The sequence below is a fragment of the Streptomyces olindensis genome, assembly GCF_040645895.1.
In the GTDB taxonomy this organism is placed as follows: Bacteria; Actinomycetota; Actinomycetes; order Streptomycetales; family Streptomycetaceae; genus Streptomyces; species Streptomyces olindensis.
In genome coordinates this window covers 1-56,840 of the sequence record NZ_JBEYZD010000055.1, presented here as the reverse complement: position 1 = coordinate 56,840, position 56,840 = coordinate 1, and the positions used below count along the sequence as shown (strand labels likewise).

Sequence of the window (56,840 nt, the reverse complement as noted above, 5' to 3'; positions counted from 1 at the left end):
TCGTCCGGGCGGACGATGCCGGCCAGGCAGTGCAGCAGCGTCGACTTCCCGCTGCCGCTCGGGCCGGTCACGGCGAGGATCTCGCCCGCGCCCAGCTCGATCGACGCGCCGCGCAGGGCACTCGTCCTGCCGTGCGCCTTGACGAGGTCACTGGCCGTGAGAACAGGCACGGGTTTGGTCATGCTGCGTCGACCTCCGCGGTCAGGGTGGTGAGCCGGGCCGCCGTGGTGTTCATCCAGCGAAGGTCGGCGTCGAGGTGGTTGAGGGCGTAGTCCGCCGAGAGCACGGTCGCCAGGTCGGCGCCCCTGGCGGCCTTGACCGCCGTGAGCTCCCGCATCCGCTCCATGTGCGCGGTGCGCTGGGCGCCCAGGTACGCGGCCGGGTCGCCGCCCGTCAGGATCGCGACGACGACCTTGGCGAAGATCTCGTTCGCCACGAAGGGCGCGGGCGGGGCGATCTCGGCGGCCCAGCGGGCCAGCTCGCTCGTCCCCTTCTCCGACGCGCGGTACATCGTCCGCTCCGGGCCGCCGTCCGAGTCGGTGCCCTCGACCTCGGCGAGGCCGTCCCGGACGAGGCGTTGGAGGGTCGTGTAGACCTGCCCGTAGGCCAGCGGGCGGGCCTGCGGGAAGCGTTCGTCGTGGCGTCGCTTGAGGTCGTAGCCGTGACTGGGACCCGTGGCGAGCAGGCCCAGCAGGATGTGGCGGGTGCTCATGCCGACCATTATGTACTCAGTACATGTACTGAGTGAATAGTGGGCGGAGGGGAAAAACGCCGACGGGGTCTCGCCGGTCACTCGCCGACGGGTCTCGCCGGGTTCACTCCGTCACGGCGTACGCCTGCGCCGACCACAGCGAATAGCCGTACGGCGTGGCCCGCTTCTCGCCCTGCACCCGTACGAAGCGCACGTCCCGCTCGTCCATGCGGACGCTCTCCCGGCCGCCCCGGCCGTCCCGTACGGCGGCCGCCGTGCGCCAGCGGCGGCCGTCCGGCGAGACCTGGACGCGGTACGCCGAGGGGTGGGCGTCCTGCCAGCGCAGCACGACCCGTCCGAGGCGGGCCGGGCGGGGCAGCTCGACCTGCCACCAGGCGCCGTCGTCGACCGGGGAGGACCAGCGCGTGTCCGGGTCGCCGTCGTTCGCCGCCGACGCCGGGAAGTCGGGCGTCTCGTCGCCCGAGGAGCGGGCGGTGCCGGTGCGGGCCAGGTCGGGGCCGCCGGTGGGCGGGAAGGCGCGCACGGTGAGCGTGCGGGTCGCGTCCGCGAAGCGCAGCCGGACGTCGTACGACCGCATCGGCGTGCCGTGCTCCACGGTCACCTCGACCGGGACCTCCACGGTGGTGCCGCGGGGCACGGTCAGCTCGGAGCTCGGCACCCGGACGCGGACGCCCTCGGGCGCCTCGACGGTGAGCCTGCCGCGGGCGTCGGCGGGACGCAGCGAGCCGAGCCCGGCCGTCAGCCGCCGGGTCCGCCCGGTCTCGGCGTCCACGCGGTCCCGCGCCAGTTCCAGGGAGGCGGCCGGGGAGTCCGCGAACCAGGGAACGAGATGACGCACGCGCGACGGGGCGGCCCCGACGACCCGCACGGCGTCCACGGCCACCGCGCCCGCCGCCCGCCCGGCCTCCCGCCCGGCGTCGCCCTCCGGGGCGGGGCCCCGTCGGGTCTCGTCGCGGAGGGGAAGCTCGCTCGCGCCGGAGGCGGACAGGTGGCCGAGGGCCCGCCAGCCCCGGCCGGGCACGTGCACCTCGGCGGTGCCCTCCGTGCCGGGGTCGGTCAGGATCGTCACGGCCGTCAGCGGGCGGGGGTGCGGGAAGCGCAGGGTGCGGCCGTCGCCGGGGGCGCGGGGCGGCTCGTGGTCGATGCCCGCCCAGGCCGCGTACGACTTCTGCGCCCGCCGCAGGAACGGGTCGAGCACGGCCCCGCCGACCTCGACCCGGGCCGACTCCAGCCGGGCCCGCAGGCCGCCGAGCCCGCGGTACGCCGTCCAGGCCGCCGCCGCGTCCCCGGCGCGCTGCGCGTCCAGCATGTCGAGCGCGGTCGTGCCCGCCTCGCCGTACCGCGCCAGTTGCTCCGCCCACGGCCCGACCTCCCTGGCCAGGCCCGTGCCCGACAGCCGCCGGGGCAGCTCGCGCAGCACCGTGAAGGCCTCGCGCAGCCGGCGCGCGGCGGTGCCGTCCCCGCCGGTGCCGCCCGCCGTACGCGCCTGCCAGTACGCCTCGGTCAGCGGGCGCAGATACGCCGACTCCTCCTCGTCCAGCACCGACGACGCGTCGTTGCCGGCGAGCGCGGCCAGGGCCTGCTCGCGGCGCCGGTCCCCGCCCGCGAGGTCGGCGATCGCGGCCCGCCAGGACTCGCCCGGCCGGTAGCCGCGCGGGTTCCAGGCGAAGTCCGCGGCGGTGAACAGCGGGATGCGGGACGCCTCCGGCTGCTGCATCGCGTTGGCGAGCAGGGCGGCCGAACCGGTCGCGACGGCCGGCTCCCGGCCCCGGTACGGGCCGAGGAAGAGGCGGTCCGGCTCGTAGTCGTTGACCGGGTAGTTGTCCATCGTGACCAGCGGGTGCCGGAACGCCTCACGCGCGGCGGCCAGTTCCCGGCCCGTGATGGTGCGGGGCACCACCCCGACGCCCGTCCACGCCACCTCGACCCCCTCGGCCAGCGCGCCCGACAGCGCCCGCCGGTAGTCGGTCGTGCCGTCCTCGTAGTACTCGGTCGGCATCAGGGACAGCCCGGCCGCCCCGGGATGCCGTTCCGCCAGGTGCCGGGCCACCGCGTTCGCCACCCGGGCCTGCGCCCGCGCCGCCGCCTCGGGGCCGGAGCCGAACCGCTCGGCGTCCGCCTCGCAGTGCCACTCGCTGTAGCTGACGTCCTGGAACTGGAGCTGGAAGGCCCGGAACCCGAGCGCCCACATCGCGTCCAGCTTCCGCGTCAGCGCCCGCACGTCGGCGTCCGACGCGAAGCACATCGCCTGCCCCGGGGCCACCGCCCAGCCGAGCGTGACGTGGTTGCGGCGCGCCCGCTCGGCCAGCTCCCGGAACCCGGCCCGCTGCCCCGCCGGATACGGCTCGCGCCAGCGCGCCTGCCGGTAGAGGTCGTCACCGGGGGCGTACAGGTAGCGGTTCTGCTTGGTGCGCCCCATGAAGTCCAGCTGCGCCAGCCGCTGCCGGTGCGTCCACGCGGTGCCGTAGAAACCCTCGGTGATGCCGCGTACGGCGGTGCCGGGCCAATCGCGTACGACGGCCGCCGTGAATCCGCCGCCGGGGCGCAGCAGCTGGCGCAGTGTCTGCACGGCGTGGAACAGGCCGTCCTCTCCGGTGCCGGTGAGGCTGACGCCGCCCGGGCCCACGGACAGCTCGTACCCCCCGGCGGGCAGGGCGTGACGGTCGCCCCGCCGGACGGGCTCGGTCCGCGCGCGCACGACCAGGGCCCCGGGCGCGGCGGAGTCCGTGATCCGGCGGGCCCCGGCCTGCCGCAGCAGCTCGCGCAGGGCCTCGACGGCAGGGCGGTCGGCTCGCGCGTCGGTGATCAGCGCCACCTCGTCCGGCACCGCGACCGGGGCGCCGTTCGCGCGCAGGGACTGCGGGCGCGGCCATACGGAGAGGTCCGCCCCGGCCGTGTCGGACGTCGGTGCGGTGCTCGTACCGGGAGCCGGCGGGGCGGCCACCGCGGCGGGCGGGGCGCCGAGGCTCCCGGCGACGACGGCGACCGCCAAGGCTGCCGCCCGCTTCCCACGCCGCAGTCCCACAGGCCCCCTCCACAGGTGTCCGACCGGGAGAACGAGCCCACCACCCGGCCGGTGAGAGTGTCAACGAGAGTGGCCGATCTGACCGCATTTGACGGAATATGGTCAGAGTGGAGGGGAGCGGGATGTGAGCAGAAGCACGATGTTCGGCCTGGGGCGTCTGCCTTCGCGTCGACTGGGTAGGGCTGCGATAACCCGTCGAATGCCGTACCCGACAAGGAGGCCCCCGTGGCTGCGATGACTTTCCTTCCGCTCCCGGCCCCGTCCAAACCCGTGGCGGACCCGTCCGCCGACCTTGACGACCCCCACTACTGCGTCTTCAGCTCCGAGAGCACCTGCACCGAGCCCCCGCTCACCAGCGAACCCCCGCTGCCCGACGCCGAGCCCCTCACCAGCGAGCCGCCGCTCGCCGAAGCCGCCCCCCTGACCAGCGAGCCCCCGGCCTTCGTCCCGGACTTCACGAGGCCCTAGATGACCGCACCCCGGCCGGCCGACGCGCCCTCCGAGGACCTGTCCCGCCTCGCCGCCCTGCACGGCGTGGCCACTTCCTACAGCCCGTCCCCGGACCGCACGGTCGCGGCCTCGGCCACCGCGGTCACCCTGACCCTGGCCGCCCTCGGCGTGGACGCGAGCACGCCCGGCGCCGTCCGCGCCGCGCTCGCCGCCCGCGAGCGGGAACAGGCCGAGAGGCTGCTGCCACCGACCCTGGTCGGCTGGGGCGGCAGCCCCCCGGCCGCCCTCGCCGCACTCCCCGAGGGCAGCCGGCTGCGCATCGAGACCGAGCAGGGCGAGACGCGCGCCTCGGCGGAACAACTCCCGCCCGGCGTCCACCGGCTGACCGCCACCGCCCCCGACGGCCGCACCGCGGACGCCCACCTGATCATCGCCCCGCCCCGCCTGCCCACCCCCACCGGACGCTCGTACGGACTCCTCGTCCAGCTCTACTCCCTGCTGTCCCGCCGCTCCTGGGGCATGGGCGACCTCGGTGACCTCGCCGAGCTGGCCGGCTGGGCCGGGCGGTCCCTCGGCGCCGGGTTCGTCCAGGTCAACCCGCTGCACGCGGCCGTGCCCGGCGCCCCCACCGACCCCTCCCCGTACCGCCCCTCCTCACGCCGCTTCCCCGACCCCGTCCACCTGCGCGTCGAGGACGTCCCCGAGGCCGCGTACACCGAGGACCCCGAGCGGCTGCGCGCACTGCTGGAGAGATCCGGCCGGCTGCGTGCCGCCGTCCTGGAGAAGGGCGCCCTCATCGACCGGGACGCCGTGTGGGAGCTCAAGCGAGAGGCGCTGGAACTGCTCTGCGCGGTCCCCCTCGGCCCCGGCAGACGCGCCGCCTACTGCGACTTCCTCGCCGAGCAGGGGCAGGCCCTGGAGGACCACGCCACCTGGTGCGCCCTCGCCGAGGTGCACGGCTCCGACTGGCACCGCTGGCCGACCGGCCTGCGCGACCCCCGCTCGGCCGACACGACCCGCGCCCGCAACGGCCTCATGGACCGCGTCGACTTCTGGTCCCGGCTCGCCTGGCTCACCGACACCCAGCTGACCGCCGCGCAGCGCGCCGGCCGCGAGGCCGGGATGCCGGTCGGGATCGTGCACGACCTCGCGGTCGGCGTCCACCCCGGCGGCGCCGACGCCTGGGCGCAGCAGGAGTACTTCGCCGCCGGCATGTCGGTCGGCGCCCCACCGGACGCCTTCAACGCCCGCGGCCAGGACTGGGGCCTGCCCCCCTGGCGCCCCGACCGGCTCGCGGAATCCGGCTACGCCCCCTTCCGCGAGCTGCTGCGCGCCCTGTTCCGCTACGCCGGAGCCCTGCGCATCGACCACGTCATGGGCCTGTTCCGCCTGTGGTGGGTCCCCCAGGGCCACCCGCCCACGCAGGGCACCTACGTCCGCTACGACGCCGAGGCCATGCTCGCCGTCCTCGTCCTGGAGGCCTCCCGGGCCGGCGCCCTGGTCATCGGCGAGGACCTCGGCACGGTCGAACCCGGAGTCCGCGAGGCGCTGCGCGAGCGCGGCGTGCTCGGCACGTCCGTCCTGTGGTTCGAACGCGACTGGGACGGCGACGGCCGCCCCCTGCTCCCCGAGAGCTGGCGCGCCGACTGCCTCGCCACCGCCACCACCCACGACCTGCCCTCCACCGCCGCCCGCCTCACCGGCGAGCACGTCGAACTCCGCGACAGCCTGGGCCTGCTGACCCGCCCGCTGGCGGAGGAACGGGCCGAAGCCGCCGCCGACACGGCGGAGTGGCTCTCCCTGCTCTCCGAACTCGGCCTGCTGCACGGCACCGGCGGCGGCACCGACACCTCCTCGGAGGAGGCCGAGATCCAGGCCGTCCACCGCTTCCTGCTGCGCACTCCCGCCCGCATGGTCGGCGTCTGGCTCCCGGACGGCGTCGGCGACCGCCGCCCGCAGAACCTCCCGGGCACCTGGGACCAGTACCCGAACTGGCGCCTGCCGATCGCCGACGCGCAGGGGCGCCCGGTGACGCTGGAGGACCTCGCCGCCTCACCGCGGCTGCACGCGCTGACGGAGGTGCTGCGGGACGTCGGCACCTGAGGCCCGCGCTCCTTACGGCACCCCGGACGCGCGGCCCCGGTCGGCGTTGGATACTTTGACACCGTGGACAAGAAGAACGCCCTGCGCGCCGGCGCCCTGGCAGCCGGTACGACGCTGATGATGCTGCTCATGTCGTCCCCCGCGAGCGCGCTCACCCGCGACGACGGTGACGACCCCGGCCCGGGCCTGAGCGTCATCGAGACGCTGGGCCTCTTCGTCGTGGCCCCGATCGTGCTGTACCTGGTCATCGCCGGACTGGTGATGGTCGGCGACAGGACGCACAAGAAGAAGGACCCGACCAGCTCCAACATCACGACCAAGTCCGGCGACAAGGCCGAGGCCAAGGCCTGACGCGGAGCTTCACCCGGACCGCCGCGCGGCTCTCCGAGGGCGCCGTCCGCAGCGTACGTACACGCGATCCCGCGGTACGTGTGCCGCGGGCGGCGCCTTCGTCTTTGGCGCCATGAGTGTCTAGGGATGCGGGGCCGTCAGATAGCGCTGCACCGTGGGGCCCAGCCACGCCACGATCTCCTCGCGGGTCAGCGCCACGGCCGGCGGCAGCCGCAGGACGTACCGGGTGAGCGCCAGGCCCAGCAACTGCGCGGCGGTGAGCGCGGCGCGCGTCGCGGTCTGCTCCGGGTCGGGACACACCCGGCCGGCGACCGGCATCACCTGGTCGCGGAAGACGCCCTGCATGCGCTCGGCCCCGGCCTGGCTGCCGGCCCCGACCCGGAGCAGCGCGGTGAGCACCTCGTTCCCCTCCCACTGGTCGAGGAAGTGCGCCACGAGGACGCGGCCGACCTCCTGCCGGGGCAGCGCGCCCACGTCGGGCAGCCTGATGTCGACGGCCACGGCCGCCGCGAACAGGCCCTCCTTGCTGCCGAAGTAGCGCATCACCATCGACGGGTCGATCTTCGCGTCCCGGGCGATGGCGCGGATGGTGGCCCGCTCGTACCCGTCGGCCGCGAAACGCTCGCGGGCGGCGTCGAGGATGGCGGCGCGCGTGACGTCGGAGCGCCGGGCGGGGGCGGGGTCAGGGGCAGGGGCGGGAGCGGGAGGGCTGTCGGGTGACGTGCTGTCGGGCATGTCGGCGAGCCTAGGCCAACACGCGTAGGCCAACAACCGTTGACGCGGCTGAGAACGCGCCGTACGTTGGTCAACGAGCGTTGGCAAACAGTTGTTGACCAACGTACGTCGGCTCCAGGGAGGCCCTGATGAACGGCACCGCCCGCTCCGTGATCGTCGTCGGCTCCGGCCCCACCGGTCTGCTCCTCGCCGGCGACCTCGCCACCGCCGGTGTCCCCGTCACCGTCGTCGAGAAGCGCCCGCACCGGATCAGCAACCTCTCCCGCGCCTTCGTCCTGCACGCCCGCACCCTGGAGCAGTTCGACGCCCGGGGGATCGCCGACGAACTGGAGCGGTCGGGCCGGCGGCTCACCCGGTTCCGCCTCTACGGCCGCCTCCACCTCGACCTGTCCGCGCTGCCCTCCCGGTTCAACCACATCCTGGTCCTCCCGCAGTACGAGGTGGAGGAGGTCCTGGAGCGGCGGGCGGCCGACGCCGGGGTGCGGTTCCGTCACGAGACCGAGGTGACCGGGCTGACGCAGGACGCCGAGGGCGTGACGGTCGAGGTCCGCGGACCCGGGGGCGCCACGGAGTCGCTGCGCGCGGCGTACGTCGTCGGCGCCGACGGGATGCGCAGCACCGTGCGGAACGCGGTCGGACTGCCCTTCCCCGGCCGCTCGGTGATCCGCTCCCTCATGCTCGCGGACGTCCGGGTCACCGAGCAGCCCGGCGAACTGCTCACCTTCAACGCCGTCGGCGACGCCTTCGCCTTCCTCGTCCCCTTCGGCGACGGCTACCACCGCGTCATCTGCTGGGACCGGGGCCGTGACCTCCCCGACGACGCCCCCGTCGGCCTCGACGAGATCAAGGCGACCACCCGGCGTGCCCTCGGCAAAGACTTCGGTATGCACGACCCGCGCTGGATGTCCCGCTTCCACAGCGACGAGCGCCAGGCCCCCGCCTACCGCGCGGGCCGGGTCTTCCTCGCCGGGGACGCCGCGCACGTCCACACCCCGGCCGGCGCCCAGGGCATGAACACCGGCCTGCAGGACGCCGCCAACCTGAGCTGGAAGCTGGCCGCCGTCCTCAAGGGGCACGCGGACGACGCCCTCCTCGACACCTACCAGGCCGAGCGCCACCCCGTCGGCCGGACGGTGCTGCTGAGCAGCGGCGGCATCGTCCGGGCCGCCATGGCCAAGCGGCCCTGGACGATCGCCCTGCGCACCGCCGTCGCCGCCCTGGTCGGCAGCGTGGGCCTGGTGCGGCGCAAGGCGCTCGGCCAGGTCACCGGCATCGGCTACCGCTACCCCGCGCCCCGGGGCTCCCACCGCCTCACCGGCCGGCGGGCACCCGACGTCGCCCTGGCCGGCGGCACTCGTCTGCACGAGGCGCTGCGCGGTGGCCGGTTCGTGCTGATCGCCCCGGAGGAGGTCGGGGCGGAAGCCGAGCGCAAGGACCGGCTGGCCGTCGAACGCTGGGCGAGCGGGCGCCGTACGGCCGTGCTCGTGCGGCCGGACGGGTATGTGGCGTGGGCGGCGGAGTCGGCCGACGAGCGGACGATCGAGACGGCCCTCGCCACCCACGTGAGGTGAGTTCGCCGCCCACGTGGGGTGAGCCCGCCGCTCACCTGGGGTGAACTCGCCGCCCACGCGGGGTGAGCCCGCCGCCCACGTGGGGTGAGGCGGCGCGGTTGCGGCCCTACCCCGCGGTGGAGCGGAGCAGTTCGCGCAGCAGGCCGGCCAGTTGGCCGGCCTGTTCGGGGTCCAGGGCCGACAGGGCCTCGGTCTGCGCCGCGAGGCCCACGCCGACCGCCTCGTCGACCAGGGCCAGGCCCTTGTCGGTGAGGGTGACGTGCAGGCCGCGTCGGTCGTGCGGGTCGGGTGAGCGGCGCAGCAGGCCCGCGCGCTCCAGCTTGTCGAGGCGGCCCGTCATGCCGCCCGTGGTGAGCATCAGCGTGGCGGAGAGCTGCCGGGGCGAGAGCGTGTAGGGCTCTCCGGAGCGGCGCAGGGTGGCCAGGACGTCGAACTCGCCGCGGGAGATCCCGAACACCGCGTACGCCTTCGTCACTCGGTCCGCCATCGCGATCGAGAGCCGGTTGACCCGGCCGAAGACCTCCATGGCGGTGGTGTCCAGGTCGGGCCGGACCTTCGCCCACTGCTCGATGATCGCGTCGACGGGGTCCTTGCGCTGCTCCGGGCGTTCGCTCATGGCACGAGTATCGGCTCCCCCTCGGTCACCCGCAAGAAAGTAGCTTGACTGAAAGTTGCTTAGCGCTAAGCTATTTTCCACTGACCTATTCGAAGGGTTCACCCCATGGCCGCGTCCCGCCCCGCTCTCATCGCCCTGACCGCCCTCGCACCCGTCTCCTGGGGCACGACCTACGCGGTCACCACCGAGTTCCTCCCCGCCGACCGCCCCCTGTTCACCGCCCTGATGCGCGCCCTGCCCGCCGGTCTGCTACTGCTCGCCCTCGCCCGGGTGCTGCCGCGCGGTGCCTGGTGGTGGAAGGCGGCGGTGCTGGGGGCACTGAACATCGGCGCCTTCTTCCCGCTGCTGTTCCTCTCCGCGTACCGGCTGCCCGGCGGTCTGGCGGCGGTCGTCGGCTCGGCCGGCCCGCTGTTCGTGGCCGGCCTCTCGGCGCTGCTGCTCGGGCAGCGGCCCTCGGCGCGCACGCTGCTCACCGGGATCGTCGCGGCGTTCGGCGTCAGCATGGTCGTGCTGCGGGCGGCCGGGCAGCTGGACACGCTGGGGCTGCTGGCGGCCCTCGCCTCCACCGCGTCGATGTCGACCGGCACCGTGCTCACCCAGCGGTGGGGGCGCCCCGAGGGCGTCGGCCCGCTGGCCCTCGCCGGCTGGCAGCTGACCGCGGGCGGCCTGCTCATCGCGCCCCTCGCGCTGCTGATCGAGGGCGCGCCGCCCGTCCTGGACGGCCCGGCGGTCGGCGGCTACCTCTACCTCGCCGTCGCCAACACGGCGGTCGCGTACTGGCTGTGGTTCCGCGGGATCGGCCGCCTCACCGCCACCCAGGTCACCTTCCTCGTCCCGCTCTCCCCGCTGACCGCGGCCGTCGTCGGCTGGGCGGCCCTCGGGCAGGCGCTCACGCCGGTGCAGCTGGTGGGCATGGTGCTGGCCCTCGGGGCGACGGTGGCGGGCCAGTTCGTCACCCCGCGCAAGGCGCGCACCCTCCGCTTCCGCGAAGGGAACGCCCGGACGGATGCGAGGGACGTCACGGACGGGGCGCTGCGGCGGTAGGGCCACGGCGGTCTCCGGCCGCGGAAGGCGAAAGCGAAGGGGCGCCCGGCACCGCCGGACGCCCCACCGCTGTCGTGACAGCCGCCGGGCTACTGCCCGGCCGCCGCGTCCGCCCGCTGCGCCCGCAGCGCGCGCTCCACACCGGCCCGCGACTCCGAGACCAGACGGCGCAGGGCCGCGTTCGGCTCGGCGGAGCCCAGCCAGCCGTCCGTCTTGTCCAGCGTCTCCTGGGAGACCTGGACGGTCGGGTAGAGGCCGACCGCGATCTGCTGGGCCATCTCGTGGGAGCGGGACTCCCAGATGTCCTTGACCACCTCGAAGTAGCGGTCGGCGTACGGGGCGAGCAGCTCGCGCTGGTCGGTCTGGACGAAGCCGCCGATGACCGCCTCCTGCACGGCGTTCGGCAGCTTGTCGGAGTCGATGACCGACGCCCAGGCCTCCGCCTTCGCCTCCGGGGTCGGACGGGCCGCGCGGGCCGTGGCCGCGTGGCGCTCACCGGCGGCCGTGCGGTCCCGGTCGTACTCGCCCGCGATCTCCGTCTCGTCGAACCGGCCGACCGCCGCGAGCCGCTGCACGAACGTCCACCGCAGCTCCGTGTCGACGACCAGGCCCTCGATGGTCTGCGCGCCCTCCAGCAGCGCGTCCAGCAGGTCCAGCTGCTCGGGTGTGCGGGCCGTCGCGGCGAACGCCCGCGCCCACGCCAGCTGGTGGTCGCTGCCCGGCGCCGCCGCCCGCAGGTGGGCCAGCGTGGCGTCGGTCCAGCGGGCCAGCAGCGCCTCGCGGGCGGCCGGGTCGGCGTACAGGTCGATGGCCAGCTTCACCTGGCGCTGGAGCGACTGCACGACCCCGATGTCGGACTCCTTGCCGATGCCGGACAGCACCAGCGAGAGGTAGTCGCGGGTCGCGAGCTCCGCGTCGCGGGTCATGTCCCAGGCCGACGCCCAGCACAGGGCGCGGGGCAGGGACGACTCGAAGTCGCCGAGGTGCTCCGTGACGAACGCCAGGGACTGCTCGTCCAGGCGGACCTTCGCGTACGACAGGTCGTCGTCGTTGAGCAGGATCACGGCCGGGCGGCGCTTGCCGACGAGCTGCGGGACGGCGGTCAGTTCCCCGTCGACGTCCAGCTCGATGCGCTCGTCGCGCAGCAACTTGCCGCTGTCGTCGTCGAGTTCGTACAGGCCGACGGCGATGCGGTGCGGGCGCAGCGTGGGCTCGCCCTTGGCGCCGGCGGGCAGGGCCGGGGCCTCCTGGCGGATGGCGAAGGAGGTGACGACGCCGTTCGCGTCCGTCTCGATCTCCGGGCGCAGCACGTTGATGCCGGCCGTCTCCAGCCACTTCTTCGACCAGGTCTTCAGGTCGCGGCCGGAGGTCTCCTCCAGCGCGCCCAGCAGGTCGGACAGGCGCGTGTTGCCGTAGGCGTGCGCCTTGAAGTAGGCCTGCACGCCCCGGAAGAACTCGTCCTCGCCCACATAGGCGACGAGCTGCTTCAGCACGGAGGCGCCCTTGGCGTACGTGATGCCGTCGAAGTTGACGAGCACGTCGTCCAGGTCGCGGATGTCCGCCATGATCGGGTGCGTGGAGGGCAGCTGGTCCTGCCGGTACGCCCAGGTCTTCATCGAGTTCGCGAACGTCGTCCACGAGTGCGGCCAGCGCGACTCGGGCGCGGCGGCCTGGCAGGCGATGGAGGTGTACGTGGCGAACGACTCGTTCAGCCACAGGTCGTTCCACCACTCCATGGTCACGAGGTCGCCGAACCACATGTGGGCCAGCTCGTGCAGGATGGTCTCGGCGCGCACCTCGTACGCCGCGTCCGTCACCTTCGACCGGAACACGTACTGGTCGCGGATGGTCACCGCGCCCGCGTTCTCCATCGCGCCCGCGTTGAACTCCGGCACGAACAGCTGGTCGTACTTCTTGAACGGGTACGCGTAGTCGAACTTCTCCTGGAACCACGCGAAGCCCTGCCGGGTCACCTCGAAGATGGCGTCCGAGTCCAGGTACTCGGCGAGGGAGGGCCGGCAGTAGATGCCGAGCGGGACGGACTGGCCGTCCTTCTCGTACACGCTGTGCACCGAGTGGTACGGGCCGACGATGAGCGCCGTGATGTACGTCGAGATGCGCGGCGTCGGCTCGAAGACCCAGACGCTGTCCTGGGGCTCGGGGGTGGGCGAGTTGGAGATGACGGTCCAGCCCTCGGGCGCCTTCACGGTGAACTGGAAGGTCGCCTTCAGGTCCGGCTGCTCGAAGCTCGCGAACACCCGGCGGGCGTCCGGCACCTCGAACTGGGTGTAGAGGTAGGCCTGGTCGTCGACCGGGTCGACGAAGCGGTGCAGACCCTCACCGGTGTTCGTGTACGCGCAGTCGGCGACCACCCGGAGGATGTTGCGGCCCTTGAGCAGGCCGGGCAGGGCGATCCGGGAGTCCGCGAAGACCTCGGCGGGGTCGAGCGAGTCCCCGTTCAGCGTCACCTCGTGCACGGTCGGCGCGACCAGGTCGATGAACGACTCGGCGCCGTTGTCCGCCGTGACGTCGAAGCGCACCGTGGTCACGGACCGGTAGGTGCCGCCCTCCTGCGCGCCGGAGAGGTCGAGTTCGATCTCGTACGAGTCAACGGCGAGCAGCTTCGCCCGCTGCTGCGCCTCTTCGCGGGTCAGGTTTGTGCCAGGCACGCGGTCATCTCCTCGTTATGGGTGGGTTGCGCCATCTTTCCACGGCGGCCTGGCATCAGGCGACGACCGGGGCTTCTCCTAGGGAGACCCCTCGGTCGGCGAGGGTCCGGGCGAACGCGCGCACCGCCGCCGACTCCCCGTCCCGGTGCCACACCAGGCCGAGCGCGGACTCCGGAACGCCCTCCACCGGTACGAACGCCACGTCCTCACGCCGGTGGTACGCGGCCGTGGGACGGCACAGCAGCATCCCGGCGTGCCCGGCGGCGACCTGGGTCAGCCCTTCCTGGAGGGTGCTGACCGCGGGGCCCGGGACGGCGGACGGGGCGTGGGCGGTCCGCCAGTACGCCGGTGCCGGGGGCCCGGCCGTGACCAGCGCCGTCTCCGCCACCTCCGCCGCCGACACCGCCGTACGGGACGCGAAGGGGTGGTCCCGGGAGACCGCCACCGTCTGGGGCCGCCGCGAGAACACCGGCCCCAGCACCAGGTCCGGCTCCCGCACCGGAAGCAGGACGACCGCCGCGTCCACCGCGCCCTCCCGCACCCCGCCGAAGGGATCCGCGAGCGGGATCTCCACCAGGTCCGTGGCGCACTCGGGGTGCGCCGACCGGAAGGCCCGCACCGCCGCCGCCAGCCGGGCGTCCGCCGTCCCCTGGAAGCCGATCCGCAGGGTGCCCTCGACGCCCCGGGCCGCCGCCCGCGCGTCCTCCACGGCCTCCCGCAGCCCGCCGTACGCCGGGCGCAGCCGCTGGACGAACCGTTCGCCGAGCGGGGTCAGGGCGACCCGGCGGCTGGTGCGGTGCACCAGCCGGCCGCCCACCCGGCGCTCCAGCGCGCTCACCAACTGGCTCACCCGGCTCTGCGAGACGTACAGCCGCTCACCCGTCCGGCCGAAGTGCAGCTCCTCGGCCAGGACCAGGAAGCACTCCAGCTCGCGCAACTCCAGCCCCGCCACGGCGGTTTCCCCTCCCGTTCGGATCGATCAGTCCCGCTCATGGAAGGGTGAGGACTTCGCCGTTGTTCCCGGGCGGCCGCGGCAAAAGGGTGGAGGCATGCCTTCCACGACCTCCGCGCCGGTCCCGCAGCGGACCGGCGCCACCCCGCCCGACCGCCCCTGGCCCGCCGTCCTTGGCCTCGCCGCCGCCACCTTCGCCGTCGTCACGACCGAGATGCTCCCGGTCGGACTGCTCACCCCGCTCGGCGCCGGACTGCACGTCTCCGCCGGCACGGCCGGGCTCGCCGTCACCCTGCCCGGCCTGGTCGCCGCGGCGAGCGCACCCCTGCTGCCCCTCGCGGTCCGCCGCGCCGACCGGCGCACCGTGCTGTGCGTCCTGCTGCTCCTGCTCGCGGCCGCCAACCTGCTCTGCGCCCTCGCCCCGCACCTCGCCGTCCTGCTGCTCGCGCGCGCCCTGGTCGGGGTGTGCATCGGCGGGGTGTGGGCGATCGCGGCCGGGCTGGGGCCGCGGCTGCTGCCGCCCGAGCGGGCCGGGCGGGCGACCGCGCTGATCTTCAGCGGGATTGCCGTCGCCTCGGTGCTCGGCGTCCCCGCGGGCACGCTGCTCGGCTCCCTCGCGGGCTGGCGCTGGGCCTTCGCGGCGCTGACGGGCCTCGCGCTCGCGGTGACGGCGGCCCTGTACCTCGCGCTGCCCCCGCTGCCGCCCGGCAGCCCGGTCCGCCCGGGCACCTTCGCGGGACTGCTGCGCACGGCGGGCGTGGCGCGCGGCCTGCTGGCCGTGCTGCTCCTGGTCACCGGCCACTTCGCCGCCTACACGTACGTCCGCCCGGTGCTGGACCGGATACCGGGCCTCGGCGCGGGCACGGTCAGCACCCTCCTCCTCGGCTACGGCCTCGCCGGAGTCGCCGGCACCTTCGCCGGTGGCGCGCTGGCCGCCCGAGACCCCCGCAGGGCCCTGCCGGCCATCGCCGCCGCACTCGGCACGGTGGTGCTGCTGCTGGCCCCGGCGGCGGGGTCCCTGGCCGCTTCCACGGCGCTGCTCGTGCTGTGGGGCCTGGTCTACGGGGGCGTCTCGGTCTCCGCCCAGAACTGGTTGTCGGCGGCGGCGCCCGGGGCGCGGGAGGCGGGGTCGGCCCTGTTCGCGGGGGTCTTCAACACGGCGATCGCGCTGGGGGCGTTCACGGGTGGCCGCACGGCGGACGCGCTGGGGCCGACGGCGGTGCTGGTGGCCGGCGGCGGACTGGCGCTGCTGGCCCTGCCCGCAGCGCTGGGCGCGGGAACGCGACGTCCGGATACCGCCGGTGACCGGGCCCCGCGCGCGCGAGTCTGAGGAACATGCAGACGACGACGTACACCGCACGCCCCATCGAAGCGCGGGCCCTGAAGGAGCTGCGCACGACCGACGACGCGGGCCGCCCCACGACCCCCTTCACCGACCCCGAGGGCGACGCCCCGCTCCGCTGCTGCCTGCGCCGCAGCGAGCCCGGCGAACGCATCGCCCTCGTCTCGTACGCGCCCCTGCGCCGCTGGGCGTCGGAAACGGGCGCCACCCCGGGCGCCTACGACGAGCAGGGCCCGGTCTTCATCCACGCCGACGAGTGCGAGGGCCCGGCGGGCGACACCCTCCCCTTCACCAACGCTCACCGCACGGTCCGCCGCTACTCCGCGGAGGGCCACATCCTGGGCGGCGAACTGGTGGGGACACCGGATGCCGTCGACCAGACCTGCACGGAAGCGTTCGAGCAGGCCCTCGCAGAAGCGTTCGACGACCCGGCCGTGGCGCTCGTCCACGTCCGGGCCGTCGAGTACGGCTGCTTCCTCTACGAGGTGCGCAGGGACTAGCCCTTCAGCTCCGCCGCCACCAGCTCCGCGATCTGCACGGCGTTCAGTGCCGCGCCCTTGCGGAGGTTGTCGTTGGAGACGAACAGGGCCAGGCCGTTGTCCACCGTCTCGTCGCGGCGGATGCGGCCGACGTAGGACGGGTCCTTGCCGGCGGCCTGGAGGGGGGTCGGGATGTCGGAGAGCTCGACGCCCGGGGCGTCCTTCAGCAGCTCCGTCGCGCGCTCCGGGGAGATCGGGCGGGCGAAGCGGGCGTTGACCTGGAGGGAGTGGCCGGAGAAGACCGGGACGCGCACGCAGGTGCCGGAGACCTTCAGCTCGGGGATCTCCAGGATCTTGCGGGACTCGTTGCGGAGCTTCTGCTCCTCGTCGGTCTCGTTCAGGCCGTCGTCGACGATCGAACCGGCCAGCGGCAGCACGTTGAACGCGATGGGGCGCTTGTAGACGCCGGGCTCCGGGAAGTCGACCGCCTCGCCGTCGTGGGTGAGCTGGTCGGCGTCGGCGACGACCTTCTGCGCCTGGCCGTGCAGCTCGGCCACGCCCGCGAGACCGGAACCGGACACCGCCTGGTACGTGGCGACGACCAGGGCCTCCAGGCCCGCCTCCTCGTGCAGCGGACGCAGGACCGGCATCGCGGCCATCGTCGTGCAGTTCGGGTTGGCGATGATGCCCTTGGGGCGGTTCGCGATCGCGTGCGGGTTCACCTCGGAGACGACCAGCGGGACCTCGGGGTCCTTGCGCCACGCGGAGGAGTTGTCGATCACGACGGCGCCCTGGGAGGCGACCTTCTCGGCCAGCGCCCGGGACGTGGCGCCGCCCGCGGAGAACAGCACGATGTCGAGGCCGGTGTAGTCGGCGGCCGCCGCGTCCTCCACCGTCACGCCGTCCAGCTCCGTGCCCGCCGAGCGGGCCGAGGCGAACAGGCGCAGCTCCGTGATCGGGAAGTTCCGCTCCTTGAGGATCCTGCGCATGACCGTGCCCACCTGTCCGGTGGCTCCGACGATTCCGACCCTCACGGTGACTCCCTCTCCTGCGTCTCTTCACGTGCTCGTTGCTTGGCCGAGGCTTTTCCATCATGCGGCCGACCACGGCCCGTCTGTCCACTTCTTTCCCCGGACTGCCCGGGGAGTGGGACGACGTGTCCCGTTCCATGGTTGCGGACCTGCGGTGTCGACCCCGCTGAGCTGGAGATATTCGTCCGGCGGGGGTCGTGCGCCGCAAGCTCGCCTGCCCCTGTCGGTCTCGGCCACACGGAAGTGTGACGTACGCCTCTGTCGTCCCGGCGGAACTTCCCGGAACTCTTCGCGAAGACGGCCGAACGTTCCGGGCCGTGCCGGCGTCGTAGGAGAAACACGGTGAGGGGGGTGGCTTGTGCTGCTGCGCGGAAGGGCCCGGCGCGGCCGGGAGGCGCACGCCGACGACGATCCACTGCGCGGCGGCGATCGGCCGAGCGGGGGCGATCGGCCGATCGGGGCCGATCCGCTGGACGCGGCCCAGGAGCGCCGGGTGCGGGCGGTGCTCGCGCTGGGCGGCGTGCCGCAGGCGGACCTGCCGGACGGGGTACAGCAGGTCCGCCTGCGTCTGCTGGAGCGGGCCGCGAGCGGGCGGGAGGCGCCGCGGGACGTCTCGGCGTGGGCGGCGGTCGTGGCCTCGAACCTCGCCATGGACTGGCACCGGGCCAAGCGCCGCCAGGAGCGGCTCGGGGAGCGGCTGGCCGCCCTGCGGCAGCCGGCCCACCCCTCCGGCGAGGACACGAGCGTGCTCTCCGTCGCCGTCGCCCAGGGGCTGGACGCACTGCCGGACGCCCAGCGGCAGGTCGTCGTCCTGCGTTTCTACGCCGACCTGCCCGTCCGCTCCATCGCCGAGCAGCTCGGCGTCCCGGAGGGCACGGTCAAGAGCCGGCTGCACACGGCGGTACGGGCCCTGCGCGCCCGCCTGCACGAGGACGAGGTGGTGTGACGTGACCGCCCGGAACGACGACGACCGGCGCCACGCCGGAAGCGAAGACGGTGCCGAGCGCGGTGGAGCCGCGTACGACGACGGCCGGCCGAGCCCTGAGGCGTACGACGGCATGGACCCGCTGATGGCCGTGCTCGTCGGCGACCCCCTGCCGTCGGCGGCCCGCCGTGACCCGGAGTTCATGGCCGCCCACCGCGCGGCCGCCGCGGACGTGGCACTGCTGCGGGAACAGCTGGAGCGGATCGGGGACACCCTGGCGCACGAGGCCGGAACCGAGGCCGGCCCGTCCGTACGGTCGGTGCCCCCGGTGCCCGGCCCGGAGACGGGCGGCGGCTCGACGGTGACGCCGCTGTCGGGGCGGCGCAGGCCCCGGCCCCTGGTGCTGGCCCTGCGGGGCCTCGCCGCTGCCGCGGCCGCCACCGTCGTCGTGGCCATGGGCTGGCTGGTCGTGCAGAGCGGTGCCGGGACGGGGAACGACGACACGGCGAGCAGCTCGGCGGCCGACGGCGGGGCCCGGGTGGAGAGCGGCGACGGGTACGGGGCGGAGGAGGGCAAGCTCGGCCACGCCGGCTACCTCGCCTGCGCCCGGCTCGTCGTCGAGGGCACCGTCGCGGAGGTGGAGGCCGTCCCCGGCACCGGCCGCAACCGCGTCAGCCTGGACGTGGACCGCCACTACAAGCCCGCCGAGGGCCGGGACCGGGTCGTCTTCCCCATGGACGCCGCGATCGATCCGCCGCTGCGGCCGGGCGACCACGTCCTCGTCGGCATCCGGCAGGGGCACGCCGAGCCGGACCTGTGGACGACGGGCGAGAAGGAGATCGCCCGCGACCGGGCCTGGATCACCGCCGCCCTGCCCGAGTCACGCACGTATCCCTGCGAGGAGTAGCCGAAGGTCCTTGCGAGGAGTAGCGCGAAGGTCCCTGCGAGGAGTAGCGCGAAGGGCGGGCGCCCGTACGGACGCCCGCCCTCATCGAGGGAAGTGACCGGTTACGGCACGACCTTCTCGATCTTCACGCTGCCCACGCCCGCGGCCGTGCCGCGCGCGTTGACCAGCTGCACCTGGCCGAAGAACTCACGCCCCTCGGGCGCGGCCGCCGTGGCGGTGACGCTGCCCGAGACCGTGGCAGACGCGCCCGTGCCGAGCTTCACCGGCGAGCCGTCGACGCCGACGCTGCCCAGGCTCGGAGCGAAGAACACGTCCCGGTAGTCGTAGGCGGTGGTGCCGGCCGGCACCGCGTAGCCGACGACCTCGATGGTGTACGTGCCGGCGGCCGGCGACGGGATGGAGACCGACTCGTCGGAGTCGCCGTCGGCGGAGCTGCCGACCTGCGTGCCGGAGGCGTCGTAGACCGCGAGGTCGAGGTCGGCGGCCGCGTCCGAGACGCCGCCGATGGTGACGTCCAGCGACTTCGCGCCCGCGGGAACCGCGACCGTCGTGTGCTGCGCCTCGCCCTGCTTGATCGACGGGCGGGCCGTCTTCGCCGAGCCGAGCGGGCCGCCCACCAGCTTGCCGTCGAGCGCGGCGAAGCCGTTCGTCACCTTCCAGGAGGCGGCGGCCGGAGTGCCGACCTTCGCCTCGGGCAGGGTCACGGTCTCCGGGTCGAAGGCCGCGCCGAGGACGGCGACGTCCAGCTTGTACGGGTTGTCGAGCAGCGGCGACGTACGGCGCGACTCGACCTCGATCTCCCACACGCCCGGCTGCGGGTTCGCGTAGGAACGCACGTCGGGGCGGCAGGTGTTCGCCGGGTTCGGGTAGTTCGGGTAGCAGTTGATCGTCGACGTCGGGTCGGCCGGCGTGCCGTACGGGTGGATGGAGATGAACCGCGTCTGGCTCTTGTCCTTCAGCCCGCTCATCGCGACCTCGAGGGACTTGGCGCCCTCGGGGACGGTGACGAAGTAGTGGTCCGAGCTGTTGCGCTGCACCGAGTCCGAGGCGGCGAAGGTGTACTTCAGCGGCTCGGCGACGACGACGGTGTTCAGGACCTGCTTGTCGATGCCCTCGGTCCTCGGGTCGTCGACCTCCAGGATCGCGCTCTTGATGCCCGCGGACTTCGGCGCGGCCTGGACCTTGACGGTCACCGGCTGGTTCAGCGGCAGCCTGACCTCGTCGGAGCCGACGATCCGGAAGGTGCCGCCCGCGTTGTTCTCGAAGTGCAGCTCGTGCCGGATCGCCTTGTCGGCGCCGGACGTGCGGGTGATCGTGACCTCGTAGGTCTTCTTCTGGCCGGCCTTCAGGCCGCCCTCGCGGTCGTACAGGCCCGTGCCGAAGCCGGGGGTCTTCAAGAACTGGTCGAGCGCGGTGTCGACCGGCGCCTTGACCGTGTACGCGTGCGAGGTGGCGCCGTCGCGGATGGCGTCCCAGGCGTCCTCGATGTTCATGAGGCCCGCGCCCTCCTCGTACGCCTGCACACCCTTGATGTGGTCGGCGGTCGAGGTGAGGGCGGTGCGCAGGGTCGCCGGGGTGAGGTCGATCTTCTTCTGCTTCGCGGCGGACAGCAGCAGCGCGGCGGCACCGGCGGCCTGCGGGGAGGCCATCGAGGTGCCCTGCAGCATGCCGTAGCCGGCCGGCAGGGTGTAGCCCGCCTCGGCGACCGGCTGGCCCGGCATCCAGGTCTGGATCGTGTTGATCGCGGCACCCGGGGCGACCAGGGTCGGGGTGAAGCCGCCGTCCTCACGCGGGCCGCGCGAGGAGAACGGCATCAGCGCGTACTTCTTCTCCACGACCGAGCCGTAGTTGGCGGCCCAGGTCTCCTTGGAGACGGACGCGCCGACCGAGATGACCTTCTCGGCGAGCGACGGGTCGCCGATGGTGTTGGCGCCGGGGCCGGAGTTGCCCGCGGAGATCACCAGCTGGACGCCGTAGGTGTCGATGAGGCGCGTGTACAGCTCGGCGCGCGCGTTGTTGCCGTCGTTCAGCGCCGGCAGGCCGCCGATCGACATGTTGACGATGTCGACGCCGCGCTTGGTGACGAGGTCGATCATGCCCTCGGTCAGGGCGACGTTGGTGCAGCCGCCGGACCAGGTGCAGGCGCGGGAGGAGACCAGCTTGGCGCCGGGCGCGGCACCGTTCATCTTCCCGCCGAACAGGCCGTTGGCGGCGGTGATGCCGGCCACGTGGGTGCCGTGCTCGGACTCGATGACGCCGATGTTGACGAAGTCGGCCTTGGCGCCGGCGCCGTTGTACACGACGTCCTTGCGGATCTCCACGACGAACGGCTGCCGCTCGGCGACGTCCGTCTTCGGGTCGTCGGTGCCGAAGTACCCGATCTGGAAGCCGTCCTTGTACGGCTTCATCGCGGTGTCGTCACCGAAGTCGTGGTTGTCGTTGAGGTCGACGCGGACCGTGCCGGCCGCCGGGTCGTACAGCACGCCCCATTCGTCGGTCTTGTCGCCGTCGCGGTTGGCGTCACCCGCGGCGTCACCGCCGGTGGTGTACGACTCCTTGAAGGTGCTGATCCGGTAGGAGCCCGCGGGCGCCGTCCAGGTCGTGCCGCCGTGCGTGAAGGTGGGGCCCGCGACGGAGGTGTCCATCCGGCGCCAGGTGTTGTCGTTGTCGACGACCGGGTCCGTCGCCGTCACCCAGTCGACGATCTTCCGCTCACCGGTCGTGGTCTTCTGCAGCGCCGGGTGGCCGAGGTCCACACCGGAGTCGATGATGCCGATGGTGATGCCGCGGCCGTCCGCCTTCGGGTGGTCCTCGACGAAGTCGACCGCGCCCGTCTCGAAGGACGGGTTGTACGGGTTCTCGGCCGGGGTCTTCCTGCCCGGCGCCGGGTAGGCCGCCGTGGCCTTAGCGCCCTTGGCCGCGTCGGCGCTCGGCGTCGGGTCGTCCAGCGGGATCTCCTCGCGCAGGTCGATGCCGTGCACGGAGGAGAGCTTGACGGCGGCGGCGATGGCCGAGTCCGCCCGGGACGTCGGGACGGTGGCGCGGACGTAGCCCAGCTTGTCGTCGGCCCGGCCGACCGCGCCGCCCTTGACCGCGTCCAACTGCCCGGCGACCTGCTCGGTCTGCCCGGGCGCGGTGGCGATCATCATCGTGACGGTCTTGTCGCCGTCGGCCTTGGCCTCGGCGAGCAGGTCCGCGTCATCGGAGCCGAGCTTGTCGTGCGCGGACTTGACGTCCGCGTCGGTGGGCGCGGCGGCGCCGGGGCCGTCGGCGGCGAAGGCCAGGGGGACCGGCCCGGCCGCGGAGAGCGCGGCGACGAGACCGGCGGCGACGGCGATGCGCGCCACTCGTCTCCGGCCCGATATCGGGTCACGCTGGGGGGTGAGGGTCATCGGCATCCCTTGTAGGTAAAGGAACGAGCGGGAGCGACCGGGTCCGATCGGGCCTGGTCGCGACCGTCCGGAACGCAAGCCCGGACGATCGCACAGCCTTACGCAAGGGACGGAAGTTTGGGGATCGTTGACCGAAACGAGATGGACGCATGGGGAAAACCCGCTATGCGCTTTAGGGACATGGAGCCCGAACACGGCGAATCGGCCCGCTCGTCGGGTGTCACGGGTTAACGTCCCGTAATGCGACAGAGGTTGAGGGTGGCGGCCTACGCCGTATGCGTCCGGGACGGGCAGATCCTCCTCGCCCGCTCACCCGCGCAATGGGGGTCCCCCCTGCTCGAGCGCAGTCGAGAGCTTGGGGGAGGCACGCCCGAGTGGGTCGTGCCCGGCGGCGGCATGGAGCACGGCGAGGATCCCTATGACACCGTGCGGCGCGAGGTGGAGGAGGAGACCGGCTACCGCATCGAGGTCACCGGGCTGCTCGGCGTGGACTCCTCCCACCGGGTCTTCCGTCATGGTTTCGGCCCCGCCGTCGACCACCACGCCGTCCGGCTCGTCTACGAGGGCCGCGTCACCGGCGGCGAACTGCGCTACGAGGTCAACGGCTCCACCGACCTCGCGGCCTGGCAGGACCTGGACGCCGTGCCCGGTCTGGTCCGGGTCTCCATGGTCGACATCGCGCTGCGGATGTGGCGGGAGCGGCCGGTGACCGGGCGGCTGGCAGGCGCCCTGGAGTAGGTGCAGTACCCCGGAAGATGAACGCCGCGTGACCGGCTCCGGGCTGTTCCCGGAGCGGACGACGACGCGCAGGGTAGTCCAAGATCGACGTACGGTGATCGGCGCTGCCCGTTGCCGCCGCGTTTACGCACAGGTCATCCCCACTGCCAACGATCCAGTACGAGCGGGGTGTTCACCTGAACGAACACCCCGCGACCACTGCCGACGCGTTCGCACTCGGGGAGAGAAGCGCATGTCGCGCACACGCTCAGTCGCCGGCTCCGGCCAGGGCATCCACCGTCGTTCCGTCCTCGCCGCCACCGGAGCGGTCGCTCTCTCCGCGGGCGTCGGTTACGCCCTGCGGCCCAGCGACAGCCAGGCGGCCACGGTCAAGGAGAGCACCGGGTCCGCCGTCGCCGCCTCCTCGCGCCAGGCGCCGGCCGCGCCGCTCGCCCCCTACACCAAGGGCACGACCGTGGCGTCCGTCGCCACCCCGCGCGCCGGCGCCGGATACCGGCGCCTGGGCGACGGACCCGGCTGGCAGCGGGTGGTGCGCTCCGAGCTGGCCGCGCCCAAGTCCGGCCGCGCCGGTCGCCGTACCGCCCTCGCGGCGTTCGTGCAGCTCACCGACCTGCACATCATCGACGCCCAGCACCCGCTGCGCCTGGAGTACCTGCGCTCGGCCGACGTGCACGCCTGGCGGCCGCACGAGGCGCTGACCGTGCAGGGCGCGATCGCCCTGGTGGAGCGGATCAACGCGCTCCGCGGCGCCCCCGTCACCGGCGCCCCGCTGCACTTCGCGATGACCACCGGCGACAACACGGACAACAACGCCAAGTCCGAGCTGGACTGGTTCCTGAAGATCATGAGCGGCGGGCGCATCACCCCCAACACCGGGGACCCGCGCCAGTACGAGGGCGTCCAGAACAGCGGCCTCAAGCTGTACTGGCAGCCGGACGCGGCGGTCCGCGACACCGACAAGCAGGCCGGTTTCCCGCACCTCGACGGCTTCCTGAAGGCGGCCGTCCGGGAGGTGCGGAGCCCCGGCCTCAACCTGCCCTGGTACTCCACCGTCGGCAACCACGACTCCCTGCCGATGGGCTGCTACGCCTCGCACGGCGACTCCTACCTCACCGAACTCGCCGTCGGCGGCAAGAAGCTGATGAACGTGACGGCGGCCGAGGCGCAACGGCTGCAGACCCTCATCAAGAAGGCCCGGGACCCCGAGGGCGTCCGCTACCACGACTTCCTCAAGTCCCAGGCCCGCGCCATGCGCTCGGTGACCCCCGACGAGAGCCGCGCCCCCTTCACGCCCGCCGACTACATCAGGGCGCACCTGGATCCGGCCTACCGGGGCATCGGCCCGGCCGGTCACGGCTACTCCTCCGCCAACCTGGACGCGGGCACCCAGTACTACGCCTTCCGCATCTCCGACGACGTCATCGGCATCAGCCTGGACACCACCGACGCCGGCGGCCACTACGAGGGCTCCCTCGGCGCGGGCCAGCTGAAGTGGCTGGACCGGACCCTGCGGGAGAACAAGGACTCCTACGCGGTCGTCTTCAGCCACCACACGAGCAAGACGATGACGAACACCCGCCGCGACCCGGCCCGCCCCTACGAGCGCCGGCACACCGGCCAGGAGGTGCTCGCCCTGCTCGGCGGTCACCGCAACGTGCTCGCGTGGGTGAACGGCCACATCCACAAGAACGTCATCACCCCGCACGCGACGTCCGCCGGCGGCTCCTTCTGGGAGATCTCCACCGCCTCCCACGTCGACTACCCGCAGCTGGCCCGGGTGATCGAGCTGACCGACAACAAGGACGGCACGATCTCGCTGTTCACCACGCTGGTGGAGTCCTCGGCCCCGCACCGCACGGACTTCTCCGACCTGTCCCAGACCGGTCTCGCGGCCCTCTACCGCGAACTGTCCCTCAACGCCCCGGGCGCGAGCACGAGCCTCGGCGGCGACCCGGAGGACCGCAACACCGAACTGGTCCTCAAGAAGGGCTGAATCCCGCTCAACCCGCCCGGGCCGGTCAACTCCGGCCCGCCGCTCGCGGTCCCACCCCCCGACACCGCTCGACGCGACGGGGGTAGGGGACATGGGCAGACGCACACGCACGACCCTGACGGCGGCGACGGCGGCGGCACTGTCGGCGGCCCTCGCGGGCCCCGCGGCCGCGGCCCCGCCCACCGGCGACCACGAGGCCACCCGCCGGGCCGTACGGGCCGCCGTCGCCGAGGGCGTCCCCGGGGTGAGCGTCACGGTGCGGGAGCGGGGCGGCGGCACCTGGGCGACCACCGCCGGTGTCGGCGACCTGAGGACGGGCGAGCCGCGTTCGACGCGGGACCACTACCGGATCGGCAGCGCGGCCAAGACGTTCATCGCCACCGTCGTCCTGCAGTTGGAGGCGGAGGGAGAGCTCTCGCTCGACGACACCGTGGAGAAGTGGCTGCCGGGCGTGGTGCACGGCCACGACCACGACGGCAGCCGCATCACGATCCGCCAGTTGCTGAACCACACCAGCGGCGTCTTCGACGTGCTGGCCGACGAGACCTTCCAGCGGACCTACATGCTCGAGGACGGTTTCCTGCGGCACCGCTTCGACAGGGTGACGCCCCGGGAACTGGTCGCGATGGCCATGACCCATCGGCGGGACTTCGCGCCGGGCACCTCCTGGAAGTACTCCAACACCAACTACATCCTCGCCGCGCTGGTGATCGAGAGGATCACGGGCCGCCCGTACGGCGAGGCGGTCGAACGCCGGATCATCGAGCCGCTGAAGCTGACGGCGACCTCCGTCCCCCGCACCCGGACCACCGTCCCGCGGCCCAGCAGCCGCGCCTACGGCAAGCTGGCGAGAACACCGGACGGCCCGACCCACGACGTCACGGAGTTCCACCCATCCTTCGCCTACTCGGGGGAGATGGTCTCCGACTCGGCCGACCTGAACCGCTTCTTCTCCGCCCTGCTGCGCGGCGAGGTGCTCGCGCCGCGGCAACTGAAGGAGATGAGGCGCACGGTCCCCACGACGAAGAAGAACGAGCGCTACGGTCTCGGCCTGCGCTCGTACAGGCTGACCTGCGGGCGAACCGTCTGGGGCCATGGCGGCGACATCCACGGCTCCTCCTCCATGGCGGTCACCACGCGCGACGGCCGCCACTCGCTGGCCGTCAACTTCAACGGGGACTGGGCGGGAGAGACCAAAGCCGTCGTCGAGGCGGAGTTCTGCGGCCGGTAGGGGCTCCCGCCGTCGAGGAGGGGCCGCCGGCAGCACCCGGCGGCCCCTCCTCCCCCCTCCTGGCCCTGCCCCGGTCCGTCACTACCGGGGCAGGACCACGACGTACGCGGCCGGGTCGCGGTCGGCCGACGCCATCAACGCCGTGCGCACCACCGTCGCCTGCTGCTCCAGCGAGTCGCGGAGCTTCCTCGGCGTGATGTGGACGACCGTGATGCCGAGCCGCTCCAGGTGCTCGCGCTTGCGGGCGTACTCCGACCACAGGGCGTCGTCGTCCTGCCGGGGCGCCCGCGTGTCCAGCTCCACCGCCACCGCCTGGTCGGGCCAGTACGCGTCCAGGCCGCCGAGGTAGGGGCCGCCGGGCAGGCGCAGGTCGACGTTCCAGACCGGGTCGGGCAGGCCGAACTCGCGGACCATCCGGTACAGGCGGTCCTCCGCGATCGCCCGGCCCTCGGCCAGCAGGGACTCCACCGCGTCCACCACGTGCGGACGGCTCAGCAGCCGCGCCTGGTTCAGTTCGCGGACCACCGCCGTCGCGTCGCAGTGGGCGCCGCGCACCGCCTCCGTCATCAGGCGGCGCACGACGTCGGCGTCCGAGAGGCCCGCCACCGCGTCGGCCAGCGCGCGGGCGACCGGTGCCACCGGCACTCCGGTGACCTGCTCGGGGGCGGGCAGCGCGGCGCTGCGGACGATGCGCGCGCAGCCCGTCGAGCGCAGCCGCCGCAGGCGCGGGACCAGGACGTCGATGGCGTCCAGGGACGGCAGCGGGGGAGTGGAGGAGAAGCCGTGCAGCGTCAGCGCCGCCAGGCCCGTGATCATCGCCTCCGGGTGGGCGGGGGCGGACGGCCGGCCCGCCCCGGGCTGCGCGGGGACGCCGCCGCGCTCCCGCGCCGCGTACATCAGCACCGCGTGCAGCCGCTCCTCGCTGGTCGGCGGGCCCGGGTGGAGCAGGACCACGCCCGGGAGGAGCTGCTGCCAAGGTCCGCCGGGGCGGCACTGCTCGTTCGTCTCGGCCGTCGACACACCGTGCGAGCGGAGCTGGGCCGTCGTCATCACGCGGGGGCGGCCACGGCCGGACAGGTCGTGCAGGGGGCGGGGGGAGAGCGGGGTGTTGTGGGTCATGCCCCGCAATTTCCCGCGCCCGTACCCTCCTTGAACCGCTGTTACAGCTCCGTCGACAAATGCGGACAACCCGGCACTAAAGGACGGATGTTCGGATGCCGAAAGCCCCTGGTCCGTTCGGGTGCGGACCAGGGGTTACGGCTCCCGGCGCATGCGTCTTGTAACGAAGGCGGAACGCCGGATCTTAGGCCAAAGCTACTGGTCAGCGGCCTCGTCGCACGCCTGTCCGCGCAACACCCGTGCCAGATCGTCCCGGGCCTCCAGCACCAGCCGGCGCAACGCCGGAGCGGCCTCCCGGTGGGCGTCCAGCCAGGCGTCCGTGGCGTCCAGCGTCTCCCGCGACTGCTGGAGCGACGGGAACAGCCCCTCCACCACGTGCATCGCGATCTGGATCGACCGCTCGGACCACACCCGCTCGATCGCCGCGAAGTACTTCTCCGCGTACGGCGCGATCAGCTCCCGCTGCGAGCCCTGGGAGAAGCCCGCGATGGTCGCCTCCACCATGGCGTTGGACAGCGCGTCCGACTCCACGACCTGCGCCCACGCCTGCGCCTTGACCGCCTCCGACGGGCGGGCGGCCAGACAGCGCACCTGGTGGCGCCTGCCGGAGGCGGTGTCGTCCCGGGCCAGCTCCTCCGCCAGCGCCTTCTCGTCCATGACCCCGTGCGCGGCCAGCGGCTCCAGGAACACCCACCGCAGCTCCTGGTCCAGCTCCAGGCCCTCGACCGTCGCCGTGCCCTCCAGCAGCTCCCGCAGCAGCGCGAAGTCGGCCTCGGCGGTGGCCGTCCGGGCGAAGAAACGCGCCCAGGCCAGCTGGTGCTCGCTGCCGGGCTCGGCCGCGTACAGCTCGCGCCGCGCGCCCTCGGCGAGCAGCCCCGCGGCCGCCTCGCGCCGGGCCGGCGCCGCGTAGTGCGTGACCGCCGAGTCGGCCCACGCGTGCAGCATCTGCACCACGCCGATCTCGGACTCGCGCCCCGCGAACCGCAGTACCAGCTCCACGAAGTCCCGGGCCGGGAGCAGCGCGTCCCGCGTCATGTTCCACAGCGCCGACCAGCACAGGGCGCGGGCCAGCGGATCGGTGACCGACCCCAGGTGCTCGCGCAGGGTCGCCAGCGAGGTCGCGTCGAAGCGGATCTTGCAGTACGTCAGGTCGTCGTCGTTGACCAGGACCAGGTCCGGGGCGTCGGCGCCGGCCAGCTCCGCGACGACCGTCCGGGCACCGTCGACGTCGGTCTCCACGCGCGCGTACCGCTCCAGCGTCCCGCCCGCCACCCGGTACAGGCCCACCGCCACCCGGTGCGGGCGCAGTTCCGGGTGCGACTCGGCGGCCTCCTGCACCACCGCCAGCTCCTCGACGCGGCCGTCCGCGTCCAGCAGCACCTGCGGCGTCAGCGAGTTCACCCCCGCCGTCTGCAGCCAGGACCGCGACCACGCGCCCATGTCCCGGCCGCTGGTCTCCTCCAGCACCGACAGCAGGTCACCGAGGCGCGTGTTGCCGTACGCGTGCCGCTTGAAGTAGCGCCGGGCGCCCTCCAGGAACGCGTCCTCGCCGACGTACGCCACGAGCTGCTTCAGCACCGACGCGCCCTTGGCGTACGTGATGCCGTCGAAGTTCAGCTTGGCGTCCTGCAGGTCGCGGATGTCCGCCGTGATCGGGTGCGTGGAGGGCAGCTGGTCCGCGCGGTACGCCCACGCCTTGCGGCGGTTGGCGAAGGTGACCCAGCCGTTCTTGAAGCGGGTCGCGCCGACCAGCGAGAACTCGCCCATGAAGTCCGCGAACGACTCCTTCAGCCACAGGTCGTCCCACCACTCCATGGTGACCAGGTCGCCGAACCACATGTGCGCCATCTCGTGCAGCACGACGTTGGCCCGGCCCTCGTAGGACGCCTGCGTCACCTTCCCGCGGAAGATGAACTCCTCCCGGAACGTCACCAGGCCCGGGTTCTCCATCGCGCCCAGGTTGTACTCGGGCACGAACGCCTGGTCGTACTTCCCGAACGGGTACGGGTAGTCGAAGTGGTCGTGGAAGAAGTCCAGGCCCTGCTTGGTGACCAGGAAGACGTCGTCGGCGTCGAAGTAGGGCGCGAGGCCCTTGCGGCACAGGGCGCCGAGGGGGATCTCCAGCGTGGTGCCGTCGGCGAACGTGCGGGAGTACGAGTCCGTCACGTAGTGGTACGGCCCGGCCACCACGCATGTGATGTACGTCGAGATCGGCTTGGTCTCGGCGAACCGCCACACCCCGTCCGTCTGCTCGCCCGCCCCGTTGCTCCACACCGTCCAGCCCTCCGGGGCGCGCACCTCGAAGCGGTACGGGGCCTTGAGGTCGGGCTGCTCGAAGTTGGCGAAGACGCGGCGGGAGTCGGCCGGCTCGTACTGGGTGTACAGGTACACCTCGCCGTCCTCCGGGTCGACGAAGCGGTGCAGGCCCTCGCCGGTGCGGGAGTAGGCGCACCGGGCGTCGACCACCAGCTCGTTGTCCGCGGCCAGGTCCTCCAGCGTGATCCGGGAGCCGTCGAAGACCTCACCGGGGTCCAGATCACGGCCGTTGAGTGAGACGGCCGTCACACTCGGCGCGATGAGGTCGGCGAAGCTGCTCGCGCCGGGCTCGTTGCAGCGGAAGCGGATCGTGGTGACCGAGCGGAACGTACGGGGCCCGTCGCCCGCGTCCTCGCCGACCGCGGACCGCAGGTCGAGGGACACCTCGTACCCGTCGACGCGCAGCAGGGCGGCCCGCTCCCGGGCTTCGTCGCGGGACAGATTCTCACCGGGCACGGGCGGCACTCCTCGAACGTCGTCGGATACGGCTGAACAGCACCGATCCTGCCACGCGGCCCTGACGCCGGGCAGCCGGGAATGACGGCGGCGAACGCCGGTGTTCCCGGAGAAACGGTTTCCTCATGAGGAGAGACATGTCGGACAAGACCCCCGTCGACTTCTGGTTCGACCCGCTGTGCCCCTGGGCGTGGATGACCTCCCGTTGGGTGCTGGAGGTGGAGAAGGTCAGGGACATCCAGGTCCGCTGGCATGTCATGAGCCTCGCCGTCCTCAACGAGGACAAGCTGGACGAGCTGCCCGAGGAGTACCGCGAGCTGCTGGAGACCAAGGCGTGGGGCCCCGTCCGGGTCGTCATAGCCGCGCGGCAGGAGCACGGCGCCGAGGTGCTCGGCGACCTCTACACCGCGCTCGGCACCCGCATCCACAACCAGGGCGAGGGTCCCGGCAAGGAGACGGTCGCCGCCGCCCTGAAGGACGCCGGCCTGCCCGAGTCCCTCATGGAGCACTGGGACGGCACCCGCTACGAGCCCGAGCTGCGCGCCTCCCACATGGAGGGCATCGACCTGGTCGGCCAGGAGGTCGGCACCCCGGTCATCGCCGTGCCCGGCGCCGACGGCGAGCAGATCGCCTTCTTCGGCCCGGTCGTCACCCCGGCCCCCCAGGGCGAGGAGGCCGCCCGCCTCTGGGACGGCACCCTCGCCGTGGCCTCGGTGCCGGGCTTCTACGAGATCAAGCGCACCCGCACCAAGGGCCCGGACTTCTCCAACCTGTAGGACTCACTCGGCGGGGGCGGCCCGGATCGCGAGTTCCTCCGGGAGCAGGCCGTCCTCGCCCCGGTTGAGGTAGCGCTGGTACCACCGGCAGCCGACAGCTTTGCAGCGCCAGTAGTCGTCCACGAAGTGGCCGTCCCCCTTCTCCGCCCGGACGGCCGCCCGCTCGACCGCGTTGAAGATCCGGAACTCCTGCATGGTGCCGCAGGTCCGGCATGCCCGGCTCACCGCCATCAGCCCCTCCTCGCCATCACCGCCAGGTCCGGGAAGTCGGTCACGACCGCGTCGACCCCCATGTCGTAGTACAGCGCGTACTCCGCGAACGCGTCCCCGAAATCGTTCGCTCCGCTCCCGCGCCGGAACCGCTCCGGCAGGAACTGGTTCTCCGCGCGGAAGGTGTACGGCCCGATCCGCAGCCCGGCCGCGTGCGCGTCCGCGACGAGGGACGTGCCGACGAGCGAGGACTTGTCCGGCCCGATCCAGCCGGCGTACTCCGCGATCTCCGCCAGCCCCGCCGGAGTCGTCATCTCCCGGTAGGTCGTCCCGGGCAGGTCGTACGGCCCGCCCGTGGTCCCCAGCGCCTGCCACAGCGGCACGTTCACATCCGTCATGCGCTGCAGGCTCGTCGGTTCGAAGGACTGCACGACGCACTCGCGCCGCCCGAGCCGGTTACGGCGGATCGCGGCCGCCAGCTTCGGCTCCAACGGCAGGCCGATCGAACGGAAGTACGTGGGGTGCTTGGTCTCCGGGAAGACGGCGATCGTCCGGCCGTGCGCCCGCGACAGCCGCCGCGCCAGGTCCACGACCTCCTGGAAGGTCATGACCTCCTCGCGGCCGTCGAAAACGGTGTTGCGGTTGCGGACCTGCGGCAGCCGCTCCACCGCCCGCAGCGTCTTCAGCTCGGCCAGCGTGAAGTCCTCCGTGAACCAGCCGGTGACCGAGCGGCCGTCGACCGTCTTCGTCGTCCTGCGGTCCGCGAACTCCGGGTGGGCGGCCACGTCGGTCGTCTGGGAGATCTCGTTCTCGTGCCGGACGACCAGCACGTGGTCCTTCGTCGGCACCAGGTCCGGTTCGATCCAGTCGGCGCCCGTCTGCACGGCGTACGTGTACGAGGCCGCCGTGTGCTCCGGGCGCCAGCCGGCCGCGCCCCGGTGGCCGATGACCACCGGGCCGCCCGTGCGGGGTGCGGCCGCCGCCGGGGCCGCCGTGGCCGCCGCGGCGGTGCCCGCGGCCGCCGCGAGCAGGAGGGATCTCCGTCCGAGCTGCATACCACTCCCCTTCGCCGATGACGCCGATGACGCCGATGACGCTGATGAGGCTGATGACGTCGATGAGGTCGATGACGGGTTCACGCGCGGGCCCGGGCCCGCGCCTGCGCCAGCCGGGCCAGGTGCTCCTCGTAGCCCCGCGTGTAGGTCGCGGCCCGGCCCGGGTCCGGCTCGACGACCGCGGTCGGCTTCGTCCACGCCTTCGCGTCCAGCCCGACCCCGTACCGCTCGGCCGCCGCCAGCACCGCGCCCCGCGCGCCCACCTCGCCCTCGACGACCCGCAGGGGCCGGCCGAGCACATCGGCCAGCAGCCGCATCCAGGCGGGGCTGCGGGTGCCGCCGCCGCACACCGCCAGCTCCCCGGTCAGCCCCGCCGCCTCCAGGCAGTGCCGGGCCGCGTACCCGATGCCCTCGCAGGTGGCGCGGACCAGATCGCCGCGGGTCGACTCCAGGGAGACGCCCGTGAGTTCGGCGCGCAGCCGGGGCTCGACGAAGGGGGCCCGTTCACCGGAGGGCGCGAAGTAGGGCAGGACACGGACGCCGTTCGCGCCCGGCGGGGTCTCGGCCAGCAGGCCGTCCACCTCGTCGTGCCGTACGCCCGTGGTGGACAGCACCCAGTCCAGCGCGGCCGTGCCGACCATGGCGGGCATGGCGCGCAGCCAGTGCCCGGGCCGGTCGGTGGAGATGTACAGGCCCGCCGGCTCACCGGTCAGGTCCAGCTCGGTCGTGGCGACCAGGCTGGCCAGACAGGTGCCGACGATCAGCAGACCGTCGCCCGGGGACGTCACCCCGGCGCCCAGCGCGCAGGCCGGCAGATCGTAGGGGCCATTGGCGATCCGGGTGCCGGACGGCAGGCCCTCACCGCGTGCCTCGGCCGTCGCGACCGGGTCGCTGACCGGGGCGAGCAGCCCCCGGCGGTGGGTGAGGCCCAGCAGCTCGACGACCCGGTTGTCGTACGTGCGCGTCCGCGGGTCCAGGAACGGCATCGACGCGTCGGACACATCCGTCGTCGGACCGGCCCCGGTCAGCCGGTGGAACACCACGTCCTTGCAGTACAGGGCGGCCTTCGCGGCGTCCAGCGCCTGCGGTTCGCGGCTGTCCAGCCAGGCCAGCAGCGGGCCCGGGCAGCCCGGGAACATCGCGCTGCCGGTCCGCCGGAACACCGTCTCGAAGGTGCCGTCCGCCAGCCACCGGTCGACCAGTTCGTGCGCCCGTCCGTCCATCCAGGAGGCGGCGGGACGCACCGGCCGGCCCTCGCCGTCCACCAGCCACACGCCGTCGCCCTGCCCGGTGAGGCCCGCGAGCTCCACCGGTTCCGCCACGGCGGAGGTCAGCGCGTCGAGCACCCCGACGACCGCCCCGTAGATCTCCTCCATGTCCTGCTCGACGAACCCGCCGTGCAGCGACAGGCCCACCGGGCGGGACTCCACGGCCAGTTGCCGGCCCGTGGCGTCGAAGGCCGCCGCCTTGACCATGGACGTGCCCACATCGATACCGACGTACATGCGGCTCTCCTCCGGGTCCTCAGGTCAGACAGTGCGCGAGCGGCTCTCCCCGCACCCAGCGGCCCACCTCTCCGGCGGCGATCCGTGCCGCCTTCTCGGCGACCGCGCGGGACGCGCCGCCCAGGTGGGGCGTGAGCACCACGCGATCGGCGAACCCCCGCAGCCGCGACTCCTCCGGCAGCGGCTCCCGCTCGTAGGTGTCGAGGGCGGCGGCCGAGACCCGGCCGCTCTCCAAGGCGTCGCACAGCGTGTCCTCGTCCAGCAGCGGCCCCCGGGCCACGTTCACCACCACCGCGCCCCGCGGCAGCAGCGCCAGCTCCCGGGCGCCGATCAGGCCCCGCGTCTCGGGGGTGAGCCGGGCGTGCAGGGTGATCACCTGCGAGGTGCGCAGGAGTTCGTCGAGGGAGGTCACGCGCAGGCCGTGGATCTCCCCGTGCACATACGGGTCGTACACCATCACCCGCGCCCCGAACGCGCACAGCACGCGCGCGACCCGGCTGCCGACGGCCCCGTACCCGACCAGCCCGACGGGCAGGTCCTCCAGTTCGTAGCCGCTGCGCTCGTACGTGTAGTACGTCGCGCCCTCCCAGCTGCCGTGCCGGGCGAGCGGCTCGTGGGCCTGGGGGATGCGGCGCAGGGCGGCCAGCATCAGGCCGAGGGTGAACTCGGCGGTGGCGGCGGCATTGCGGCCGGGCGCGAAGCACACCCGCACGTCCCGCTGCCTGGCCGCGTCCAGGTTGACGTTCACCGGCCCGCCCCGGCACACCACGACCAGCTTCAGATCGGGGCAGGCGGCCAGCACCTTCTCGGTGACCGGCCCCATCTGCGTGACCAGCACCTCCGCCCCGGCCAGCGCCTCGATCATCCGGTCCTCGGCGTCACTGGCCTCCTGCACCTCGGCGACCGGCCCGAACGGCTCCAGCGGCCAGCCGAGTTCCAGTTCCGTCACCTCGGCCCGCTCCACCTCGTGCCGCACCGCCCGCGTGATCAGCGACGGCAGGACGAAGTGGTCGCCCGCGGCCACCACACGCACGCTGTTCTCGGAGGTCATCGAAGGGAGTCTCCCGTCTCGGCGTCGAAGACATGGGTGTGTGCGGGGTCCGCGGCGACCCGGACCCGGTCGTCGTGGGCGAGCCGGACCTCCGGGGCGGTGAGGACCACCAGGTGGCGTTCCACCCCGTCCAGGGCGACGGTCGCCAGGCCCGACTCCAGCAGGGGTTCGTGGGCGACGACCCGGGCGGGCAGCCCGCCCTCGGCGGTGAGCCGGACGTCCTCCGGGCGGACGCCGACCACCACCTCACGGCCCCGCTCCACCGGCACGGGCAGGGCGATCCGCACCGCCTCGGAGAGGCGGGCGTGGCCGTCGCCGTCGGCGATGCCGGGCAGCAGGGTGATCGCGGGCTCGCCGACGAAGTCCGCGACGAAGACGTTGGCCGGGCTGTCGTAGATCTCGTAGGGGGTGCCGAGCTGCTGGATGACGCCGTCCTTCATCACGGCGATCCGGTCGGCGAGGGAGAGGGCCTCCTCCTGGTCGTGGGTGACCAGGATGGTGGTGTGGCCGAGATCCTTCTGGATGCGCTTGAGTTCACGGCGGGTGGTGTCCCGCTGGGCCGCGTCCAGGTGGGACAGCGGCTCGTCGAGGAGCAGCACGTCCGGCTCCCGGATCAGGGCCCGGGCCAGGGAGACGCGCTGCTTCTGGCCGCTGGACAGGCCGGCCGGGCGGGCGTCGAGGAGGTCGGTCAGGCCCACCCGCTCGGCGATGTCCTTCACCCTGCGCTCGACGTCACCTCTGGAACCGCGGGCCGCCTTCCGCCGGGCCTTCAGCCCGAACGCCAGGTTCTCCGCGACCGACAGCGGCGGGTACAGCGCGTAGTTCTCGAACGCCACCCCGATGTTCCGCTGCTGGGCGGGCCGTTCGACGACCGACGCCCCGCCGACGAGGATGTCCCCGCCGGTGACGGACTCCAGCCCGGCGATCATCCGCAGGGTCGTCGACTTGCCGCAGCCGGAGGGCCCGAGCAGCCCGAGCAGCTCCCCGGAGCGCAGGGTCAGGTCGATGCCGCGTACGGCGTCCACCGACGGCCGCCCGCGCGACCGGTAGGTCTTGCGCAGCTCACGTAGCTCCAGTCCCGTACCCGTCATGGCTGCCCTTCGTCGCGCAAACCTCGTAGCGGACCTTGTGCTCGTCCAGGTCTCGCAGTGCCTCCGCCGACGCCCCGTCGTCGACGAGGACCGTGTCGAAGCGGGACAGCGGGACGACCCGGTGCAGGGCGACCCGGCCGAGCTTGGTGTGGTCGATCAGCAGGACGTTCCGGGCGGCCGCGTCGAGCATCGCCCGCTTCACGGACACGATGTGCTGCTCCTGGTGGTACGCGTAACCCCCGTGCACGGCCGACGTCGACGCGAAGCACACGTCCACCCGCAGCTGCTCGACCGCCTCCACGCACGACACCCCGAGGAACGAGGAGTGCAGCGGGTCGTAGTCGCCGCCGAGGGCCATCAGGTGGATGCCCCGCTGGTCGGCGAGCAGATTGATGGCCTCCAGGAAGTTGGTGACGACCGTCAGCGGTGTCACCTCGCCCGTGCGCAGCCGCCTGGCTATCTCCAGGGTCGACGTGGAGTCGTCCAGCAGGATCGCCATGCCGGGCTCGACCATCCGCAGCGCCCGCTCGGCGACCGCGGCCTTCTCGGCCCGCATGGTCTTCAGCCGGTACTGCACGTTCGACTCGAAGACCCCCGAGGGCTGCGCGGTCACCCCGCCCCGGAACTTCCGTACGATGCCCTGCCGTTCGAGCTCGTCCAGGTCCCGGTGGATGGTCATCAGGCTCACGCCGAACCGCTCGGCCAGCTCCGCCGCCGTCGCCGAACCGTCGGCCAGCACCCGCTCGGCCATGGCGGCCTGCCGCGCCGCGGGCCCCTGCTGTCCACCACTGCTGCTGCTCATGGCTGTGTCTCTATCCGTCGTCCCGGTCGTTCCGGCCGGTCGGCCTCGAACAGCAGCAGGTTCTCAGGCCGGACCACGAGCCGTACCGGATCGTCCGGACGAAGGCGCGCCGCGTCGGCCCGGGGGGCCACGAGCGACACCCGCTGCTCCCCGGTGCCGAGCCGGACGGTGACCTCGACGGACCGGCCGAGCACCTCGGTGACGTACACGGTCCCGGTCAGTTCGTGTCCCTCCCCGCCGTGCAGGGCGATGTCCCGGGGCCGCAGACCCACCAGTACCTCCGTGCCCGGTGCGGCCCGGGCCCGGACCGGCAGTTCCACACCGCCGTCCGAGCGCACGCCGCCCTCCGTCACCACGCCCGGCAGCAGGTTGATCCGGGGCCGGCCGAAGGCCCGCGCGACCTCGGTGTCGTACGGCTCGTACCAGATCTCCTCCCGCGTGCCCGTCTGCACGATCCGGCCCTCCCTGATGACCCCGATCCGGTCACCGAGCGCCAGCGCCTCCACCGAGTCGTGGGTGACGTACAGGGTGGTGGTGTGCTGCACGGCCCCGATGGCCTTCAGCTCGGCCCGCATCTGCTGGCGGAGCTTGGCGTCGAGGTGGGAGAGCGGCTCGTCGAGCAGGAAGGCCCGGGCGGGACGCACCAGCACTCGGCCGAGGGCGACGCGCTGCCGCTGCCCGTTGGACAGCCGGCCCACGGGCCGGTCCAGCAGCCCGGAGATGCCCAGCAGTTCGGCGATCGCGCCGATCCGCTGCCGGGCCTCGGCGGCGGGCATCCGGTGCCGGGGCGAGCGCAGCGGCGAGGCGAGGTTGTCGTAGGCCGAGCGGTGCGGGTAGAGGGCGTAGCTCTCGAAGCACATCGCCACGCCCCGGTCGTAGGGCTCGACGCCCCGCATGTCCGCGCCGTCGAGCGCGACCGTGCCCGCGTCGGGCTGTTCGAGTCCGGCGACGGTCTTCAGGGTCGTGGTCTTGCCCGCGCCGGACGGCCCGAGCAGGCAGAAGAACTCGCCCTCGCGCACCTCCAGTTCGAGCCCGTCGAGCGCGACGGTCTTCCCGTACGCCTTGCGGATCCCGCTGAGCCGGATCATGACTTCACCGCCCCGAAGGACAGGCCCCGCACCAGGTAGCGCTGGATCGTCAGCGCCAGCAGCAGCGGCGGGACGACGGACACCAGCGCGGCGGCGGCCGTGAGGTTGTACTTGGGCCGGTCCCCGCCGAGGAACGACAGGGCGCCCACGGTCACCGTCTGGGCCTCGTTGGAGGTGAGGATCAGCGGGAAGACGAAGTTGTTCCAGGCGAAGATGAACGCCAGCAGCGACACGGCCGCGATGCCCGGCTTGACCAGCGGCAGGGCCACCTTGAAGAAGGCCTGCTTGCGGGTGTAGCCGTCCAGCAGGGCCGCCTGCTCCAGCTCCGGGGTGAGGTCGGCGAAGTACGACCGCATGATCCACACGATCAGCGGCAGCGTCACCAGTTGCAGCACCCACACCATGCCGACGTACGTGTCGAACAGGCCGAGCTTCTGGTACAGCACGAACAGCGGGATGATGACGGTCAGTTCGGGCGCGAAGCGGAACGACAGCAGCGTGAACATCAGGTTCTCGGAGCCCTTGAACCGCCACCGGGCCGAGGCGTACGCCGCCGGCAGCCCCACCACCAGCGACAGCACGACCGCCCCCACCGACACCACCAGGCTGTTGACGAAGAACCGCACGAACGGGATGCCCTCGCTGTCGCCGAGCACCGTCCGGTAGCCGTCGAGGGTGGGGGAGAAGGAGAAGTAGGTGGAGAACAGTTGGTCCGCCGGCTTCAGCGACAGGATCACCATCCAGGCGATCGGGAACAGCGCGAAGACGAAGTAGAGGACGAGGGCGGCGTCGCACAGCCATCCCCCCAGGCGTTTCCTCATGTGGTCACCTCCGCGGCCTTCCGCTGGATCTTCCCCAGGTGCTTCACCAGCACCATCGCGGCCAGGTACACCACGGCCCACAGCACGATCGTGTAGGAGATCCCGAAGGAGTACCGCTGGAAGCGGATGGCCTCCAGGTACGCCCGGATCTGGAGCACGACGGTCGAGTCGCCCGGCCCGCCCTCGGTCAGGGCGTAGATGATGTCGAACACCTTCAGCGAGTCCATGAACCGGAAGATCACCGCGACCAGCACGTACGGCCACAGCATCGGCAGCGTCAGCCGGCGGAAGGTGTACCACCACCCCGCGCCGTCCACGGCCGCCGCCTCGAACGGGGAGGCGGGCAGCGACCGCAGACCGGCCAGGGCGAGGATCGCCACGAACGGCGTGTACACCCACACGTCCACGGCGATCGACGACAGCAGGGCGCCCGTCGGGGTGTCGGTCCACTGCACCCCGCCCAGACCGAACGGCCTGAGCAGGTAGTTCACGACCCCCACCGACGGCTGGAGCATCAGCTTCCAGATGATCGCCGCGATCACCGGCGCGATCATCAGCGGCAGGATCAGGATCTTCTCCAGGACCCGGCCGACGAGCGTCGAGCGGTGCAGCAGCAGGGCGACGGCCACGCCGAGCACGGTCTCCGCGAGCGCGGCCCCGACCGCGTACAGCACGGTCACCCACGCCGAGTTCCAGAACGCCTCCTGGGTGAAGACGGCTCTGTAGTTCTCGAACCGCACCATGTCCGGCTGCGGTTTGCTCGCCGAGAAGTCGAACAGCGTGTAGTACAGGCCGAGCCCGAAGGGGTAGAGGATCCCGCAGGTGAGCAGCAGGGCCGGGACGATCAGGAGGTACGGGCGCAGCGCGAGCCGCATCGCTAGCCCACCTTGCCGGCGAGGTCGTCCGCCAGCCCGTCCAGCACCGACTGCGCGCCCTTGCCGCCGTAGATCTCCTGGAGGGCCGCCGCCCAGCTGGTCGTCGCGTCGAAGAACTGCGCCTGCGGGGTGAACTGGATCTTCGTCTGGTCGACGACCGTCTCGAAGGTCTCCAGGAAACCGGGCAGGTGCCGCATCTTGTCCTTGTACGCGGCGTCCTCGGCGACGGACTTGCGCACCGGGTCGATGTGGTTGTGGGTGATCGCGCTCTTGCGCAGGTGCTCCTTGCCGGTGGCCCACTGCAGGAACAGCCAACTGGCGCTCTTCTTCTTGCTCTTGGCGTTCATGCCGAGCGACCAGATCCACATGTTGGTGGCGAGGGACCCGTCCGGTCCCTTCGGACCGGGGTGGAAGGCGATCTTCCCGGAGGCGGGGCTCGCGCCCTTCACCGCCTGGAAGTAGGCGGCCGTGTCCGCGTCGAACAGCATCCCGGCCTTCTTCGCGCCGAGGTCGCTGGAGCACTGGTACCAGGTGTACGAGGTCCAGGAGGGCGGCCCGCCCCGCTTGACCATGCCGGCCCAGTCCTCGGTGAAGGCGACGGCATCGGAGCTGTTCATGACGGGCGTCAGCTTCCCGCCGTCGACCGTGAAGTCCTTCAGGCCGTTGCGGGCGTACATCGTCATGAAGCCGGGGTGGATGGTGGCCCAGCTCCGGGACCCGCGCACGGCGATCCCGTACATGCCGTCGAAGCCCGCGTCCGGCGCCCGCTGCTTGATGGTGCCGGCGAGTTCGACCAGCTCGTCGAAGGACTCGGCGGGTTTCAGGCCGAGCTTGGCGAACACCTCGGTGTTGTAGGCGACGACGTTCGTCTCCCAGCCCCACGGCAGCGCGTACTGCCCGCCCTGGCCCAGCGGCGCGCCCGCCTTCAGCGACCACTGGTCGGCCTGGAGCAGGTTCGGGAAGAAGTCCGCCTGGTCCCACTCGGCGCCCGTCGCGGCGGAGTTGCGCATCCAGGGCCCCAGGTCCTCCAGCCAGCCCGGCGGCCCGTACTGCCACACCATGTACGCGCCGAGCATGAAGACGTCGTAGGAGGCACGCCCGCTGGACAGGTCGACGGTGAGCTTGTCGAAGTAGTTGTCCTCGGGGAACACGTCGTACTCGACCTTGATGCCGGTCCGCGCGGTGAAGGACTTCAGGTCGGCGATGAGGGCGTCCGTGTACGGGTGCTTGTTGAGCAGCGCCTTGACGGTGGTGCCCTTCTCCCGCTTCCAGTCGAAGGAGCCGGTGATGTCGTCGGCGGCGGACCCGTCGCCCTTGCTGTCGTTCCCGCCGAAACCGGCGCCGCAGGCCGTGAGCAGCGGGGCGGCTGCGGCCCCGGCGGCGAGGGCGAGGAAGCGCCGGCGGTCGTGCACGTGCGTGTCCATCCGTACCTCCGCGTGGAGCCTGGTTAACACGTCGAGTCGACTCGTTAACAGAGGGTGGATCGGCTGAAGTTGGGCGTCAATCCCTCGCGCACGGGAAAATATCGGGGCACAGTGAGAAGTTCACAGATCCGGCTGCGACGGCGTGGGAGGTTCCGGATGGTGAACAACGGCGCGGACGAGGGTGCGGGCTGGCTGGGGATCGACCTGGGCACGCAGAGCGTCCGCGCGCTGTTCGTCACCGCCGACGGCACGGTCCTCGGCAGCGGCTCGGCCCCGCTGACCGGGCGGCGCGAGGGGGTGCGGCACGAGCAGGACCCGGTGCGGTGGTGGCAGGCGCTGTGCACGGCGTGCCGGGCGGCGCTCGGCTCCGCGCCCCCCGGCACGCCGGTCGGCGGACTCGCGGTGTGCGGCACCTCCGGCACGGTGCTGCTGACGGACGGCTCGGGCCGTCCCGTGAGCCCCGCCCTCATGTACGACGACGGGCGCGCGAAGGCGGAGGCGGCGCGGGCGCGGGAAGCCGGGCTCGCGGTCCAGGACACCTGGGCGCTGCCGAAGGCGCTGTGGCTGCTGGAGGAGTACGGCCCCGGCCTCCGGCTCGCCCACCAGCCCGACCTCGTCGTCACCCGCCTCATCGGGGCACCGCCCCCGGCCGACTCCAGCCACGCCCTCAAGACGGGCTACGACCTGGACCACGACACCTGGCCGGAGGCCGCCCTGGTCCGGCTGGGCGTCCCCGACGGCCTGTTGCCCGACGTCGTACGCCCGGGCACCCGCCTGGGCGAGGTCTGCCCGGCCGCCGCCGACGCCACCGGCATCCCCGCCGGCACCCCGGTGCTCGCCGGGATGACCGACGGCTGCGCGGCCCAGATCGCCTCGGGCGCCCTGCGGCCCGGCTCCTGGAACTCGGTGCTCGGCACCACGCTCGTGCTGAAGGGAGCGGCCCGCGACCCGGTCCGCGATCCCACCGGCGTGGTCTACAACCACCGCGCCCCCGACGGCACCTGGCTGCCCGGCGGGGCGTCCAGCGTCGGGGCCGGGGCCCTCGCGGCGCACTTCCCGGACGCCGACCCCGCCGCGATGGACGAGCGGGCCCGGGCCTTCGAGCCGTCGGGCGCGGTCGCCTACCCCCTCGTCTCACCGGGGGAGCGGTTCCCGTTCCGGGCCCCGGAGGCCACGCCCCTCCTCCTCGGCGAGCCCGCCGACGACGCCGACCGGTGGGCCGCGCTGCTCCAGGGCGTCGGCTTCGCGGAACGCCTGTGCCTGGACTACCTCCACCACCTCGGCGCGCCCCTCGACGGCCCGCTCACCTTCACGGGCGGCGGCGCGCGCAGCCCCTACTGGAACCAGCTGCGCGCCGACATCCTCGGCCGCCCGGCCCGCGTCCCCGAACAGACCGAACCCGCCCTGGGCATGGCCGCTCTGGCCGCGTACGGGGCGTCGGGCGCCGAGGCGGCCGCGGACGTCGCCGAGCGCATGGTCCGCGTCCGGACCGTCCTCGAACCCCGCCCCGACCGCACGGCGGCCTTCGCCGAGCCGTACGCCCGCCTCCTCGACGCCCTCGGGGACCGCGGCTGGCTGCCCGCGCCGGTCGCCGACCACGCCCGCACCCGCCTGCACCAGGACACTGGGGAGTCATGACCACCACCCTCCTGCTGGCCCGCCACGGACAGACCGTCTGGCACGCCGAGAACCGCTACGCCGGCATCAGCGACATCGCCCTCACAGATACCGGCCGAGCCCAGGCCGAGGCCCTCGGACGGTGGGCCGCCGCCCGTCCCGTCGACGCGATCTGGACGTCCCCGCTGTCCCGGGCCGTCGCCACCGCCGAGCCCGCCTGCCGCTCCCTCGGCCTCACCCCGCAGCGCGAACCCGGCCTGCGCGAATGCGACTTCGGGGTGGTCGAGGGCCGCACGCTCGCCGAGTTCGAGACGGAGGACCCGGAGTGGGCCGCGGCCTACCGCGCCGACCCGGTGGCGCACTCCTTTCCCGGCGCCGAGGACCCGACGGCGGCAGCGGCCCGGGGCGTCCGCGCCCTGCGCGGCATCGCCGCCGCCCACTCCGGCGGCCGCGTCCTGGTCGTCGCCCACAACACCCTGCTGCGCCTGGTGCTGTGCACGCTGCTGTCGATCCCGGCCCGGGAGTACCGCAGAGTGCTCCCGCGGTTGCGGAACGCGGCGATCAGCGAACTGCGCATGAACCCCGACGGTTCCGCCGCACTCCTCTCACTCAATGTGCCGTGCGACCCGGACCTGCCGTAGCACTATGAGCCCATGACGCAGATCGACACGTCGGTGCCGCACTCGGCCCGGATCTGGAACTACTGGCTGGGCGGCAAGGACAACTACCCGGTGGACGAGGCGGCCGGTGACGCCTACACCGCCGTCTTCCCCGGCATCGTCACCATCGCCCGCGGCAGCCGCGCCTTCCTCGGCCGGAGCATCCGCCACCTCGTGCGGGAGGCGGGCGTACGGCAGTTCCTCGACGTCGGCACGGGCCTGCCGACCGTCGACAACACCCATGAGGTCGCCCAGCGGCTCGCCCCCGAGTCGCGGATCGTCTACGTCGACAACGACCCGCTGGTCCTCGCCCACGCCCGCGCCCTGCTCACCTCCACCCCCGAGGGCGCGACGGCGTACGAGCCCATCAGCCTCTACGAGCCCGAGGAGATCCTCGCGGCCGCCGGGAAGACCCTCGACCTCACCCGCCCCACCGCCCTGATCCTCAGCGGCATCCTCGGCCACGTGGCCGACTACGAGCAGGCCCGTGACCTGGTCCGCCGCCTGATGGCCGGCCTGCCCTCCGGCAGCTACCTCTCCCTCAACGAGGGCTCGCGCGGCACCGACCCGGCCTACGAGCAGGCGCAGGACGCCTACAACGAGACGGGCGCCGTGCCGTACTTCCTGCGGCCGGTGGAGCAGATCGAGGCGTACTTCGAAGGCCTCGAGCTGGTGGAGCCCGGCGTGGTCTCGGTCCCGCTGTGGCACCCCGAGCCGGGCGGCCCGACGGAACCGATCGGCCAGCACGGAGGGCTGGGCCGCAAGCCCTGACCGCCCCCGCGCACGGAAAACCCCCGCGAGTCATGTCCTCGCGGGGGTTTCCCTCTTTCCGCCTGCCGTACGTGAAGGGTGAGAAGACGATCACGAGGCAGGACGCTCCACAGGAGACCTCAGGGCCTCGGGGCCTCAGGGGGCGAGCAGCAGCACGTCCGCCCGGGACCTGGCGGCCTCGTAACGCCGGGCCACGTCCTGCCAGTTGACGACCTGCCACATCGCCTCGATGAAGTCCACCTTCTGGTTGCGGTACTGCAGGTAGAAGGCGTGCTCCCAGGCGTCGAAGACCAGGATCGGGGTGGCGGCCTGGCCCACGTTGCCCTGGTGGTCGTAGACCTGCTCCACGATCAGCCGGCCGCTCAGCGGCTCGTAGGCGAGCACGCCCCAGCCCGAGCCCTGGGTGGTCGCGGAGGCCTTGGACAGCTGCGCCTTGAAGTTCGAGAAGGAGCCGAAGGACTCGGTGATCGCGTCGGCCAGCTCACCCACGCCGTCCTGGGCCAGCGGCTCACCGCCGCCGTCCTTCGGGCCGGTCATGTTCTGCCAGTAGATGCTGTGCAGGATGTGCCCGGAGAGGTGGAAGGCCAGGTTCTTCTCCAGCCCGTTGACCGACCCCCACGACTCCTTGTCCCGCGCCTCGGCGAGCTGCTCCAGCGTGTCGTTGGCGCCTTTCACATAGGCCGCGTGGTGCTTGTCGTGGTGCAGCTCGATGATCTCGGGGCTGATCACGGGGGCGAGCGCGGAGTAGTCGTAGGGCAGGTCGGGCAGCGTGTAGACCGGCATGGCAGGACCCCTTCGAACCTCTTATTGCAACTTACTTGCAAGTGCACGCTAGCAGCAAGAGAACGGGTGGGGTGCTCAGGGCATGCGAAAGGCCCCCGCGTGTGTCGCGGGGGCCTGCTCGCCGTCGGGGGTGCTACCGCCGGGCGCGCGCCTTCTGCCAGGCGAAACCGACGGCCGCCAGGGCCAGCGTCATCCCGCCCGTCGAGTACAACTGCACCCGCGTGTCCGGCTCCCGGGCCATCAGGACGAAGACGGCGGCCATGCCGGCCAGCGCCACCCACGTCAGCCACGGGAACGCCCACATCCGCACGACCAGCTTCCCGGGCTCCTCGCGCTCCAGCCGGCGCCGCAGCCGCAGCTGTGAGACGGCGATGAAGATCCAGACGACCAGGATCACCGCACCGATCATGTTCAGCAGCCAGGGGAAGACGTCGTCCGGCCGCCAGTAGCTCAGCAGCACGCACAGGAAACCGAAGACGGACGACGCCAGGACGGCGATCCGCGGCACCCCGCCCGAGACCCGGCCCAGCCGCTTCGGGCCCTGGCCGCGCTCCACCAGCGAGTAGGCGATGCGCGAGGCGCCGTAGATGTTGGCGTTCATCGCGGACAGCAGGGCCACCAGCACGACCACGTTCATCAGCTGGCCGGCGCCCGGGATGCCGAGCTCGTCCAGGGCGGCGACGTACGGGCCCTTCTCGACGACCTCCTTGGAGTCCCACGGCACCAGCGTGACGATGACCGCCATCGAGCCGACGTAGAACAGCGCGATGCGCCACATCGCCGTGCGGACCGCGCTCGCCACGCCCTTGACCGGGTTCTCCGACTCGGCCGCCGCGATGGTGACCGTCTCCAGGCCGCCGTAGGCGAAGACCGACGCGAGCAGGCCGATGACCAGGCCCTCGCCGCCGTTGGGCAGGAAGTCCGTGAGGTTGCCCGCGCCGGGCGAGTCCGTGCCGGGCAGGATGCCGAGGATCGCCAGGACGCCGAGCGCCAGGAAGAGGGTGATCGCGCCGACCTTCAGCGCCGCGAACCAGAACTCGAACTCGCCGAAGTTCTTCACCGCCGCGAGGTTCGTGCCGCAGAAGACCACCATGAACAGCGCCACCCACGCCCACTCCGGCGTGCCCGGCAGCCAGCCGCTGACGATCTTCGCGGCACCGATGCCCTCCAGGCCGACGGCCGTGCACAGGAGCACCCAGAAGGACCAGCCGGCGGTGAATCCGGCCCACGGGCCGATCGCCCGCTCGGCATGCGCCGAGAACGAGCCCGACGACGGATACGCGGCCGACATCTCGCCGAGCATCCGCATCACCAGCATCACGAGGAGACCGGAGAGGGCGTAGGCGACCACGATCGACGGTCCGGCCGCGGCGATACCCGCGCCGGAGCCGACGAACAGACCCGCGCCGATCACCCCGCCGAGGGCGATCATCGACAGGTGGCGCTGCTTCAGGCCGTGGGAGAGGAAGACGTCGTCCGTGCTGGGCGACGTCCCGGTGGTGGTGCTGGGCATGGGCGCGGCTCGTCCAATGCGTGAGGGCGTACGAGGGCAAAAACGCCGCCAGTCTGGGCGGTCCCCTCGCCCGGGAGGGACGTCTGTCCAGCATGCGGACGCAGGGAGCGCACCCCGTGAGGCCCCGGGGACGGAGGGTGTGCACCCGGCGCGGACGCCGTGATGCACCCGGCCTGGATGCCTTTGGCGAAACCCTACAGTCCGCCTGTCCGCGCGCCGCGTGAGCGAAGCCTCCCTGCCTCCGTGACCGGCGTCACTCCGTACTCGGTGTAACCCCCACCCTTTGTCCGGAGCCAACCAAACGCGTGTTCGCGCCTTTGTCGACCGCTGACGGTGATCGGGACGAGGGCGCTGGGATAGCGTCACCGTGTCCCGACCGGCCCTCACCCTCGCGGAGTCCCCATGAGCACCGCTGCCGCCACGTCCGCCCGCACCGGACAGGTCCTCGCCGACCTGCTCCCCGCCTCCCGTGTCCGGGACGCGGCCCTCGTGCTCGGCGGCGCCGCGCTCACCGGCCTCGCCGCCCAGATCTCCGTGCCCGTGCCGGGCTCCCCGGTGCCGGTGACCGGCCAGACCTTCGCCGCGCTGCTCGTCGGCACGTCCCTCGGCGCCGGCCGCGGCTTCCTCGCGCTGGCGCTGTACGCGGTGGCGGGCATCGCCGGCGTGCCGTGGTTCGCGGGCGCCTCCTCCGGCGTCGCCCCCTCCTTCGGCTACATCCTCGGCATGATCCTCGCCTCGACCGTCGTGGGCGCCCTGGCCCGCCGCGGCGCCGACCGCTCGGTGTGGCGCATGGCCGGCACGATGCTCGTGGGCGAGGCGATCATCTACGCGATCGGCGTGCCCTACCTGGCGCTCGCCACCGGCATGTCCGCCACCGCCGCGATCGCGGCCGGCCTCACGCCGTTCCTGATCGGCGACGCGCTGAAGGCGGCGCTGGCGATGGGCGTGCTGCCGTCGGCCTGGAAGTTCGTCAACAAGCGCTAGCCGTCCGCGTTCTCGACGAGAGGCCCGCCGGGACCCTTCCCCGGCGGGCCTCTCGCGTTCAGCCCTCCTGCGGTGCCGGCCGCCGCCGCTGCGACCACCACAGTCCGGCCGCGCCCGCCGCGAGCAGCGACGCGCCGACCGCGCCCAGCGGCAGCACATCACGGGCCGGACCGGTCTTCGGCAGCTCCTTGCGGCCCGGGGACACCGGCTTGTTGTCCGTACCGAGCAGCAGGGGCGTGGCGGGGGCGTTCGGTGACGGGTTCGTCGTGCCGAACGGCACCGGGCCCTGCTGCCAGAACGTCTTCTTGCCGTCGCCCGTCTGAACGGGCAGACAGATCTTCCCGGTCTTGCCCAGGTCGTACGTCGCGTCGACGGCGTACGACTTCGACTCGCCGGCGGGGAGATTGTCGATGGGACAGTTGAAACCGCTGTTCGAACCCTCCGGAAGATTGTTCTCGGCTATCCGGGAACAGCCCTGGACGTTCTTGACCGTGAGCCCGTCGAAACCGACGACCCAAAGCCTGATCTTCCCGCTGTCCTTGCTTCCCTCGTTCTTCACCGTGGCGGTAATGGCCGTCTTCTCGGAACCGTTGTCGACCGAGATCTTCTCCGGCAGCAGCGTCGTCAATCGCACTCCCGCCGGTGCCTCGTCCACGGCCTTTCCGCCCTTGCCGCTCGCCGGGCCTTCGTCTTCCGCGGCGGCGGTGCCGGACAGCATCACCGCCGCCGAGAAAGATGCCACGACCAGCGATCCCGCGACCCCCGTCGTACGACGAGAACTCATGTTCGCCCCCCTTGCGTCCCCCTGGGCTGCGCCTGAATTCGCAGCACTGAAAGAGGTACCACAAGATTTCGCCGCACTATCCTGGTGCGGCGCGAAGTGTGACCGTTGTGTTTCACTGGAGGCGGTCGCGGCGTCGTGGAGGGGGTGCAGCGAATTGCCGGGGAATGCGAACGGCGGCGGTGTTCCAGGGATATTGGTGACGGGGCGCTATCGGTTGGTCGAGAGTATCGGTCAGGGGGGAATGGGGCGGGTGTGGCGGGCCGCCGACGAAATACTCGACCGGCAGGTCGCCGTCAAGGAAATGCGAATCGACGGTCACGACGCGGAGGACAGCAGGACGCGGCGCGAACGCACCCTGCGCGAGGCCAGGGCCACGGCCCGGATCGACCACCCCAACGTCGTACGGATCTACGACGTGGTCGACGAGGGCGAACGCCTGTGGATCGTCATGGAGTTGGTGGCGGGCCGCTCCCTGGAGCGGATCCTCGCGGAGGAGGGGCCCCTCGGCCCCTGCGAGACGGCCCGGATCGGGCTCGGTCTGGTCGCGGCGCTGCGGCAGGTCCACGCGCGGGGTGTCCTGCACCGGGACATCAAGCCCGGGAACGTCCTGGTGGAGGAGGCGCGCCGGCCGGCCGTACCCGGACGCGGCGGCGAGGGCTTCGGCAGGGGACGGCGGGTCGTCCTCACGGACTTCGGGATCGCCGCGATCCAGGACGCCAAGGCGCTGACGATGGTCGGGATGCTGGTCGGCTCACCCGACTACATGGCCCCCGAGCGCATCTCCGGCCGCCCGCAGGGCCCGCCGTCCGACATCTGGTCCCTCGGCGCGACGCTCTGCGCGGCCCTGGGCGGCCGCTCCCCCTTCTCCCGCGACACCACGCTGGCGACCCTGCACGCGGTCCTCTACGAGGAGCCCGAACTCCCCGCCGCGCCCGGGCCGTTGCGCGAGATCCTCACGGCCCTGCTGGAGAAGGACCCGTCGACCCGCCCGACCCTGGAGGACCTGGAAACGGCCCTGGAACCGTTGGCGTTCCCGTCACCGACACCCACGGTGGTGGTGGGGGCGCCGGAGGCGGGGCCTGTACCGGAGTCCCAGCTCGTACCGGAGCCGGAGCCGGAGCCGGAGCCTGTGTCTGACCCGAATCCCGAGCCCCGGCCCGAGAGCGTACGCGGCAGCCAAGCCGTACCCGACCAACCCGGCCAACACCCCCTGCGCGAAGGGCCTGTCCAGCAGACGGCAGCACCCCCGGCCACGCCCCCGCAGGACTCCCGACCCCCCGCCCCACCGGACCCCCGCCGGCCCGCGCCGGTCCCGGAGCCGACGCCCCGCGGACACCCGGGAGGCCCCACACCCCTCACGGCACACGCGAAAGCCACCGCACACGCGAAAGCCACCGCACACACCCGCCCGGCCGGGACTCCGGCCGGAGCCCCGGCCGGAAGCAGCGCCCCCACCACCACCACCACTCACCCCGACACGAGCAGCCCCGTCTCGCTCACCCGCGCGCGGACGGAGACCGAACGCCGCCCCCACGCCACGCCGGCACCGGAACCCGCCCCCGTGCCCCCGGGCGAACTCCCCGGCCCCACCACGCTCCGGCCCCGCCCCGGAGCCCGTCGCCACCGCCGCAAGGTACTCGTCGCCGCGGCGACCACCGTCGCGACCGCCGGTGCCGTCGTAGGGATCCTGCTGGCGACGTCATCCGGCTCGCCGGGCGGCGACGACACCCGCGCCGGCTCCTCGGCGTCCGCGTCCCCCACCCCCTCACCCACCGTCGAGGGCACGGCCAGGCCGCAGAGCCTCCCGCCCGGCACCCACCGGGAGGCGGGCGGCTTCGCCTGGGCCACCCCCGACGGCTGGCGGCGGGACGTGAAGACGGGCGCGGAGGTGCACTACACCTCCCCGGACGGCACGCAGGAACTGGTCGGCAAGTCCTCCCTCGCCCGGGGCGACCTGCTGGAGACCTGGCAGACCTCGGAGCGCAACGCCCACCAGGGCCAGGACTACCGCAAGATCCGCCTGGAGGAGACGACGTTCCGCGGGCACCCGGCGGTGGTCTGGGAGTACACCTTCACGCTGGAGGGCGTCCACTGGCACGCCCACCTGCTCGGCTTCAACGTCAAGGGCAAGTCGTACCAGGTCAACACCTGGTACGACTCCGGCATCGAAACCCAGGCCCTGCGCACGTACGAGAAGGTCAAGGACAGCTTCACGGTGCTGTAGGGCAACGAAAAAGGGCCCGCGGCGCGCGCCCCGGAGGGCAACACGCGCCGCAGGCCCACCCGTTCACCGGGAACGGGAAGCGCCTCGGGGGCTCAGCCGGTCGAGACCTCGTCCCGGGTCTCGACGGCGTCGGCGTCGGCGTCGGCGGCGGCCCGCCGCCCCCCGCGCAGCTTCTCCTTCACGAAGGCGATGACGAGCACCACCGCCGCGACGAGCAGCGACAGCAGGATGGTGGAGCGCCCGTCGTGCTCGGTGTCGGTGAGCATGTAACCGAGGATGAACACGATCAGCGCGGCCGTGGCCCAGGTCAGATACGGGTACAGCCACATCTTCACGACGAGCTTCTCCGGCGCCTCGGCCTTGATGATCTTCCGCATGCGCAGCTGGGAGAAGCAGATCACCAGCCACACGAACAGGGCGACCGCGCCACTGGAGTTCACCAGGAAGAGGAAGACCGAGTCCGGGAACTTGTAGTTGAAGAAGACGGCGACGAAGCCGAACGCGACGGACGCGAGGATCGCCGTGCGCGGCACGCCGTTGGAGGTCGTGCGGGCGAAGGACTTCGGCGCGTCCCCGCGCTGGCCGAGCGAGAAGGCCATGCGGGAGGCGGTGTAGAGACCGGAGTTGAGACAGGACAGCACCGAGGTCAGCACGATGAAGTTCATGATCTGACCGGCGTGCGGAATGCCGAGGGAGTCGAGCGCGGCGACGTAGGAGCCGTCCTTGGTGATGGACTTGCTGTCCCACGGCAGCAGCGCCACCACGACGAAGATCGAACCGAGGTAGAAGACGGCGACGCGCCAGATGATGCTGTTGGTGGCCTTGGTGACGGCCTGCCGCGGGTTCTCCGACTCGCCGGCCGCGAGGGTCGCGATCTCGCTGCCCATGAAGGAGAAGACGACGAGCAGCACACCGGTGAGGATCGCCCCGGCCCCGTGGGGCAGGAAGCCACCGTGCTCGGTGAGGTTGCTCAGCCCGGCGTGCTCGCTGTCCACGCCCGGCAGCAGCCCGAAGACGGCGAGCCCGCCGATGACGATGAACGCGGCGATGGCGACGACCTTGATGCCGGCGAACCAGAACTCGAACTCGCCGTAGGAGCCGACGGAGACCAGGTTGGTGGCGGTCAGCACGACCATCACGATGAGCGCCCAGCCCCACTGGGGCACGGCCGGTATCCAGCCCTCCAGGATCACGGCTCCGGCGGTCGCCTCGACCGCCAGCACGACCACCCAGAAGAACCAGTACAGCCAGCCGATGGAGAAACCGGCCCAGGGCCCGAGCGCCCGGTCGGCGTGCGCGGAGAACGATCCGGAGGTCGGGTTGGCCGCCGACATCTCACCGAGCATCCGCATCACCAGCACCACGAGCGTGCCGACGAGGGCGTACGACAGCAGGATGCCGGGACCGGCGGTGGCGATACCGGAGCTGGACCCGACAAACAGGCCCGCCCCGATGACACCGCCGATGGCGATCATGGACAGATGCCGGTTCTTGAGCCCGGCCTGCAGCCCGGAGCCGTGCGCCCCGGGTTCTCCGGGGCCTTCGCGATCGTTTTCGGGGGTCTTCGTCGTCGGCTGCGAGGTCATGGAACGGATTTCCTTTGCGCCGGGGGCTGTACTTCCGTACGGAACCGCACGAGCCGTACGAACGGGGTGTGTCGCGGCATGACGGGGTACGGGAGCTCGTACGAGCGGTGTACGAGCCGGTCCAGTGAATCGGAGGCGAACGTGTAGGAGAACCTTTGAATCCAGATTGTTACTTGAGGTTTTCCTGAGCTTCCGTAATGGGGCTCACATTCGCCTCACGTTTTCATGAGCGCCACCCCGCGCGCCTTCCCCGAAACACCCGTGTCACACTCTCCCCATGCGCGTGTACCTCGGCTCGGACCATGCCGGCTACGAACTGAAGAACCACCTCGTCGAGTGGCTGAAGGAGGCGGGTCACGACCCCGTCGACTGCGGCCCCCACATCTACGACGCCCAGGACGACTACCCGCCCTTCTGCCTCCGCGCCGCGGAGCGGACGGCCGCGGACTCCGACGCCCTCGGCATCGTCATCGGCGGTTCCGGCAACGGCGAGCAGATCGCCGCGAACAAGGTCAAGGGCGTCCGCGCGGCCCTCGCCTGGAGCGAGGAGACGGCGGCGCTCGGCCGGCAGCACAACAACGCCAACGTGGTCGCCGTGGGTGCGCGCATGCACACGCAGGACGAGGCGACGAAGTTCGTCGAGGTGTTCCTCAACACGCCGTTCTCCGGTGACGAACGTCACATTCGCCGGATCGACATGCTCGCCACGTACGAAACGACGGGCGATCTTCCTCCGATCCCGCCGCACCACCCCCAGCAGTAGAGACAGTGAGCGGCTGAGGAACCACGCCTGGTGGAGCCCCGGGAGGGGCGCAGGGTTCGCAGTGCCTGTCCGGGTGCGGGGCGTCGACCCCGAGAGGGGTGCAGGGGACGCAGTCCCCGCCGGGGTCCGGGGCGGAGCCCCGGGCTCGGTCCGGCTCCTTGTCCGACCGCGTCGGGTGGGTGGGTGGACCAGGTTCCAGATCCGGGGCGGAGCCCCGGGATGAGCCTGGCCTCTCGTCCGACCGCGTCGGGCGGTGGGTGGGCGAGGTTCCGGGTCCCGGGGCGGAGCCCCGGCTGGGGCCGGCCTCTTGTCCGGCCGTGTCGGGCGGTGGGTGGGCGAGGCTCCGGGGTCCCGGGGCGGAGCCCCGGATGGGTCCGGCCTCTTGTCCGGCCGTGTCGGGCGGTGGGTGGGCGAGGTCTCGGGGTCCGGGGCGGAGCCCCGGGGGAGTTCAGCCCTTGAACCGACCGTGTCGGGCGGGTGGGTGGGCAAAAACCGTACGAAAACAGGGAGCACCGTGCCGGAAGGCCACACCATCCACCGCCTGGCCCAGGACTACGCCACCGCCTTCCTCGGCACGACCCCCCGCGCCACCAGCCCCCAGGGCAAGTTCACCCCCGCCGCCACCCTCCTCACCGGCACGGAACTCACCCACACCGAAGCCCACGGCAAGCACCTCTTCCTCGGCTTCCGCGCGACCGACTGGATCCACATCCACCTCGGCCTCTTCGGCAAGGTCACCTTCGGCCCGGCCCCCGAGCCGCCCCCCACCGACACCGTCCGCCTCCGCCTGGCCAACGACACCACCTACGTCGACCTCCGCGGCCCCACCACCTGCGCCCTCATCACGCCCCCGGAGAAGCAGGCGATACACGACCGCCTCGGCCCCGACCCCCTCCGTGACGACGCCGACCCGGACACCGCGTACCGCCGCATCACCCGCAGCCGTACGACGATCGCCGCCCTCCTCATGGACCAGAAGGTCATCGCCGGCGTCGGAAACGTCTACCGCGCGGAGGTCCTCTTCCGGCACCGCATCGACCCGTACCGCCCCGGCAGGGACATCACCCCCGCCGAGTGGCACGCGATCTGGACCGACCTCGTCGACCTCATGCGCGAGGGCGTCCGCAACAACCGCATCGACACCGTCCGCCCGGAACACACCCCGGAGGCGATGGGCCGCCCGCCCCGCGTGGACGACCACGGCGGCGAGGTGTACGTCTACCGCAGGGCCAACCAGCCCTGCCACATCTGCGGCGGCGAGATCCGCACCGCCGATCTCGCCGCCCGCAACCTCTTCTGGTGCCCGACCTGCCAGCGCGGCTGACCGCCCCACGCCCCGCCGCCGAACACCCGGAACCCCGGCCTACCCCCCGGCGCTTGAACCGCCTCCGACGCCAAGCGCCCCGACGCCAAGCGTCCCGGCGTCAAGCCCCCTGAACCGCCCCGGCCTCAGAACCCGTGCTGCAACCACGGCGCCACGTCGCTGCCGAACGCCGGCGAGGCCTCCGCCAGCGCCCCCCGCCGCACCTCCCGCACGCGCCCCGCCGCCGCCAACGCGGCCAGCGACACGCCCCCGAGATACGCCGCACCCAACTCCCGGACCGACAGCGCGAGATCCGCCGCGTCCGACGTCCGCTCGCAGGACGCGCCCTTCGCGTCCCCGCTGAGCCGCCAACGCCCCGCGTTCCAGGGGCAGAACGCGTCCTCCACCTCGAACACCACATCCACCGGCGCCTGGTACGTCCGCGCCTCCAGTGCGGCCCCCACGTCCACCGGCCGGACGTACAGCGAGTCCCGCACCCAAGGCCGGCACCGCCGCGGGTCGGACACCAGGTACTGCCACGTGTCGTCCACCGGCCGCCCCCGCACCACCAGCGTCGACGTCAGGTCGATGCCGAACAGGAACCGCCAGAGCGCCGCGTCCGCCGCGGGATCCAGCGCGGCCGAGTCCTGCAGGATCACCGAGCCGTTCGGCCCGGCGGGCTCCCAGGCCGGCTTGACGCGGTACCGCGCGTACCCGACCGTCTCCCCGTCCCGCTCGGCGACGACGCACTGCAGCGGCGACGCCCCGTCCCGCGCGCTCTCCGGGTCGAGCAGCCCGAGCCGCTCCCAGCCGGGCAGCCGGGCCAGCATCCCGGGCCGCCGGGGAACGAGCCGGGCGCACACCGCCTCGCACGCGTCGAGGACATCGGCGGGCACGGCGTACCGCACGCGTACCTCGTCGGTGCCGGGCGGCACCGACAGCCGCACCCGGTCCGTGTCGATCTCGGCGTTCACCTGCCACGTGGCGGCGCCGTACCCGAACCGGCCGTAGATCGCCGGCTCCGACGCCGTCAGCACGGCCAGCGGCTCACCCAGGGCCCGGACGTCGTCCAGCTGCCGCCGCATCATCGACGTCAGCACCCCGCGCCGCCGGTGCGTGGCGGCCACGCTGACCATGGTGACGCCCGCGGCCGGCACCGACGCGCCGCCGGGCACGGTGACCCGGAAGCTGAACGCCCCCGCGGTCCCCACGCACTCGTCCCCGTCCCAGACACCGAGGGAACGGTCGAACTCGGTCAGCGCGTTCCACAACTCCCGCTCCTCGGCGGCCTCCGGCACCCCGCCGAAGCCCCGGAGCAGGGTGTCGTACCACTTGTCCCAATCGTCCCGCACCAGTACCCGCAGGCCGGACGAAGAGCCGCTCGCGTCAGTCGCCATGGGCCATGCCTACCAGCGCAATGCGGGACGAGCGAGCCAATTTCTCCCAGGCGGCGGCGCGGCGGCGCGCTGTGAAGTTCACTGTGAAGTCGGCCCTCGGACGGGGGACAAGTAGGACCTCCCGTGCCAAGGGGCTGGTCCGATGGATAGGGTCCCGAACTAATGGCATCAGGACGAGAGCGGCGCGCGGAAGCCGAGACGTTCACGGCCCGGTTGAAGAAGCAGTGGCACCGGGCCCGCGTCGGCGTGCGCCGAGCCGCCGTGGACTACTTCCGCGGCGACGGCTCGGACTGGATCGCCCTGGCCGGCCTGCTCCTGACCGTCCCGCTGATCGCGACGGCGACGCTCGTGAACCCGGTGTGGTTCTCACCGGCCGCACTGGTCATGCCGGTCGTCGTGGGCGGCCTGCTGCTGCGCCCCGCGAGCCTGCTCGGCCTGTACGCGGCGTCGGCCACGGCGCTGATCGTGGAGTCGGTGCGCCTCGGCCCGTACACGGAAGGACCCTCCCGGGTCACCCCGGGCGTGGTGCTCGTGGTCGCGGCCTGCGGTTTCTTCGGACTGCTGCTGGCCCAGTTCCGCAGCCGGGTCGGCGTCCCCTGGCGGCGCGGCGGCACCATGCTGTTCGACCTGCGCGAACGCATCCGGGTGCAGAGCAAGCTGCCCGGCCTCCCGGACGGCTGGCACCGCGAGATGGCCCTGCGCCCGGCGGGCGGCCAGTCCTTCTCCGGCGACTTCGTGGTGGCGGCCCGCACCAACGGCGGCCGTACGCTCGAGGTCGTCCTCACCGACGTCTCCGGCAAGGGCATGGACGCGGGCTCCCGCGCCCTGCTCCTGTCCGGCGCGTTCGGCGGTCTGCTGGGCTCCCTCCCGCCGCACGCCTTCCTCCCCGCCGCCAACGGCTATCTGCTGCGCCAGGACTGGGACGAGGGCTTCGCCACCTCCATCCACCTGGTCCTCGACCTGGACTCCGGCGACTACGAGCTCTACTCCGCCGGCCACCCGCCGGGCCTCCAGCTCAGCGCCGGCACCGGCCGCTGGGAGGAGAAGGCGGCCGAGGGCCCGCTCCTCGGCGTGTACGACGGCGCCCAGTTCGACCCGGTGAAGGGCTCCCTGCGGCCGGGTGACGTGCTGATGCTGTTCACCGACGGTCTGGTGGAGACCGCCGACCGCGACATCGTCGAGGGCATCGACCGCCTCACCGGCGAGGCCGACCGCTACGTCGCCGGCGGCTTCCACGGCGCCGCCTGGCACCTCATCGAGGCCGTGGCCAAGGACGTCAACGACGACCGGGCCCTGCTGCTGATCTGCCGGGAGGGCCCGACGGCCGCGGCCAACCGCTGACGTACGGCCCCTCTGTCCCATGGTTAGGTCATGATTGTGTGGGGCTTCTGTGACTGAACCGGACCCCGATTGCACAGGCAACTGTCGTGTTGATAGAGATTATTGACAAGACTTGAGGACGGCCGCAGCGGCCGTCTCGATGGCCCACACGGGGGAGGCGAGTTAGCGCGATGAAGTTCGACATGGGGGCTCAGACGCTGTCGACGTTGCAGCGTGATACGCGGGGTTCGACGGATGACCTGGGTGGTCTGGTCCGGCAG

47 protein-coding genes (1 of these 47 running past the window's edge) are annotated in these 56,840 nt (G+C 72.6%); 21 read left to right on the top strand and 26 right to left on the bottom strand.

The window, feature by feature from the left end:
- The 3 genes from ABZ948_RS29430 to ABZ948_RS29420 all read right to left on the bottom strand — a co-directional run.
- Positions 1 to 182, bottom strand: partial view of an ABC transporter ATP-binding protein gene (locus ABZ948_RS29430; RefSeq protein WP_359764515.1) — the start only. 505 nt of this gene lie to the left of the window's left edge; only the first 182 of its 687 coding nucleotides appear in the window; it begins with the start codon at positions 180 to 182; its stop codon lies beyond the left edge, outside the window.
- The gene (locus tag ABZ948_RS29425) at positions 179 to 712 is read right to left on the bottom strand and encodes a PadR family transcriptional regulator (RefSeq protein WP_359764513.1); all 534 of its coding nucleotides are present in this window, start codon (positions 710 to 712) and stop codon (positions 179 to 181) included. The genes ABZ948_RS29430 and ABZ948_RS29425 overlap by 4 nt, the downstream gene beginning before the upstream one ends.
- A gap of 103 nt (positions 713 to 815) precedes the next feature.
- Positions 816 to 3,737: a beta-N-acetylglucosaminidase domain-containing protein gene (locus tag ABZ948_RS29420; RefSeq protein WP_359764511.1), complete on the bottom strand. Its 2,922-nt coding sequence runs from the start codon at positions 3,735 to 3,737 to the stop codon at positions 816 to 818.
- Positions 3,738 to 3,962: 225 nt separating this feature from the next.
- Between ABZ948_RS29420 and ABZ948_RS29415 the strand changes: the two genes are divergently transcribed.
- The 3 genes from ABZ948_RS29415 to ABZ948_RS29405 all read left to right on the top strand — a co-directional run bounded on the left by ABZ948_RS29415 (position 3,963) and on the right by ABZ948_RS29405 (position 6,641).
- Complete coding sequence (locus tag ABZ948_RS29415; protein WP_359764509.1) at positions 3,963 to 4,205, top strand: hypothetical protein; 243 nt, start codon at positions 3,963 to 3,965, stop codon at positions 4,203 to 4,205.
- Positions 4,206 to 6,290: a 4-alpha-glucanotransferase gene (malQ, locus tag ABZ948_RS29410; RefSeq protein ID WP_359764507.1), complete on the top strand. Its 2,085-nt coding sequence runs from the start codon at positions 4,206 to 4,208 to the stop codon at positions 6,288 to 6,290.
- Positions 6,291 to 6,353: 63 nt separating this feature from the next.
- Positions 6,354 to 6,641: a hypothetical protein gene (locus ABZ948_RS29405; RefSeq protein WP_359764505.1), complete on the top strand. Its 288-nt coding sequence runs from the start codon at positions 6,354 to 6,356 to the stop codon at positions 6,639 to 6,641.
- A gap of 120 nt (positions 6,642 to 6,761) precedes the next feature.
- On the opposite strand, the gene ABZ948_RS29400 is transcribed toward ABZ948_RS29405, so the two are convergent.
- Positions 6,762 to 7,376 (bottom strand): TetR/AcrR family transcriptional regulator, encoded by a 615-nt coding sequence (locus tag ABZ948_RS29400; RefSeq protein WP_359764503.1) that lies wholly within the window; start codon positions 7,374 to 7,376, stop codon positions 6,762 to 6,764.
- Between the two features lie 128 nt (positions 7,377 to 7,504).
- Between ABZ948_RS29400 and ABZ948_RS29395 the strand changes: the two genes are divergently transcribed.
- Entirely contained in the window at positions 7,505 to 8,947 is a 1,443-nt protein-coding gene (locus tag ABZ948_RS29395) for an FAD-dependent monooxygenase (protein ID WP_359764501.1), read from the top strand.
- Positions 8,948 to 9,053: 106 nt separating this feature from the next.
- Here ABZ948_RS29395 and ABZ948_RS29390 read toward each other — a convergent pair whose 3' ends face one another.
- Positions 9,054 to 9,563: a MarR family winged helix-turn-helix transcriptional regulator gene (locus tag ABZ948_RS29390; protein WP_359764499.1), complete on the bottom strand. Its 510-nt coding sequence runs from the start codon at positions 9,561 to 9,563 to the stop codon at positions 9,054 to 9,056.
- 105 nt (positions 9,564 to 9,668) lie between these two features.
- On the opposite strand from ABZ948_RS29390, the gene ABZ948_RS29385 reads away from it, so the two are divergent.
- Positions 9,669 to 10,607: an EamA family transporter gene (locus tag ABZ948_RS29385; protein WP_359764498.1), complete on the top strand. Its 939-nt coding sequence runs from the start codon at positions 9,669 to 9,671 to the stop codon at positions 10,605 to 10,607.
- 89 nt (positions 10,608 to 10,696) lie between these two features.
- On the opposite strand, the gene pepN (ABZ948_RS29380) is transcribed toward ABZ948_RS29385, so the two are convergent.
- Positions 10,697 to 13,276: an aminopeptidase N gene (pepN, locus tag ABZ948_RS29380; RefSeq protein ID WP_359764496.1), complete on the bottom strand. Its 2,580-nt coding sequence runs from the start codon at positions 13,274 to 13,276 to the stop codon at positions 10,697 to 10,699.
- A 55-nt stretch (positions 13,277 to 13,331) separates the two neighbouring features.
- Positions 13,332 to 14,228 carry a LysR family transcriptional regulator gene (locus ABZ948_RS29375; protein ID WP_359764494.1) on the bottom strand — a complete coding sequence of 299 codons (897 nt, stop codon included), beginning with the start codon at positions 14,226 to 14,228 and terminating at the stop codon, positions 13,332 to 13,334.
- Positions 14,229 to 14,325: 97 nt separating this feature from the next.
- On the opposite strand from ABZ948_RS29375, the gene ABZ948_RS29370 reads away from it, so the two are divergent.
- Complete coding sequence (locus ABZ948_RS29370) at positions 14,326 to 15,558, top strand: MFS transporter (protein WP_359764492.1); 1,233 nt, start codon at positions 14,326 to 14,328, stop codon at positions 15,556 to 15,558.
- A gap of 5 nt (positions 15,559 to 15,563) precedes the next feature.
- On the top strand, positions 15,564 to 16,070 hold the full coding sequence (locus tag ABZ948_RS29365) for a DUF1203 domain-containing protein (RefSeq protein ID WP_359764490.1): 507 nt from the start codon (positions 15,564 to 15,566) through the stop codon (positions 16,068 to 16,070).
- Here the strand turns inward: ABZ948_RS29365 and ABZ948_RS29360 are convergent.
- A complete protein-coding gene (locus ABZ948_RS29360) occupies positions 16,067 to 17,083 on the bottom strand; it encodes an aspartate-semialdehyde dehydrogenase (protein ID WP_359764488.1) in 1,017 nt (338 codons plus the stop codon). The genes ABZ948_RS29365 and ABZ948_RS29360 overlap by 4 nt on opposite strands.
- Positions 17,084 to 17,441: 358 nt before the next feature.
- Between ABZ948_RS29360 and ABZ948_RS29355 the strand changes: the two genes are divergently transcribed.
- Both ABZ948_RS29355 and ABZ948_RS29350 read left to right on the top strand, forming a co-directional pair.
- A complete protein-coding gene (locus ABZ948_RS29355; protein ID WP_435857642.1) occupies positions 17,442 to 18,026 on the top strand; it encodes an RNA polymerase sigma factor in 585 nt (194 codons plus the stop codon).
- 1 nt (position 18,027) lies between these two features.
- Entirely contained in the window at positions 18,028 to 18,912 is an 885-nt protein-coding gene (locus ABZ948_RS29350; protein ID WP_359764486.1) for a hypothetical protein, read from the top strand.
- 101 nt (positions 18,913 to 19,013) lie between these two features.
- On the opposite strand, the gene ABZ948_RS29345 is transcribed toward ABZ948_RS29350, so the two are convergent.
- Positions 19,014 to 22,304, bottom strand: a complete 3,291-nt coding sequence (locus ABZ948_RS29345) for a S8 family serine peptidase (RefSeq protein WP_359764484.1) — start codon at positions 22,302 to 22,304, stop codon at positions 19,014 to 19,016.
- 240 nt (positions 22,305 to 22,544) lie between these two features.
- Between ABZ948_RS29345 and ABZ948_RS29340 the strand changes: the two genes are divergently transcribed.
- The 3 genes from ABZ948_RS29340 (at position 22,545) to ABZ948_RS29330 (ending at position 26,266) form a co-directional block, all read left to right on the top strand.
- Positions 22,545 to 23,042, top strand: a complete 498-nt coding sequence (locus tag ABZ948_RS29340) for an NUDIX hydrolase (protein ID WP_359764482.1) — start codon at positions 22,545 to 22,547, stop codon at positions 23,040 to 23,042.
- Positions 23,043 to 23,274: 232 nt separating this feature from the next.
- Complete coding sequence (locus ABZ948_RS29335) at positions 23,275 to 25,035, top strand: TIGR03767 family metallophosphoesterase (protein ID WP_359764480.1); 1,761 nt, start codon at positions 23,275 to 23,277, stop codon at positions 25,033 to 25,035.
- A 91-nt stretch (positions 25,036 to 25,126) separates the two neighbouring features.
- Positions 25,127 to 26,266: a serine hydrolase domain-containing protein gene (locus ABZ948_RS29330; RefSeq protein WP_359764478.1), complete on the top strand. Its 1,140-nt coding sequence runs from the start codon at positions 25,127 to 25,129 to the stop codon at positions 26,264 to 26,266.
- 81 nt (positions 26,267 to 26,347) lie between these two features.
- On the opposite strand, the gene ABZ948_RS29325 is transcribed toward ABZ948_RS29330, so the two are convergent.
- Positions 26,348 to 27,385 (bottom strand): hypothetical protein, encoded by a 1,038-nt coding sequence (locus ABZ948_RS29325; RefSeq protein ID WP_359764476.1) that lies wholly within the window; start codon positions 27,383 to 27,385, stop codon positions 26,348 to 26,350.
- A 195-nt stretch (positions 27,386 to 27,580) separates the two neighbouring features.
- Entirely contained in the window at positions 27,581 to 30,157 is a 2,577-nt protein-coding gene (gene pepN / locus ABZ948_RS29320; RefSeq protein WP_359764474.1) for an aminopeptidase N, read from the bottom strand.
- A gap of 137 nt (positions 30,158 to 30,294) precedes the next feature.
- On the opposite strand from pepN (ABZ948_RS29320), the gene ABZ948_RS29315 reads away from it, so the two are divergent.
- Positions 30,295 to 30,933 (top strand): mycothiol-dependent nitroreductase Rv2466c family protein, encoded by a 639-nt coding sequence (locus ABZ948_RS29315; protein WP_359764472.1) that lies wholly within the window; start codon positions 30,295 to 30,297, stop codon positions 30,931 to 30,933.
- A gap of 3 nt (positions 30,934 to 30,936) precedes the next feature.
- On the opposite strand, the gene ABZ948_RS29310 is transcribed toward ABZ948_RS29315, so the two are convergent.
- From ABZ948_RS29310 to ABZ948_RS29265, 10 genes are all read right to left on the bottom strand, one after another.
- The gene (locus ABZ948_RS29310) at positions 30,937 to 31,164 is read right to left on the bottom strand and encodes a hypothetical protein (protein ID WP_359764470.1); all 228 of its coding nucleotides are present in this window, start codon (positions 31,162 to 31,164) and stop codon (positions 30,937 to 30,939) included.
- Positions 31,164 to 32,198, bottom strand: a complete 1,035-nt coding sequence (locus ABZ948_RS29305; RefSeq protein ID WP_359764468.1) for a glycerophosphodiester phosphodiesterase family protein — start codon at positions 32,196 to 32,198, stop codon at positions 31,164 to 31,166. Before ABZ948_RS29305 ends, ABZ948_RS29310 begins: the two co-directional genes overlap by 1 nt.
- Positions 32,199 to 32,278: 80 nt before the next feature.
- Positions 32,279 to 33,703, bottom strand: coding sequence for an FGGY family carbohydrate kinase (locus tag ABZ948_RS29300; protein ID WP_359764466.1), 1,425 nt, complete (start codon positions 33,701 to 33,703; stop codon positions 32,279 to 32,281).
- 19 nt (positions 33,704 to 33,722) lie between these two features.
- A complete protein-coding gene (locus ABZ948_RS29295) occupies positions 33,723 to 34,754 on the bottom strand; it encodes a 2-hydroxyacid dehydrogenase (protein ID WP_359764464.1) in 1,032 nt (343 codons plus the stop codon).
- Positions 34,751 to 35,845 carry an ABC transporter ATP-binding protein gene (locus ABZ948_RS29290; RefSeq protein WP_359764462.1) on the bottom strand — a complete coding sequence of 365 codons (1,095 nt, stop codon included), beginning with the start codon at positions 35,843 to 35,845 and terminating at the stop codon, positions 34,751 to 34,753. The genes ABZ948_RS29295 and ABZ948_RS29290 overlap by 4 nt, the downstream gene beginning before the upstream one ends.
- Positions 35,817 to 36,647: a DeoR/GlpR family DNA-binding transcription regulator gene (locus ABZ948_RS29285; protein ID WP_037769709.1), complete on the bottom strand. Its 831-nt coding sequence runs from the start codon at positions 36,645 to 36,647 to the stop codon at positions 35,817 to 35,819. Before ABZ948_RS29285 ends, ABZ948_RS29290 begins: the two co-directional genes overlap by 29 nt.
- Entirely contained in the window at positions 36,644 to 37,735 is a 1,092-nt protein-coding gene (locus tag ABZ948_RS29280; protein WP_359764459.1) for an ABC transporter ATP-binding protein, read from the bottom strand. Before ABZ948_RS29280 ends, ABZ948_RS29285 begins: the two co-directional genes overlap by 4 nt.
- Complete coding sequence (locus ABZ948_RS29275) at positions 37,732 to 38,556, bottom strand: carbohydrate ABC transporter permease (RefSeq protein WP_359764458.1); 825 nt, start codon at positions 38,554 to 38,556, stop codon at positions 37,732 to 37,734. The genes ABZ948_RS29280 and ABZ948_RS29275 overlap by 4 nt, the downstream gene beginning before the upstream one ends.
- Complete coding sequence (locus ABZ948_RS29270) at positions 38,553 to 39,431, bottom strand: carbohydrate ABC transporter permease (RefSeq protein ID WP_114252537.1); 879 nt, start codon at positions 39,429 to 39,431, stop codon at positions 38,553 to 38,555. Before ABZ948_RS29270 ends, ABZ948_RS29275 begins: the two co-directional genes overlap by 4 nt.
- A 2-nt stretch (positions 39,432 to 39,433) precedes the next feature.
- Complete coding sequence (locus ABZ948_RS29265) at positions 39,434 to 40,855, bottom strand: extracellular solute-binding protein (RefSeq protein WP_359764455.1); 1,422 nt, start codon at positions 40,853 to 40,855, stop codon at positions 39,434 to 39,436.
- Positions 40,856 to 41,011: 156 nt separating this feature from the next.
- On the opposite strand from ABZ948_RS29265, the gene ABZ948_RS29260 reads away from it, so the two are divergent.
- The 3 genes from ABZ948_RS29260 to ABZ948_RS29250 are packed head-to-tail and all read left to right on the top strand — an operon-like array spanning position 41,012 to position 43,902.
- Positions 41,012 to 42,493, top strand: a complete 1,482-nt coding sequence (locus ABZ948_RS29260; protein ID WP_359764453.1) for an FGGY-family carbohydrate kinase — start codon at positions 41,012 to 41,014, stop codon at positions 42,491 to 42,493.
- Positions 42,490 to 43,113, top strand: coding sequence for a histidine phosphatase family protein (locus tag ABZ948_RS29255; protein WP_359764451.1), 624 nt, complete (start codon positions 42,490 to 42,492; stop codon positions 43,111 to 43,113). Before ABZ948_RS29260 ends, ABZ948_RS29255 begins: the two co-directional genes overlap by 4 nt.
- A 12-nt stretch (positions 43,114 to 43,125) precedes the next feature.
- A complete protein-coding gene (locus tag ABZ948_RS29250) occupies positions 43,126 to 43,902 on the top strand; it encodes an SAM-dependent methyltransferase (protein WP_359764449.1) in 777 nt (258 codons plus the stop codon).
- Positions 43,903 to 44,037: 135 nt separating this feature from the next.
- On the opposite strand, the gene ABZ948_RS29245 is transcribed toward ABZ948_RS29250, so the two are convergent.
- Complete coding sequence (locus ABZ948_RS29245; RefSeq protein WP_359764447.1) at positions 44,038 to 44,685, bottom strand: superoxide dismutase; 648 nt, start codon at positions 44,683 to 44,685, stop codon at positions 44,038 to 44,040.
- Positions 44,686 to 44,818: 133 nt separating this feature from the next.
- Complete coding sequence (locus tag ABZ948_RS29240; protein WP_359764445.1) at positions 44,819 to 46,198, bottom strand: amino acid permease; 1,380 nt, start codon at positions 46,196 to 46,198, stop codon at positions 44,819 to 44,821.
- A 402-nt stretch (positions 46,199 to 46,600) separates the two neighbouring features.
- On the opposite strand from ABZ948_RS29240, the gene ABZ948_RS29235 reads away from it, so the two are divergent.
- Positions 46,601 to 47,182: a biotin transporter BioY gene (locus tag ABZ948_RS29235; protein WP_359764443.1), complete on the top strand. Its 582-nt coding sequence runs from the start codon at positions 46,601 to 46,603 to the stop codon at positions 47,180 to 47,182.
- A gap of 58 nt (positions 47,183 to 47,240) precedes the next feature.
- Here ABZ948_RS29235 and ABZ948_RS29230 read toward each other — a convergent pair whose 3' ends face one another.
- Positions 47,241 to 47,966, bottom strand: coding sequence for an LPXTG cell wall anchor domain-containing protein (locus tag ABZ948_RS29230; protein ID WP_359764441.1), 726 nt, complete (start codon positions 47,964 to 47,966; stop codon positions 47,241 to 47,243).
- 196 nt (positions 47,967 to 48,162) lie between these two features.
- Between ABZ948_RS29230 and ABZ948_RS29225 the strand changes: the two genes are divergently transcribed.
- Entirely contained in the window at positions 48,163 to 50,190 is a 2,028-nt protein-coding gene (locus ABZ948_RS29225; protein ID WP_494487297.1) for a serine/threonine-protein kinase, read from the top strand.
- A gap of 92 nt (positions 50,191 to 50,282) precedes the next feature.
- Here ABZ948_RS29225 and ABZ948_RS29220 read toward each other — a convergent pair whose 3' ends face one another.
- Positions 50,283 to 51,776: an amino acid permease gene (locus ABZ948_RS29220; protein ID WP_359764437.1), complete on the bottom strand. Its 1,494-nt coding sequence runs from the start codon at positions 51,774 to 51,776 to the stop codon at positions 50,283 to 50,285.
- A 277-nt stretch (positions 51,777 to 52,053) separates the two neighbouring features.
- Between ABZ948_RS29220 and ABZ948_RS29215 the strand changes: the two genes are divergently transcribed.
- Both ABZ948_RS29215 and ABZ948_RS29210 read left to right on the top strand, forming a co-directional pair.
- The gene (locus ABZ948_RS29215) at positions 52,054 to 52,539 is read left to right on the top strand and encodes a ribose-5-phosphate isomerase (RefSeq protein WP_359764435.1); all 486 of its coding nucleotides are present in this window, start codon (positions 52,054 to 52,056) and stop codon (positions 52,537 to 52,539) included.
- Between the two features lie 514 nt (positions 52,540 to 53,053).
- The gene (locus tag ABZ948_RS29210; protein ID WP_359764433.1) at positions 53,054 to 53,863 is read left to right on the top strand and encodes an Fpg/Nei family DNA glycosylase; all 810 of its coding nucleotides are present in this window, start codon (positions 53,054 to 53,056) and stop codon (positions 53,861 to 53,863) included.
- A gap of 125 nt (positions 53,864 to 53,988) precedes the next feature.
- Here the strand turns inward: ABZ948_RS29210 and ABZ948_RS29205 are convergent, their stop codons facing one another.
- Complete coding sequence (locus ABZ948_RS29205; protein ID WP_359764431.1) at positions 53,989 to 55,239, bottom strand: GNAT family N-acetyltransferase; 1,251 nt, start codon at positions 55,237 to 55,239, stop codon at positions 53,989 to 53,991.
- A gap of 162 nt (positions 55,240 to 55,401) precedes the next feature.
- On the opposite strand from ABZ948_RS29205, the gene ABZ948_RS29200 reads away from it, so the two are divergent.
- Complete coding sequence (locus tag ABZ948_RS29200) at positions 55,402 to 56,580, top strand: SpoIIE family protein phosphatase (protein ID WP_359764429.1); 1,179 nt, start codon at positions 55,402 to 55,404, stop codon at positions 56,578 to 56,580.
- Positions 56,581 to 56,840 lie beyond the last annotated feature (260 nt).

What these genes read in the sequence shown, in the direction of transcription:
- ABZ948_RS29340 (WP_359764482.1), top strand. Translation starts at nt 22,545, where the DNA reads ATGCGACAGAGGTTGAGGGTGGCGGCCTACGCCGTATGCGTCCGGGAC.
- ABZ948_RS29255 (WP_359764451.1), top strand. Translation starts at nt 42,490, where the DNA reads ATGACCACCACCCTCCTGCTGGCCCGCCACGGACAGACCGTCTGGCAC.
- ABZ948_RS29285 (WP_037769709.1), bottom strand. Translation starts at nt 36,647, where the DNA reads ATGAGCAGCAGCAGTGGTGGACAGCAGGGGCCCGCGGCGCGGCAGGCC.
- malQ (WP_359764507.1), top strand. Translation starts at nt 4,206, where the DNA reads ATGACCGCACCCCGGCCGGCCGACGCGCCCTCCGAGGACCTGTCCCGC.
- ABZ948_RS29275 (WP_359764458.1), bottom strand. Translation starts at nt 38,556, where the DNA reads ATGAGGAAACGCCTGGGGGGATGGCTGTGCGACGCCGCCCTCGTCCTC.
- ABZ948_RS29200 (WP_359764429.1), top strand. Translation starts at nt 55,402, where the DNA reads ATGGCATCAGGACGAGAGCGGCGCGCGGAAGCCGAGACGTTCACGGCC.
- ABZ948_RS29215 (WP_359764435.1), top strand. Translation starts at nt 52,054, where the DNA reads ATGCGCGTGTACCTCGGCTCGGACCATGCCGGCTACGAACTGAAGAAC.
- ABZ948_RS29290 (WP_359764462.1), bottom strand. Translation starts at nt 35,845, where the DNA reads ATGACGGGTACGGGACTGGAGCTACGTGAGCTGCGCAAGACCTACCGG.
- ABZ948_RS29245 (WP_359764447.1), bottom strand. Translation starts at nt 44,685, where the DNA reads ATGCCGGTCTACACGCTGCCCGACCTGCCCTACGACTACTCCGCGCTC.
- ABZ948_RS29205 (WP_359764431.1), bottom strand. Translation starts at nt 55,239, where the DNA reads ATGGCGACTGACGCGAGCGGCTCTTCGTCCGGCCTGCGGGTACTGGTG.
- ABZ948_RS29345 (WP_359764484.1), bottom strand. Translation starts at nt 22,304, where the DNA reads ATGACCCTCACCCCCCAGCGTGACCCGATATCGGGCCGGAGACGAGTG.
- ABZ948_RS29260 (WP_359764453.1), top strand. Translation starts at nt 41,012, where the DNA reads ATGGTGAACAACGGCGCGGACGAGGGTGCGGGCTGGCTGGGGATCGAC.
- ABZ948_RS29385 (WP_359764498.1), top strand. Translation starts at nt 9,669, where the DNA reads ATGGCCGCGTCCCGCCCCGCTCTCATCGCCCTGACCGCCCTCGCACCC.
- ABZ948_RS29230 (WP_359764441.1), bottom strand. Translation starts at nt 47,966, where the DNA reads ATGAGTTCTCGTCGTACGACGGGGGTCGCGGGATCGCTGGTCGTGGCA.
- ABZ948_RS29325 (WP_359764476.1), bottom strand. Translation starts at nt 27,385, where the DNA reads ATGACCCACAACACCCCGCTCTCCCCCCGCCCCCTGCACGACCTGTCC.
- ABZ948_RS29280 (WP_359764459.1), bottom strand. Translation starts at nt 37,735, where the DNA reads ATGATCCGGCTCAGCGGGATCCGCAAGGCGTACGGGAAGACCGTCGCG.
- ABZ948_RS29250 (WP_359764449.1), top strand. Translation starts at nt 43,126, where the DNA reads ATGACGCAGATCGACACGTCGGTGCCGCACTCGGCCCGGATCTGGAAC.
- ABZ948_RS29365 (WP_359764490.1), top strand. Translation starts at nt 15,564, where the DNA reads ATGCAGACGACGACGTACACCGCACGCCCCATCGAAGCGCGGGCCCTG.
- ABZ948_RS29330 (WP_359764478.1), top strand. Translation starts at nt 25,127, where the DNA reads ATGGGCAGACGCACACGCACGACCCTGACGGCGGCGACGGCGGCGGCA.
- ABZ948_RS29265 (WP_359764455.1), bottom strand. Translation starts at nt 40,855, where the DNA reads ATGGACACGCACGTGCACGACCGCCGGCGCTTCCTCGCCCTCGCCGCC.
- ABZ948_RS29390 (WP_359764499.1), bottom strand. Translation starts at nt 9,563, where the DNA reads ATGAGCGAACGCCCGGAGCAGCGCAAGGACCCCGTCGACGCGATCATC.
- ABZ948_RS29315 (WP_359764472.1), top strand. Translation starts at nt 30,295, where the DNA reads ATGTCGGACAAGACCCCCGTCGACTTCTGGTTCGACCCGCTGTGCCCC.
- ABZ948_RS29235 (WP_359764443.1), top strand. Translation starts at nt 46,601, where the DNA reads ATGAGCACCGCTGCCGCCACGTCCGCCCGCACCGGACAGGTCCTCGCC.
- ABZ948_RS29295 (WP_359764464.1), bottom strand. Translation starts at nt 34,754, where the DNA reads ATGACCTCCGAGAACAGCGTGCGTGTGGTGGCCGCGGGCGACCACTTC.
- ABZ948_RS29370 (WP_359764492.1), top strand. Translation starts at nt 14,326, where the DNA reads ATGCCTTCCACGACCTCCGCGCCGGTCCCGCAGCGGACCGGCGCCACC.
- ABZ948_RS29310 (WP_359764470.1), bottom strand. Translation starts at nt 31,164, where the DNA reads ATGGCGGTGAGCCGGGCATGCCGGACCTGCGGCACCATGCAGGAGTTC.
- ABZ948_RS29270 (WP_114252537.1), bottom strand. Translation starts at nt 39,431, where the DNA reads ATGCGGCTCGCGCTGCGCCCGTACCTCCTGATCGTCCCGGCCCTGCTG.
- ABZ948_RS29300 (WP_359764466.1), bottom strand. Translation starts at nt 33,703, where the DNA reads ATGTACGTCGGTATCGATGTGGGCACGTCCATGGTCAAGGCGGCGGCC.
- ABZ948_RS29240 (WP_359764445.1), bottom strand. Translation starts at nt 46,198, where the DNA reads ATGCCCAGCACCACCACCGGGACGTCGCCCAGCACGGACGACGTCTTC.
- ABZ948_RS29425 (WP_359764513.1), bottom strand. Translation starts at nt 712, where the DNA reads ATGAGCACCCGCCACATCCTGCTGGGCCTGCTCGCCACGGGTCCCAGT.
- ABZ948_RS29395 (WP_359764501.1), top strand. Translation starts at nt 7,505, where the DNA reads ATGAACGGCACCGCCCGCTCCGTGATCGTCGTCGGCTCCGGCCCCACC.
- ABZ948_RS29335 (WP_359764480.1), top strand. Translation starts at nt 23,275, where the DNA reads ATGTCGCGCACACGCTCAGTCGCCGGCTCCGGCCAGGGCATCCACCGT.
- ABZ948_RS29305 (WP_359764468.1), bottom strand. Translation starts at nt 32,198, where the DNA reads ATGCAGCTCGGACGGAGATCCCTCCTGCTCGCGGCGGCCGCGGGCACC.
- ABZ948_RS29400 (WP_359764503.1), bottom strand. Translation starts at nt 7,376, where the DNA reads ATGCCCGACAGCACGTCACCCGACAGCCCTCCCGCTCCCGCCCCTGCC.
- ABZ948_RS29220 (WP_359764437.1), bottom strand. Translation starts at nt 51,776, where the DNA reads ATGACCTCGCAGCCGACGACGAAGACCCCCGAAAACGATCGCGAAGGC.